Annotated in this window: 55 protein-coding genes and 1 pseudogene (1 of these 56 cut by a window edge); 20 read left to right on the plus strand and 36 right to left on the minus strand. The window is 71.6% G+C overall.

Annotated features, from left to right (window positions below):
• From L2C96_RS45055 to allB, 3 genes and pseudogenes are all read right to left on the minus strand, one after another.
• Positions 1-151 (minus strand): annotated as a pseudogene (locus tag L2C96_RS45055) (allantoicase); the annotation flags it as partial.
• On the minus strand, positions 105-1,109 hold the full coding sequence (gene alc / locus L2C96_RS13220; RefSeq protein ID WP_237336334.1) for an allantoicase: 1,005 nt from the start codon (positions 1,107-1,109) through the stop codon (positions 105-107). The pseudogene L2C96_RS45055 and the gene alc, both read right to left, overlap by 47 nt.
• Entirely contained in the window at positions 1,103-2,428 is a 1,326-nt protein-coding gene (gene allB / locus L2C96_RS13225; protein ID WP_237336335.1) for an allantoinase AllB, read from the minus strand. The genes alc and allB overlap by 7 nt, the downstream gene beginning before the upstream one ends.
• Positions 2,429-2,484: 56 nt before the next feature.
• Here allB and L2C96_RS13230 point away from each other — a divergent pair, with 56 nt between their 5' ends.
• From L2C96_RS13230 to L2C96_RS13250, 5 genes are all read left to right on the plus strand, one after another.
• On the plus strand, positions 2,485-2,955 hold the full coding sequence (locus tag L2C96_RS13230; RefSeq protein ID WP_237336336.1) for a helix-turn-helix domain-containing protein: 471 nt from the start codon (positions 2,485-2,487) through the stop codon (positions 2,953-2,955).
• 83 nt (positions 2,956-3,038) lie between these two features.
• Positions 3,039-3,500, plus strand: coding sequence for a 2-oxo-4-hydroxy-4-carboxy-5-ureidoimidazoline decarboxylase (locus tag L2C96_RS13235; protein WP_237336337.1), 462 nt, complete (start codon positions 3,039-3,041; stop codon positions 3,498-3,500).
• Positions 3,497-3,814 (plus strand): hydroxyisourate hydrolase, encoded by a 318-nt coding sequence (gene uraH, locus L2C96_RS13240; protein ID WP_237336338.1) that lies wholly within the window; start codon positions 3,497-3,499, stop codon positions 3,812-3,814. Before L2C96_RS13235 ends, uraH begins: the two co-directional genes overlap by 4 nt.
• Before the next feature lie 2 nt (positions 3,815-3,816).
• The gene (gene pucL, locus L2C96_RS13245) at positions 3,817-4,692 is read left to right on the plus strand and encodes a factor-independent urate hydroxylase (protein WP_237336339.1); all 876 of its coding nucleotides are present in this window, start codon (positions 3,817-3,819) and stop codon (positions 4,690-4,692) included.
• Positions 4,693-4,717: 25 nt separating this feature from the next.
• Entirely contained in the window at positions 4,718-6,052 is a 1,335-nt protein-coding gene (locus tag L2C96_RS13250; protein WP_020418129.1) for a nucleobase:cation symporter-2 family protein, read from the plus strand.
• On the opposite strand, the gene L2C96_RS13255 is transcribed toward L2C96_RS13250, so the two are convergent.
• Positions 6,006-6,848, minus strand: a complete 843-nt coding sequence (locus L2C96_RS13255) for an alpha/beta fold hydrolase (protein WP_237336340.1) — start codon at positions 6,846-6,848, stop codon at positions 6,006-6,008. The genes L2C96_RS13250 and L2C96_RS13255 overlap by 47 nt on opposite strands.
• Positions 6,849-6,906: 58 nt before the next feature.
• Here L2C96_RS13255 and L2C96_RS13260 point away from each other — a divergent pair, with 58 nt between their 5' ends.
• Entirely contained in the window at positions 6,907-7,491 is a 585-nt protein-coding gene (locus tag L2C96_RS13260) for a TetR/AcrR family transcriptional regulator (RefSeq protein WP_237336341.1), read from the plus strand.
• Between the two features lie 10 nt (positions 7,492-7,501).
• A complete protein-coding gene (locus L2C96_RS13265) occupies positions 7,502-7,921 on the plus strand; it encodes a nitroreductase family deazaflavin-dependent oxidoreductase (RefSeq protein ID WP_027931826.1) in 420 nt (139 codons plus the stop codon).
• Positions 7,922-8,005: 84 nt separating this feature from the next.
• Here L2C96_RS13265 and pucD read toward each other — a convergent pair whose 3' ends face one another.
• From pucD to L2C96_RS13285, 4 genes are read right to left on the minus strand one after another with little or no spacing between them, the layout of a single operon-like run.
• Positions 8,006-10,270 carry a xanthine dehydrogenase subunit D gene (gene pucD, locus L2C96_RS13270; RefSeq protein ID WP_237336342.1) on the minus strand — a complete coding sequence of 755 codons (2,265 nt, stop codon included), beginning with the start codon at positions 10,268-10,270 and terminating at the stop codon, positions 8,006-8,008.
• Complete coding sequence (locus tag L2C96_RS13275; protein ID WP_237336343.1) at positions 10,267-11,601, minus strand: 8-oxoguanine deaminase; 1,335 nt, start codon at positions 11,599-11,601, stop codon at positions 10,267-10,269. The genes pucD and L2C96_RS13275 overlap by 4 nt, the downstream gene beginning before the upstream one ends.
• Positions 11,598-12,053 carry a (2Fe-2S)-binding protein gene (locus tag L2C96_RS13280; protein ID WP_237336344.1) on the minus strand — a complete coding sequence of 152 codons (456 nt, stop codon included), beginning with the start codon at positions 12,051-12,053 and terminating at the stop codon, positions 11,598-11,600. Before L2C96_RS13280 ends, L2C96_RS13275 begins: the two co-directional genes overlap by 4 nt.
• The gene (locus L2C96_RS13285) at positions 12,044-12,913 is read right to left on the minus strand and encodes an FAD binding domain-containing protein (RefSeq protein ID WP_237336345.1); all 870 of its coding nucleotides are present in this window, start codon (positions 12,911-12,913) and stop codon (positions 12,044-12,046) included. The genes L2C96_RS13280 and L2C96_RS13285 overlap by 10 nt, the downstream gene beginning before the upstream one ends.
• Positions 12,914-13,013: 100 nt before the next feature.
• On the opposite strand from L2C96_RS13285, the gene L2C96_RS13290 reads away from it, so the two are divergent.
• Both L2C96_RS13290 and L2C96_RS13295 read left to right on the plus strand, forming a co-directional pair.
• Positions 13,014-14,465, plus strand: a complete 1,452-nt coding sequence (locus L2C96_RS13290) for a PucR family transcriptional regulator (protein ID WP_237336346.1) — start codon at positions 13,014-13,016, stop codon at positions 14,463-14,465.
• A gap of 26 nt (positions 14,466-14,491) precedes the next feature.
• A complete protein-coding gene (locus L2C96_RS13295) occupies positions 14,492-15,310 on the plus strand; it encodes an alpha/beta fold hydrolase (protein WP_237336347.1) in 819 nt (272 codons plus the stop codon).
• Here the strand turns inward: L2C96_RS13295 and L2C96_RS13300 are convergent.
• Positions 15,289-16,494 (minus strand): DUF6986 family protein, encoded by a 1,206-nt coding sequence (locus L2C96_RS13300; protein WP_237336348.1) that lies wholly within the window; start codon positions 16,492-16,494, stop codon positions 15,289-15,291. The genes L2C96_RS13295 and L2C96_RS13300 overlap by 22 nt on opposite strands.
• Positions 16,495-16,496: 2 nt before the next feature.
• A complete protein-coding gene (gene aceB, locus L2C96_RS13305) occupies positions 16,497-18,071 on the minus strand; it encodes a malate synthase A (protein ID WP_237336349.1) in 1,575 nt (524 codons plus the stop codon).
• Positions 18,072-18,161: 90 nt separating this feature from the next.
• Between aceB and L2C96_RS13310 the strand changes: the two genes are divergently transcribed.
• On the plus strand, positions 18,162-18,929 hold the full coding sequence (locus tag L2C96_RS13310; RefSeq protein WP_237336350.1) for an IclR family transcriptional regulator: 768 nt from the start codon (positions 18,162-18,164) through the stop codon (positions 18,927-18,929).
• On the opposite strand, the gene L2C96_RS13315 is transcribed toward L2C96_RS13310, so the two are convergent.
• A complete protein-coding gene (locus tag L2C96_RS13315; RefSeq protein ID WP_020418117.1) occupies positions 18,930-19,253 on the minus strand; it encodes a DUF4333 domain-containing protein in 324 nt (107 codons plus the stop codon).
• Between the two features lie 125 nt (positions 19,254-19,378).
• Entirely contained in the window at positions 19,379-20,758 is a 1,380-nt protein-coding gene (gene ftsY, locus L2C96_RS13320; RefSeq protein WP_237336351.1) for a signal recognition particle-docking protein FtsY, read from the minus strand.
• Between the two features lie 106 nt (positions 20,759-20,864).
• On the opposite strand from ftsY, the gene L2C96_RS13325 reads away from it, so the two are divergent.
• From L2C96_RS13325 to L2C96_RS13335, 3 genes are read left to right on the plus strand one after another with little or no spacing between them, the layout of a single operon-like run.
• Positions 20,865-22,043, plus strand: coding sequence for an anhydro-N-acetylmuramic acid kinase (locus L2C96_RS13325; protein WP_237336352.1), 1,179 nt, complete (start codon positions 20,865-20,867; stop codon positions 22,041-22,043).
• Entirely contained in the window at positions 22,030-23,559 is a 1,530-nt protein-coding gene (locus tag L2C96_RS13330) for a sodium:solute symporter (RefSeq protein WP_020418114.1), read from the plus strand. Before L2C96_RS13325 ends, L2C96_RS13330 begins: the two co-directional genes overlap by 14 nt.
• A complete protein-coding gene (locus L2C96_RS13335) occupies positions 23,560-24,159 on the plus strand; it encodes a maleylpyruvate isomerase N-terminal domain-containing protein (protein WP_237336353.1) in 600 nt (199 codons plus the stop codon). It begins immediately after the preceding gene.
• On the opposite strand, the gene L2C96_RS13340 is transcribed toward L2C96_RS13335, so the two are convergent.
• Positions 24,152-24,736, minus strand: coding sequence for a hypothetical protein (locus tag L2C96_RS13340; protein WP_237336354.1), 585 nt, complete (start codon positions 24,734-24,736; stop codon positions 24,152-24,154). The genes L2C96_RS13335 and L2C96_RS13340 overlap by 8 nt on opposite strands.
• 80 nt (positions 24,737-24,816) lie before the next feature.
• Positions 24,817-27,315 carry a glycoside hydrolase family 172 protein gene (locus L2C96_RS13345; protein ID WP_237336355.1) on the minus strand — a complete coding sequence of 833 codons (2,499 nt, stop codon included), beginning with the start codon at positions 27,313-27,315 and terminating at the stop codon, positions 24,817-24,819.
• 243 nt (positions 27,316-27,558) lie between these two features.
• On the opposite strand from L2C96_RS13345, the gene L2C96_RS13350 reads away from it, so the two are divergent.
• Positions 27,559-27,771 carry a hypothetical protein gene (locus tag L2C96_RS13350; protein ID WP_237336356.1) on the plus strand — a complete coding sequence of 71 codons (213 nt, stop codon included), beginning with the start codon at positions 27,559-27,561 and terminating at the stop codon, positions 27,769-27,771.
• Between the two features lie 55 nt (positions 27,772-27,826).
• Here the strand turns inward: L2C96_RS13350 and smc are convergent, their stop codons facing one another.
• Entirely contained in the window at positions 27,827-31,408 is a 3,582-nt protein-coding gene (gene smc / locus L2C96_RS13355; protein ID WP_237336357.1) for a chromosome segregation protein SMC, read from the minus strand.
• A 121-nt stretch (positions 31,409-31,529) separates the two neighbouring features.
• Complete coding sequence (locus L2C96_RS13360; protein WP_237336358.1) at positions 31,530-31,862, minus strand: acylphosphatase; 333 nt, start codon at positions 31,860-31,862, stop codon at positions 31,530-31,532.
• A 122-nt stretch (positions 31,863-31,984) separates the two neighbouring features.
• Between L2C96_RS13360 and L2C96_RS13365 the strand changes: the two genes are divergently transcribed.
• Entirely contained in the window at positions 31,985-32,617 is a 633-nt protein-coding gene (locus tag L2C96_RS13365; protein ID WP_157358542.1) for a hypothetical protein, read from the plus strand.
• Here the strand turns inward: L2C96_RS13365 and L2C96_RS13370 are convergent.
• From L2C96_RS13370 to kdpF, 7 genes are all read right to left on the minus strand, one after another.
• Positions 32,576-33,235 carry a hypothetical protein gene (locus tag L2C96_RS13370; RefSeq protein ID WP_237336359.1) on the minus strand — a complete coding sequence of 220 codons (660 nt, stop codon included), beginning with the start codon at positions 33,233-33,235 and terminating at the stop codon, positions 32,576-32,578. The genes L2C96_RS13365 and L2C96_RS13370 overlap by 42 nt on opposite strands.
• A 152-nt stretch (positions 33,236-33,387) precedes the next feature.
• The gene (locus L2C96_RS13375) at positions 33,388-34,080 is read right to left on the minus strand and encodes a response regulator (protein ID WP_020418106.1); all 693 of its coding nucleotides are present in this window, start codon (positions 34,078-34,080) and stop codon (positions 33,388-33,390) included.
• Complete coding sequence (locus tag L2C96_RS13380; RefSeq protein WP_237336360.1) at positions 34,077-36,623, minus strand: DUF4118 domain-containing protein; 2,547 nt, start codon at positions 36,621-36,623, stop codon at positions 34,077-34,079. Before L2C96_RS13380 ends, L2C96_RS13375 begins: the two co-directional genes overlap by 4 nt.
• Positions 36,624-36,627: 4 nt before the next feature.
• Positions 36,628-37,215, minus strand: a complete 588-nt coding sequence (locus L2C96_RS13385) for a potassium-transporting ATPase subunit C (RefSeq protein WP_237336361.1) — start codon at positions 37,213-37,215, stop codon at positions 36,628-36,630.
• 2 nt (positions 37,216-37,217) lie between these two features.
• Positions 37,218-39,260 (minus strand): potassium-transporting ATPase subunit KdpB, encoded by a 2,043-nt coding sequence (gene kdpB, locus L2C96_RS13390; RefSeq protein WP_237336362.1) that lies wholly within the window; start codon positions 39,258-39,260, stop codon positions 37,218-37,220.
• Positions 39,257-40,918 carry a potassium-transporting ATPase subunit KdpA gene (gene kdpA, locus L2C96_RS13395; protein WP_237336363.1) on the minus strand — a complete coding sequence of 554 codons (1,662 nt, stop codon included), beginning with the start codon at positions 40,916-40,918 and terminating at the stop codon, positions 39,257-39,259. Before kdpA ends, kdpB begins: the two co-directional genes overlap by 4 nt.
• A complete protein-coding gene (gene kdpF, locus L2C96_RS13400) occupies positions 40,918-41,019 on the minus strand; it encodes a K(+)-transporting ATPase subunit F (protein ID WP_017987524.1) in 102 nt (33 codons plus the stop codon). Before kdpF ends, kdpA begins: the two co-directional genes overlap by 1 nt.
• A 346-nt stretch (positions 41,020-41,365) precedes the next feature.
• On the opposite strand from kdpF, the gene asnB reads away from it, so the two are divergent.
• Positions 41,366-43,201 carry an asparagine synthase (glutamine-hydrolyzing) gene (gene asnB, locus L2C96_RS13405; RefSeq protein ID WP_237336364.1) on the plus strand — a complete coding sequence of 612 codons (1,836 nt, stop codon included), beginning with the start codon at positions 41,366-41,368 and terminating at the stop codon, positions 43,199-43,201.
• A 77-nt stretch (positions 43,202-43,278) separates the two neighbouring features.
• On the plus strand, positions 43,279-43,800 hold the full coding sequence (locus L2C96_RS13410) for a YflT domain-containing protein (RefSeq protein ID WP_020418100.1): 522 nt from the start codon (positions 43,279-43,281) through the stop codon (positions 43,798-43,800).
• Positions 43,801-43,844: 44 nt separating this feature from the next.
• Here L2C96_RS13410 and L2C96_RS13415 read toward each other — a convergent pair whose 3' ends face one another.
• From L2C96_RS13415 to rsmD, 12 genes are all read right to left on the minus strand, one after another.
• Positions 43,845-44,288 (minus strand): hypothetical protein, encoded by a 444-nt coding sequence (locus L2C96_RS13415; RefSeq protein WP_237336365.1) that lies wholly within the window; start codon positions 44,286-44,288, stop codon positions 43,845-43,847.
• A gap of 105 nt (positions 44,289-44,393) precedes the next feature.
• Positions 44,394-44,597: an alpha/beta fold hydrolase gene (locus L2C96_RS13420; protein ID WP_237336366.1), complete on the minus strand. Its 204-nt coding sequence runs from the start codon at positions 44,595-44,597 to the stop codon at positions 44,394-44,396.
• A 146-nt stretch (positions 44,598-44,743) separates the two neighbouring features.
• A complete protein-coding gene (locus tag L2C96_RS13425; protein ID WP_237336367.1) occupies positions 44,744-45,730 on the minus strand; it encodes an alpha/beta fold hydrolase in 987 nt (328 codons plus the stop codon).
• Between the two features lie 23 nt (positions 45,731-45,753).
• Positions 45,754-46,299: an isopentenyl-diphosphate Delta-isomerase gene (gene idi / locus L2C96_RS13430; protein WP_237336368.1), complete on the minus strand. Its 546-nt coding sequence runs from the start codon at positions 46,297-46,299 to the stop codon at positions 45,754-45,756.
• 18 nt (positions 46,300-46,317) lie between these two features.
• The gene (gene mutM, locus L2C96_RS13435) at positions 46,318-47,181 is read right to left on the minus strand and encodes a bifunctional DNA-formamidopyrimidine glycosylase/DNA-(apurinic or apyrimidinic site) lyase (RefSeq protein ID WP_237336369.1); all 864 of its coding nucleotides are present in this window, start codon (positions 47,179-47,181) and stop codon (positions 46,318-46,320) included.
• Between the two features lie 172 nt (positions 47,182-47,353).
• On the minus strand, positions 47,354-48,094 hold the full coding sequence (gene rnc, locus L2C96_RS13440) for a ribonuclease III (protein WP_084506093.1): 741 nt from the start codon (positions 48,092-48,094) through the stop codon (positions 47,354-47,356).
• Positions 48,095-48,108: 14 nt separating this feature from the next.
• Positions 48,109-48,291 carry a 50S ribosomal protein L32 gene (gene rpmF / locus L2C96_RS13445; protein ID WP_017987516.1) on the minus strand — a complete coding sequence of 61 codons (183 nt, stop codon included), beginning with the start codon at positions 48,289-48,291 and terminating at the stop codon, positions 48,109-48,111.
• Between the two features lie 76 nt (positions 48,292-48,367).
• Positions 48,368-48,955, minus strand: coding sequence for a YceD family protein (locus L2C96_RS13450; RefSeq protein ID WP_020418093.1), 588 nt, complete (start codon positions 48,953-48,955; stop codon positions 48,368-48,370).
• A gap of 50 nt (positions 48,956-49,005) precedes the next feature.
• Positions 49,006-49,728 (minus strand): SPFH domain-containing protein, encoded by a 723-nt coding sequence (locus L2C96_RS13455; RefSeq protein WP_237336370.1) that lies wholly within the window; start codon positions 49,726-49,728, stop codon positions 49,006-49,008.
• A gap of 106 nt (positions 49,729-49,834) precedes the next feature.
• A complete protein-coding gene (locus L2C96_RS13460) occupies positions 49,835-50,257 on the minus strand; it encodes a guanyl-specific ribonuclease (RefSeq protein ID WP_237336371.1) in 423 nt (140 codons plus the stop codon).
• An 83-nt stretch (positions 50,258-50,340) separates the two neighbouring features.
• A complete protein-coding gene (gene coaD, locus L2C96_RS13465) occupies positions 50,341-50,823 on the minus strand; it encodes a pantetheine-phosphate adenylyltransferase (protein WP_020418090.1) in 483 nt (160 codons plus the stop codon).
• A 20-nt stretch (positions 50,824-50,843) separates the two neighbouring features.
• On the minus strand, positions 50,844-51,416 hold the full coding sequence (gene rsmD, locus L2C96_RS13470) for a 16S rRNA (guanine(966)-N(2))-methyltransferase RsmD (protein WP_237336372.1): 573 nt from the start codon (positions 51,414-51,416) through the stop codon (positions 50,844-50,846).
• 118 nt (positions 51,417-51,534) lie between these two features.
• On the opposite strand from rsmD, the gene L2C96_RS13475 reads away from it, so the two are divergent.
• The 3 genes from L2C96_RS13475 to L2C96_RS13485 all read left to right on the plus strand — a co-directional run bounded on the left by L2C96_RS13475 (position 51,535) and on the right by L2C96_RS13485 (position 55,836).
• On the plus strand, positions 51,535-53,664 hold the full coding sequence (locus L2C96_RS13475) for a HelD family protein (RefSeq protein WP_237336373.1): 2,130 nt from the start codon (positions 51,535-51,537) through the stop codon (positions 53,662-53,664).
• Positions 53,665-53,777: 113 nt separating this feature from the next.
• Positions 53,778-54,713 carry a glutamate ABC transporter substrate-binding protein gene (locus tag L2C96_RS13480; protein WP_237336374.1) on the plus strand — a complete coding sequence of 312 codons (936 nt, stop codon included), beginning with the start codon at positions 53,778-53,780 and terminating at the stop codon, positions 54,711-54,713.
• Positions 54,714-54,846: 133 nt separating this feature from the next.
• Positions 54,847-55,836, plus strand: coding sequence for an LLM class flavin-dependent oxidoreductase (locus L2C96_RS13485; protein ID WP_237336375.1), 990 nt, complete (start codon positions 54,847-54,849; stop codon positions 55,834-55,836).
• On the opposite strand, the gene L2C96_RS13490 is transcribed toward L2C96_RS13485, so the two are convergent.
• A protein-coding gene (locus L2C96_RS13490) for an SAM-dependent methyltransferase (RefSeq protein WP_237336376.1) crosses the window boundary here: on the minus strand, positions 55,833-56,645 show its 3' portion. It continues 471 nt past the right edge of the window; 813 of the gene's 1,284 nt are visible here — the last part of the coding sequence; its start codon lies beyond the right edge, outside the window; its stop codon occupies positions 55,833-55,835. The genes L2C96_RS13485 and L2C96_RS13490 overlap by 4 nt on opposite strands.

The following is a 56,645-nucleotide window of genomic DNA, read 5'->3' on the forward strand; positions in this document are numbered from 1 at the left end:
CGCCCCACAGGCGCAACCTGGCCATGCCGCCGTCCGGGTAGATGTCCAGCCGCACCACGCTCAGCACACGCGGCTCCGGGACAAGGAACCGGTGCCGCGCGCCGTCAGCCGCTGCTCTCGGTGAACCGCCGTTCGAAGTCCGCCCGGCCACGCTCCGTCAGCGCGCCCCACAGGCGCAACCTGGCCATGCCGCCGTCCGGGTAGATGTCCAGCCGCACCACGCTCAGCACACGCGGCTCCGGGACCAGGAACCGGTGCCGCGTGTCCGGCTGGAGCCGGGTCCTGGGCAGCACCTCGAACCACGAACCGTCCAAGCGTCCGCTCAACGACGCCCAGCCCGGCGCGTTGCCCTTGAAGTGCGTCGTGTCCAGCTCGGCCAGCCGCGGCACGCCGGCGCCGGCCAGTGCGACCGACACCCAGTCGTTGCCGTCGTCGCGGCGGCGGGCCGTCTCCCAGCCCTCCCCCATCACCGCGGCGAAACCGGGCGAGATCAGGTTCGACGGCGACGAGTAGAACATGTTCGAGCAGCCCGCCACCCGCGCGCCGTTCTCCAGCGCCGCCAGGTCCAGGGCCGCCGGGTCGACCAGCCGCGGGTCCGCCACCGGCGCGCCGTGCACCCGGAACCGCGCCACCCCGCCGTCCGGGTGGATCGACAGCCGCACGTGCGTCCAGCGCCGCGACGACGACACCGCGAAAAAGTTCTCCGAGTCCCCCGCGAGCGGCGACTTCGGCACCAGCGGCGTCCACTCCAGTTCGGCCAGCTCCGCCGGGCTCGGGTACCCGTCGACGGCGACCGCCTCCACCGACGCGAACGGCGGGTAGTTGCCGGTGAAGAACGCGGTGTCCACGACCACCCCGGTCACCACGCCGGGCAGCCCGAGCCGCACGATCGCCTGGTCCACGCCCGGCTCCCGGCGCCGCCGCGTCTCCCACCCGTCGTAGATCTGCCCCTTGTGCCCGAAGTTCCACGGCCGGAACTCCGCGGGCCCGGGCTTGATCAGGTTCTCCCGCTCGGCGAAGGCCTCGTCGTTGGCCCACACCACGCTGCCGCCGACCCGGCGCGACGCCAGGTCCGGCTCATGAGTCCACTCCGGACGCTCGGTCAACACTGCCCTCGATTCAGCAACTCGCCCCGCGGACTGTCCCCGGTGACTTCCTGGCCCCGCAACCACGTCTGCCGCACGACCCCGCGCAGCCGGCTGCCGTCGTAGGCGCTCACCGGGTTCCGGTGGCGCAGCTTCGCGACGTCCACGACGAACTCCTCGTCCGGTGCGAACACGCAGAAATCGGCGTCGTAGCCGACGGCGATCCGGCCCTTGCGCGTCATCCCCGCCAGTTCCGCCGGCCGCGTCGCCATCCAGCGCACCACGTCCGCCAGCGTGTGCCCGCGCCGCGCCGCCCCGCTCCACACCGCGGGCAGCCCGACCTGCAGCCCGGCGATCCCGCCCCAGGCCTCGCCGAAGTCGCCGCTGTCGAACCGCTTCAGGTCCGGCGTGCACGGCGAGTGGTCGCTCACCACGCAGTCGATCACGCCGTCGGCCAGCCCCTGCCACAGCCGCTCGCGGTTGCCTGCCTCGCGGATCGGCGGGCAGCACTTGAACTGCGTCGCGCCGTCGCGGATCTCCTCCGCGGTGAAGCTCAGGTAGTGCGGGCACGTCTCGACCGTCAGCGCGACCCCTTCGGCGCGGGCCGCCGCGATCATCGGCAGGGCGTCCGAAGAGGACAGGTGCAGGATGTGCGCCCGCGCCCCGGTGCGCCGCGCGAGCTCGATGACCCGCGCGATCGCCCGGTTCTCCGCCTCGGGTGGCCGCGACGCCAGGAACCCCTCGTAGTGCGGGCCGTGCGGTCGCGGCGCCGCGTCGATGGTCGGGGCGTCCTCGGCGTGCACGATCATCAGCGCGCCCAGCCCGGCGAGGATCCGCAGGTCGGCCTCCAGTTCGGCGTCGTCGAGCGGCGGGAACTCGTCGACACCCGAGTGCAGCAGGAAGCACTTGAACCCGAACACCCCGGCCTCGTGCAAGGCGGGCAAGTGCGCGCCGTTGCCGGGGATCGTGCCGCCCCAGAACCCGACATCGACGTGGACCCGCCCGGACGCGGTCTTCCGCTTGACCGCCAGCGCGTCCGGGTCGACCGTCGGCGGCAGGCTGTTCAGCGGCATGTCCACGATCGTGGTGACCCCGCCCGCCGCGGCCGCGCGGGTGGCCGTCTCGAAGCCCTCCCACTCGGTGCGGCCGGGGTCGTTGACGTGCACGTGGGTGTCGACGAGACCGGGCATCAGGACGACGTCCTCCCCCAGCTCGACCACCCGGTCACCGGACAGCCCGCGGCCGGGTTCGACGGCGGTGATCCGTCCTCTGTCGACACCGACCGAGTACGGCCCGTCGCCCGCGGCCGTGATCGCGCGCCGCGCCCGGAAGACCAGTTCCACCCGGCACTCCTTTCGTCCGCTTCCAGTTCCCCCGCCCGTACGGTTACCGTGCGGACGTGGAACTGCAAGCCGAGTTCACCACCGAACCGTTCCGCGGCGAGGGCGAACCGCCCGAGCACGCCGTCCGCGCACGCACCGCCGCCGAGGAGGCCGGGTTGTCCGTGGACTTCGGCCCGCTCGGCACCACCGCCCGCGGCGACGCGGACGCCCTGCTCGGCGCGCTCCCGGCCATCGCCAGGGCCGCGCTGGACGGCGGCGCGAACCGCCTGACCCTGCAGCTGTCCACGCCGACCGCCGCCAGCGAACCGGCCGGCGCGCCGCCCACCACGCTGGAGCGGCTGATCGCCGATGTCGAGCGGGAGCTCGGCACCCGGCTGGCCGACCTGGACCGGCCCGGCAAGCAACGCGCCGTGCGCCTGCTGGAGGAGCGCGGCGCGTTCGCCATGCGCAGGGCCGCGCCCACCGTCGCCGAAGCACTCGGCGTCACCCGGTTCACGGTCTACAACTATCTCAACCGCGAGCCATGATTTCAACAAATTGTTGACGCTCGTCGAACACGACCGTAACGTCCATTTCCCAGAATCGGCAGCACCGTGATCCGGAGGAACACTTGACTGTCACGCTCGCCGAGTTCAACACCGCCGACGTCCGGGACCTGCTCACGGCGTGCCTGGACGTGCCCCGCTGGGTGGACGCGGTGCTGGCCGGACGGCCCTACCCCGACCTCGCCGCGCTGACCGGCGCCGCCCGCCTCACCCTCACCGGGGACGAGACCCGGCGGGCCATCGCGGCGCACCCGCGGATCGGCGAGAAACCGTCCGGCGGATGGTCCCGCGACGAGCAGTCCGGTGTGGACGATGCCGCGGCCGCGGAGTTCCGCGCCGCCAACGCCGAGTACGAGGAGCGGTTCGGGCACGTGTTCCTGGTCTGCGCGAGCGGCCGCAGCGGGCCGGAATTGCTGGCGAACCTGCGGGAGCGCATGCACAACGACCCGGACACCGAACTGGCGGTCGCCGGACGGGAACTGGTCGAGATCGCCGTGCTGCGGCTGGGAAAGGCGGTGACGGCATGAGCCTGGTGACCACCCACGTGCTGGACACCGCAGCCGGACACCCGGCCGCGGGCGTAGCCGTGCGACTGGAAACGAGCGACGGCACGGTGATCGCGCGCGGCCGCACCGACGACGACGGCCGCGTCCGCGACCTCGGCCCCGCGGAACTGGACCCCGGCGTCTACCGGCTGGTGTTCGACACCGGCGCCCACCTCGGACCGGACGCGTTCTTCCCCGAAGTCACCGTGGCCTTCCGGATCACCGACGGCACACAGCACCACCACGTGCCGCTGCTGCTGAGCCCGTTCTCCTACTCCACCTACCGAGGGAGCTGACGATGGCGATCAAGCTGGGGCCGAACCAGTACGGCAAGGCCGAGGTCCGCCTCGTCACGGTGACCCGGGCCGGGGACGTGCACCACCTCAAGGACCTCACGGTCTCCACCGCGCTGCGCGGCGACCTCGCGAAGACCCACCTCACCGGCGACAACTCCGACGTGGTGGCCACCGACACGCAGAAGAACACCGTCTACGCGTTCGCCAAGGAAAGCCCGGTCGGCGAGATCGAGGACTTCGGGCTGCGGCTGGCCAGGCACTTCGTCGGCCGGTTCGGCCAGATCACCGGCGCGCGCATCACGATCGACGAGCACGCCTGGGATCGCATCGCCGTCGGCGGCCGCCCGCACGACCACGCCTTCTCCCGGTCGAGCGAGGAAAAGCGGACCACCGTGGTGACGGTCGAGAACGACCGCGCCTGGGTGGTGTCCGGCCTGCGCGACCTGGTCGTGCTGAAGTCCACCGGCTCGGAGTTCCACGGTTTCCCGCGCGACGAGTACACGACGCTGGCCGAGACCGACGACCGCATCCTGGCCACCGCCGTCACCGCGCAGTGGCGGTACCAGGGCAGCGGCATCGACTGGCGCAAGAGCTTCGCGGAGATCCGGCGGATTCTGCTGGAGACGTTCGCGACGAAACACAGCCTTTCGCTGCAGCAGACCCTGTACGCGATGGGCGAGGCGGTTCTCGAAGCACGCGGCGAGGTGGCCGAGATCCGGCTGTCGATGCCGAACAAGCACCACTTCGTGGTGGACCTCAGCCCGTTCGGGCTCACCAACGACAACGAGGTCTTCCACGCCGCGGACCGTCCGTACGGCCTCATCGAAGGAACCGTCCTGCGCGACGACGCGGAGGACCCGGGCCCCGCCTGGCGGTAGCGCCGGGCGAGTTGGGAGAACCCGCGTGACCACGACCGCCACACCGGTGACGGACATCCACCCGGTCGACCGCAAACCCCCGGCGCTGCAACTGGTCGTCGGCGGCGTGCAGCACGTCGCCGCGATGTACGCCGGGGTCGTCGCCCCGCCGTTGATCATCGGCAGCGCCGTCGGCCTGTCCGGCGGGCAGCTGAGCCTGCTGATCAGCGCGAGCCTGTTCACCGCTGGGCTGGCGACCCTGCTGCAGACCCTCGGCGTGTGGCGGTTCGGCGCCCGGCTGCCGCTGGTCAACGGCGTCACGTTCGCGAACGTGGCCCCGGTGATGGCGATCGTGCAGCAGCACGGGCCGCGGAACGCGCTCGGCGTCGTCTACGGCGCCACGCTCGTCGGCGCCGCGCTGATGGTGCTCGCCGCGCCGTTCTTCTCCCGGCTGACGCGGTTCTTCCCGCCGCTGGTGACCGGCACGGTCATCACGCTCATCGGGGTGTCGCTGCTGCCGGTTGCGGTCAACTGGATCTCCGGACAGCAGGACTCCGCCGAACCACACGGCATCCTGCTCGCCGCCATCACGCTGCTCGCGGTGCTGGCGTTCAACCGGTTCCTGCCCGGCTTCTGGAGCCGGATCGCGTTGCTGCTGGGTCTGGTGGTGGGCACGTTGATCGCGTGGCCGCTGGGCGAGGTCGACACGTCGACCTTCCGCGAGGCGCCGGCGTTCGGCGTGGCGAGCCCGTTCCACTTCGGCAGCCCCGCGTTCGACATCGCGGCCATCATCTCCATGGCGATCGTGATGATCGTGATCATGGCGGAGAGCACCGCGGACATGCTCGCGCTCGGCGAGGTCGTCGGCCGCCCGACCGGACAACGAACGCTCGCCGACGGCCTGCGCGCGGACGGCGTCGCGACGGCGGTGTCCACGGTGTTCGGCGGGTTCGCCTGCACCGCCTTCGCGCAGAACGTCGGGCTGGTCGCGCTGACCCGCGTGTTCAGCCGGTACGTGGTGGCCGCGTGCGGCGCGATCCTCGTGCTGCTGGGCCTGTTCCCGGTCGCCGGCGGCGTGGTCGCGCTGGTGCCGCAACCGGTGCTCGGCGGCGCCGGGCTGGTGCTGTTCGGCAGCGTCGCGGTCTCCGGCATCCGCACCCTGGCCACGGCCGCGTTCGACCGCCCGGCGAACGTGACGATCGTGGCGGCCGCGCTGGGCGTCGGGATCATCCCGATCGCCGCGCCGGAGTTCTACGCGCACTTCCCGTCGGCCGTGCGGACCGTGCTGGACTCCGGGATCAGCGCAGGCTGCGTGGTCGCCGTGGTGCTCAACCTCATTTTCGGGACCCGACGGGAACGAACTCCCGCAACAGGTTCGTGAGCAGTTCCGGCTGGTCCTGCGGCACGAGCGTGTAGCTGTCCGGCACCTCGACCAGCCGCGCGTCCGGGAACAGCGCCGCCAGCCGCGGCCCGTGCTCGCGGGGCATGAGCTTGTCCTCCTTCGCCCACACCACGAGCACGGGCCCGGTGAACTCGCCCAGCCTGCCGGACCACTCCAGCAGCGTCTCCTTCGGCGGCGTGTGCAGGCCGTACTTCAGTATGTCCCGCATGATCGCCGGGTTCTCGCGGGCCGGGCCGAACCAGCTGTCCATGACCTCCGCGGGCACCGGCGTCTTGCTCATCCACCCCCAGGAACCCGGCGCGCGCTGGACGAACCGGAACTTCAGCAGGTGCAGCATGGCTTTCAGGCCGCCGGGGATCCGCGCGACGCGGACGAGCATGCGCCCGGACAGGCCGGGCGGGAAGTTGTCGAACGCCTCGCACGCCACGAGTGCCAGCCTGCCGACCCGGTCGGCCAGCCCCTCGCTGATCAGGAACTGCGCGCCGCCCCAGTCGTTGAGGACCAGCGTCACGTCTCGCAGGTCGAGCGCCTCCAGGAACTCGGCCAGCAGCCGCACGTGGCCGCGCAGCGACAGGTCGGCGTCCGGTTTCATCGGCTTCCGGTGCGAGCCCAGCGGCCAGTTCGGCAGCACGCACCGGTACTCCCCCAGGCCCGGCACGACCTTGCGCCACACGGTGTTGTCGATGGTCAGGCCGTGCAGGAAGACGATCACCGGCCCCCCACCGCCGGTGTCGTCGTACTCGATCGTCCCCGCGGACAGTTCGACCTCGGGCATCTCCGCCCCCTCGGATTTGATAGATCGCTCTAGCGGGAGAGTAGCTAGGATCAGTGACGTGGGCAACACCAAAGAACGGATCCTGGCCGTGAGCGCGGAGCTGTTCCGGCGCAACGGCTACACCGGGACGGGCCTGAAGCAGATCGTCAGCGAGGCGAGCGCGCCGTTCGGCTCGATCTACCACTTCTTCCCGGGCGGCAAGGAACAGCTGGCCGAGGAGGTGATCCGCAGCTCCGGCATGGCGTACGGGAAGCTGTTCGACCTGCTGATCGCGCCGGCGCCGGACCTGATCACCGGGCTGGAGCAGGCCTTCGCCGCCGCCGCGGTGACGTTGCGGGAGACCGACTACGCCGACGCCTGCCCGATCGCCACCGTGGCACTGGAGGTGGCGAGCACCAACGAGACGTTGCGCCGGGCGACCGCGGAGGTGTTCGAGGCGTGGATCGTCACCGGGACGGGTGTTTTCACGCGTTTCGGCCTGAGCGAGGACGACGCCCGGCGACTGACGATCGCGGTGATCAGCGCGCTGGAAGGGGCCTTCGTGCTCAGCCGCTCCCTGCGGGACGTGGAGCCGCTGGCCATCGCCGGGGAGGCCGCCGTGGCGACCGCTCGTGAAATGCTCACCGGGCGGGCCCGCGGGTAGTGTCGGCTTCATGAGTTCTGCCATCGATCTGCACGGCCAGCCGCACGTCGACCGCTACCTGGAGACCGACGGCGAGGACGGCTACCACTGGCGCAACGGGACGACGATCCTGATCCTGTTCACGAAGGGCCGCAAGTCCGGGCAGGAGCGCCGGCACGCCCTGATCTTCCGCGAGCACGAGGGCGCGTACCTGGTGGTGGCGTCCAAGGGCGGCACCGACGCGCCGCCGGCGTGGTTCGTCAACCTGCAGGCCGACCCGAACGTCGAGGTCCAGATCAAGGGCGAGCGCTTCAAGGCGGTCGCGAGGGTCGCCACGCCCGACGAGAAGCCCGCGATGTGGGCGAAGATGGCCGAGGTGTGGCCGGACTACGACGAGTACCAGAAGAAGACCTCGCGGGAGATCCCCGTGGTGGTGCTGGAACGCGCTTGATTCCTGGCTGGGTTCCGGCGCCGCTGATGGTGTGCGCCGGAACCCGCGGCCAGCGACGCGATGTGCCCGGCGCCCACGAACGCCTCAGCTGACGATGTGCTCCGGGCGCACCGGGACCCGCGGCAGGTCCTTGCCCGTCGCGGCTCGGATGGCTGCCACGATCGCCGGGGTGGAGGAAATCGTCGGGGGTTCGCCGACTCCGCGCAGGCCGTAGGGGGCGTTCGGGTCGGCCCGTTCCAGCACGTCGATGTCCATCGGCGGCATGTCGAGCACCGTCGGGATCAGGTAGTCCGTGAACGACGGGTTGCGGATCTTCCCGTCCCGCGTCTGGATCTCCTCCATCACCGCCAGCCCGAGCCCCTGCGCCGAACCGCCCTGGATCTGGCCCAGCACGGCCTGCGGGTTGAGCGCCCGCCCGACGTCCTGCGCGCAGTCCAGCGCGACCACCTTCACCAGCCCCAGCTCGGTGTCCACGTCCACCACCGCCCGGTGCGCGGCGAACCCGTACTGCACGTGCGCGTTGCCCGCCCCGGTCTCCGGGTCGAGCACCTCGGTCGGCCGGTGCCGCCACTCCACCGTCTCGTCGTAGACGTCGTCGCCGAGCGCGTCGGCCAGGTCCGCGACCACGCCGTCCCGGCCGGACACCAGCTTGCCGCCCACCAGCTCCAGGTCGGGCGAACCGATCCGCTTGGCCAGCGCCGTCCGCACCGCCACGCAGGCGGCCCGCACCGCTCCCCCGGTCACGTACGTCTGCCGGGACGCGGACGTCGACCCGGCGTTGCCGATCGAGGTGTCCATCGGCAGGATCGTCACCTGCTCCACGCCCAGCTCGGTCCGCACGATCTGCTGCAGCACCGTGACCAGGCCCTGCCCGACCTCGCACGCCGCGGTCTGCACCGTCGCGGCCGCCTCGCCGCCGACCACCCGCAGCTGCACACGCGCGGTGGAGTAGTCGTCGAAGCCCTCGGAGAAGCAGATGTTCTTGATCCCGACGGCGTACCCGACGCCACGTACGACACCCTCGCCGTGGGTGGTGTTCGAGACGCCGCCGGGCAACGTCCGCAGGTCCCGCTCGCCGGACGGCGCGGGCGGCATCGGTTTCGCCGCCACCCGCCGCAGCAGCTCGGCGACCGGGGCCGCCGAGTCCACGACCTGCCCGGTCGGCATGCGGGAGCCCTCGCTCATCGCGTTGCGGACCCGCACCTCGACCGGGTCCAGCCCGCACGCCTGCCCGAGTTTGTCCATTTGGGACTCGTACGCGAACGCCGCCTGCACCGCGCCGAAGCCGCGCATGGCCCCGCAGGGCGGGTTGTTCGTGTACGCGCCCCAGCAGTCGACCTGCACGTTGTCCACGTTGTACGGCCCCACACCGAGGGTCGCGGCGTTGGCGACGACCGCGCCGGTGGACGACGCGTACGCGCCGCCGTCGAGGAACAGCCGCGCCTTGACGTAGACGAGCTTCCCGTCCCGGTCGGCGCCGTGCTCGTAGTACATCTTCGCCGGGTGCCGGTGCACGTGGCCGTAGAACGATTCCTCGCGGTTGTAGACCATCTTCACCGGCTTGCCGGTGTGCAGGGCGAGCAGGCACGCGTGGATCTGGATGGACAGGTCCTCGCGCCCGCCGAACGCGCCGCCGACCCCGCCGAGCGTGAGCCGCACCTTGTCCTCGGGCAACCCGAGCGCGGCGACGATCTGGCGCTGGTCGACGTGCAACCACTGCGTCGCGACGTACAGGTCGACGCCGCCGTCCTCGGCCGGGACCGCGAGACCGGACTCCGGGCCGAGGAACGCCTGGTCCTGCATGCCCACCTCGTACACGCCGGACACCACCACGTCGGCGGCCGCGGACGGGTCGCCGCGGCGGATCGGCACGTGCCGCACGACGTTGCCGTTCGGGTGCACCTTCGCCCCGTCGCCGCGCACCGCGCGCTCGGCGTCGGTGACCGGTTCCAGCACCTCGTAGTCGACGCGGATTCGTTTCATCGCCCGCCGCGCCGTCTCCGGGTGGTCGGCCGCGACGAGCGCGACCGGTTCGCCCTGGTAGCGCACCACGTCGACGGCCAGCACCGGCTGGTCCGGGTGCTCCAGGCCGTACCGGTTCACGCCCGGCACGTCCTCGTGGGTGAGCACTGCCTCGACACCGGGCACCTTCAGCGCCTCGGTGATGTCGATGCCGGTGATGCGCGCGGACGGGTGCGGGCTGCGCAGGGTCACGCCCCACACCATGTCCTCGTGCCACAGGTCCGAGGAGTACGCGAACTCGCCGCGCACCTTCACGATCCCGTCCGGGCGGCGCGGGCTGGCGCCGATCCCGCCTGCCGTGCCGGTGCGCTCGACTGACGTGGTCATCTCAACCTCCTGCTCGCGGCCGCCAGCTCGCCCGCGATCGCGGTCTCGTCGTCCGTGCGCAGTTCGCCGTCGGCGACCACCGTCCGGCCGCCGACGAGCAGCAGCTTCAGCGGCGGGGTCGCGCCGAGCACGAGCGCGGCCAGCGGGTCCTCGATCCCGGCGTAGCGCAGGCCGTTCAGGTTCCACACCGCGAGGTCGGCGAGCTTGCCGGGCTCGATCGAGCCGAGCTCGCCGTCGCGGCCGAGGCAGCGCGCGCCGCCCATGGTGCCCATCCACAGCGCCTCGCGGACGGTCAGCGCGGTCGGGCCGCCGCGTTGCCGCGCTTGCAGCAGCGCCTGGTGCAACTCCTCGCCGAGCCCGCCGGACTCGTTGGACGCGGCGCCGTCGACCCCGAGGCCGACCGGGGCGCCGGCGTCGAGCAGGTCCCGCACGGGCGCGATCCCGGTGCCGAGACGGCCGTTCGACGTCGGGCAGTGCGCCGAACCGGTGCGGGTGGCGCCCATGCGGCGGATCGCCGGGCCCTCGAGGTGCACGGTGTGCGCGAGCCACACGTCGTCGCCGAGCCAGCCCAGCTTGTCGGCGTACTCGGCGGGCGTGCAGCCGTTCTCGGCGACGCACTGCTCTTCCTCGTCCAGCGTCTCGGCGAGGTGGGTGTGCAGCCGGACTCCCTTGCGCCGAGCCAGATCCGCGGCCTGGCGCATCAGCTCCTCGCTGACCGAGAACGGCGAGCACGGGCCCGCGGCGATGCGGATGCGGGCGTTGCGCGCCGGGTCGTGGTGGGCGTCGATCGCGGCTTCGGTGCCGAGCAAGGCGGCTTCGGTGGTCTCCACCAGGTTGTCCGGCGGCAGGCCGCCGTCGGACTCGCCGCGGTCCATCGACCCGCGCACGAGGTGCGCCCGCACGCCGATCCGGTTCGCCGCCGCGACGAGTGCCTCGACCTGGTCTCCGCTGTCATGCGGGAAGACGTAGTGGTGGTCGGCGACCGTGGTGCAGCCGGTCATCGCCAGGTGCGCCATCCCGGCGGTCGCGGCGGCATGTGTGATGCCGGCGTCCAGCCGCTTCCAGACCGGGTACAGGTGGACCAGCCACTCGAACAGCGTCGCGTCGGCCGCCAGCCCGCGGGTGGCCCACTGGTACAGGTGGTGGTGGGTGTTGACCAGGCCGGGCGTGACCAGGCAGCCGGCAGCGTCGATCCGCTCCCCCGGCACGGTCGCCGGGCCGGGGCCGACGGCGGTGATGGTGTCGCCGTCGATGACGACGTGCCCGCTGCGGTGCTCGGCGCCGTCGGCGTCGACCGTCGCGATGGCCGCGTTCTCCAGGACCAGGGTCATTTCGCCGCCGCCCGCACCGCGTCGAGGATCTTCTCGTAGCCCGTGCAGCGGCAGAGGTTCCCGGCGAGCGCCTCGCGGATCTCCTCGTCGCTCGGGTTCGGCACGCGGTTCAGCAGGTCGTGCGCGGCGACCACCAGACCGGGCGTGCAGAAGCCGCACTGCACGGCGCCCGCGTCCACAAAGGACTGCTGCACCGGATCGAGCCGGTCGCCGTCGGCCAGCCCTTCGACCGTGCGCACCTCACGTCCCTCGGCCTGCCCGGCGGCGACCAGGCACGAGCAGACCGGCGTGCCGTCCAGGTAGACCGTGCAGGACCCGCATTCGCCCTGCTCACAGGCGTTCTTGGAGCCGGGCAGGCCGAGCCGCTCGCGCAGCAGGTAGAGCAGGCTCTCGCCCTCCCACACGTCGTCGGCCTGCCGGGCTTCGCCGTTGACCGTCACGTTCACGCGCATGTCCGCTCACTTCCCAGGTAGTCCTGCCAGGCCCAGCCGAGTGTCCGGCGGGCGAGCACCGCGAGCGCGTGCTTGCGGTACTCCGCGGTGCCACGCACGTCGTCGATCGGCGCGGCGGCCGACGCGACCAGCTCGCCGAAGCGCCGCTTGACCGAGTCGCGCAGCGGCGCGGGCGCGTCCCACGGCAACTCGGCGGCGAGGAACTCCTCGGCCGCGGCAGCACGGCGGGGAGTCGGCGCCGCGGAGCCGATCGCCGCACCCGCGCGCCGGTGCTCCGGGTCGAGCGCGACGGCGAACGAGCACACCGCGATGACCATGGCGTTGCGCGTGCCGACCTTCGCGAACTGCTGGGGGGCGGTCGCGACCGGCAGGTGCACCGCCACGATCAGCTCGTCGGGGGCGAGGCTGTGCTTCTTGACGCCGACGTAGAAGTCGTCCGCGTCGATCATCCGAGTGCCGCGGACGGACGCGACCTCGACCCGCGCGCCGGTCGCCAGCAGCACCGGGTGCGTGTCCCCCGCTGGCGAGGCGGCGCCGAGGTTGCCGCCGACCGTGCCGCGGTTGCGGATCTGCGGCGAGCCGACCGTGCGCGAAGCCATCGCCAGCGCGGGCAGCTTTTCACCCAGGTCAGTGATGAGCCGCGTGTAGGAAACGCCCGCGCCGAGCCGGACCACGCCGTCCTCGACGGTCCACTCGGCCAGTTCCGCGACGCGGGTCAGGTCGAGCAGCGCGTCCGGACGGCGGTGGTCGAAGTTGAGCTCGACCATGACATCCGTGCCGCCCGCCAGTGGCACGGAGTCCGGGCGCTCGGCCTTCGCGGCGAGCGCCTCGGCCAGGTTCGCCGGTCGCAGGAAATCCATGGCAAGAAGTAGACGCCCGTGGCAGGGGCACCGGCAACGGCGGCTCAGTACGAACCGACAGCAGCGTGCGGGCCCCCGTTTGTGCTTTCCTACAACCCTGATGACGACCGTGAAAACTCTGCTGGAGATCCCGGAACTGCGCCTGCGGTTGCGCACCGGCGCCGGGCAGCTCGGCCGCGCGGTCAGCCGGATCTACGTCACCGAGCTGCCTGACCCGAGCCGGTACGTCTCGGCGGGCGAGGTCGTCCTCAGCGGGCTGCTGTGGTGGCGCGAGCCGGGCGACGCCGCGCCGTTCGTCGAAGCGCTGGCCCGGGCCGGGGTCGCCGCACTGGCCGCGTCCGGCGCGGACACCGGCGGAATCCCGCCGGACGTCGTGCAGGCGTGCGCGCGGCACCGCATCCCGCTGCTGGAGGTGCCCGCGGACCTGTCGTTCGCGGTGATCACCGAGCGCGTGGTGCTGGAGCTGGCCGCGGCGCGAGGCCGGGAGCCGAGCGGCGCCCGCAAACGCTTGCTGGCCGCGGCGACGGAGGACATCTCGCTGCCCGCGTTGCTGCGGCAGGGCGCGATCGAGCTGGGCGCGCCGTGCTGGGTGCTGTCCGGAACCGGGCGGGTCGTCGCGGGCACGGCCGAGCCGCCCGGGGACCTCGTCGAGCATTTCGTGCCCGGCCGGGAGGTCACGGTCCACGACGGGTACGCGCTGATGCCGGTCGGCGGGAGCTTCGCGGTGCCGTGGCTGCTGGCGGTCGCGCAGCCGGAGCCGGGCGACCTGGCCGCGGAGCTGGCCGAGCTCGTGCGGCTGGCGCGGGCGCGGGCGGACCAGGTGCGGCGCATGTCGGGCCAGGCGGCCGAGCCGTTGCTCCAAGCCCTGGCCGACGGCGGGCCGGTCGGGGACGCCTTCGCCGCGTCCGGACTGCCCGCGGAGGCGGAGATCCGCGTGCTGCTCGCCCGCGCCCCGGACGACAGCCCGGCCCTGGCGGCGGAGGTGCTGGCCGAGCTGCTCGCCGACGCGCGGCCGCTGGTCGGAGGCGTCGGCGAGGACGCCTACGCGCTGGTCGCCGGACCGGGGAACTGGATGCGCGCGGCAGCCGAGGCCCTGACGCGGCTGGACCGGCTGATGTCGTTGTCGCGGTTCCACCTGGGTTCGGGCGGCCCGGCGTCGGTGGACGGCTTGCACGGCGCGACGCAGGAGGCGCGGCACGCGGTCGAACTCGCGGCCCGCCGCGGCGGCCGGATCGAGCTGGTCGCGGGCGAGGACATCGCCGTGCACCAGCTGCTGGCCGCCGGCGCGCCGGACGAGCTGCGCCGGTCGGTGCGGGCGCGGGTGCTCGGGCCGTTGCTCGCCTACGACGCGGCGCAGGGCACGGATCTGGTGCACACCGTGCGGGTGTACCTGGAGTGCTCCAGCTCGCCGACCGCGGCGGCGCGGGCCCTGCACGTCCACGTCAACACGCTGCGGTACCGCATCGCGCGGGCGTCCGAGCTGCTCGGCGTGGACCTCAACGACTTCGTCACCCAGGTGGACGTCTACCTCGCACTTCTGGTTACCGTCTAAGGCGCTTAACTGGTAACGTCCGGCGCATGGAGAAATTCGAGACACCGGGCGGGACCGTGCGCTGGGCTTCGTCGGGTTCGGGCCCGCCGGTCGTGTTGCTGCACGGCACACCGTTTTCGTCGTACGTGTGGCGGGACATCGCGCCGGCGCTGAGCGAGCGGCACGAGGTGTTCGTCTGGGACATGCTGGGTTACGGGCGGTCCGAGAAGCGGGACGGCCAGGACGTGTCGCTGGGGACGCAGGCGGAGATCTTCGCGTCGCTGCTGGAGCACTGGGGGCTGGAGTCACCGTCGGTCGTGGCGCACGACTTCGGGGGCGTCGTCTCGCTGCGGGCGCACCTGCTGCACGGCGCGCGGTTCGACCGGCTCGCCCTGGTGGACGTCGTGGCGATCGCGCCGTGGGGGACGTCGTTCTTCCACCTGGTGCGGGACAACCCGCGGGTCTTCGAGCAGCTGCCGTCGCACCTGCACGAAGCGATCGTGCGCACGCAGACCGCGACCGCGTCCGCGGCAGGCCTGCGTGGCGGCGTGCTGGACGAGCTGGTCGCGCCCTGGCTCGGCGCCGAGGGGCAGGCCGCGTACTACCGGCAGATCGCACAGGCGGACCAGCGGTTCACCGACGAGATCGAGCCGCTGCTGGGCTCGCTGGACCTGCCGGTGCTGGTCGGCTGGGGCGAGGCCGACGAGTGGATCCCGGTCGAGCAGGGCAAGGAACTGGCGTCCCGCATCCCGGGCGCGGGGCTGCGCCTGTTCCCCGGCGCCGGGCACCTGGTGCAGGAGGACGCGCCGGCCGCGCTCACCGCCACGCTGCTGGAGTTCCTCGGTCAGCCGCGGAAGGTCGCGTAGCTCTCCAACCGCGCGCGGGTGAGGCCCGTCAGGTTCTCGGCCTCCGCGGCATCGATGGCGCCGCAATCCAAGCCGCGCAACAGAAAACCCGACAACGCACGTGCCGTGGCCGGTTCGTCGAGCACGCCGCTGTCCACCTGCGTGGCGTAGTCCCGCAACCTCGCCGCCGCCGCGGGCAGGCCCTCGCGGAAGAAGGCGTACGTCGCGGCGAAGCGGGTGGGCAACTGGTGCGGGTGCAGGTCCCAGCCCTGGTAGAAGCCGCGCTCCAGCGAGCGCCGCACGAGCCGCAGGTGCTCGCGCCAGGCCGGCAGCAGCGCGTCGCCCACCGGGAGCTTGTTCGTCGATCCGTCGGACAGGCGCACCCCCTTTCCCGCCGCGCTGACCTGCATGAACGCCTTCGCGAAGTCCGCCGCCGGGTGGTCCATGCTCTGGTGCTCCGCGGCGATGCCGAGCCCGGCGCTGTAGTCGTAGGTGCCGTAGTGCAGCCCGCTGCACCGGCCCTCGGCGGCCTGGACGATCCGGGCCACCGCGACGCGGCCTTCACCGTCCACGATGGACTGCGCGGTTTCGACCTGCACCTCGAACCGCAGCGCGCCGTCCGGCAGACCGTAGGCCGCCTCCAGGTGCCCGAGCACCTCGGCGGCGGCGCCGACCTGCTCGACCGCCGTCACCTTCGGCAGCGTCACCACGAACCCGGCGGGCAGCTCGCCGTTCTCCAGCAGTCCGGACAGGAACGCGTCGAGCGTACGGATGCCGCGACGACGGGTCGCCCGTTCGAAGCTCTTGAACCGGATGCCGCAGAACGGCGTGGCCGGGTTCGCCGCCAGCACGCGGCCCGCCGTGACCGCGGCCTCGTCCTCGGCGTCGTCGCCGGGGCGGCCGTAGCCGTCCTCGAAGTCGATGCGCAGGTCCTCGATCGGCTCGGTGACCAGCTTGCGCCGCACCCGCTCGGCCACGGCCGGGTCGAGCCCGAGCGCGTCGCCGCACGCGTCGAACACCGCGCGGGCCTGCTCGCCCCAGCGCGCGACCAGGTCGGCGGAGTACCGGTGCGCGGGCACGTAGACCGTGTGCACCGGTTGCCGCCCGGACGGCTCACCGGGGTACCGAGCCTCGACCCGCGCGTCCACTTCGGACAGCCGGGCGTCGATGCCCGCGTACACGTCCCCGGTGAGCCGTCCGGTCACGGTTACTTGATCCGCTCGTAGGCGGGCAGGGTCAGGAAGTCGACGAACTCGTCGGCGAGCGCGACCTCCTCGAAGATCTCGACCGCCGGGGTGAGCAGGTCCGCCGGGACCTGACCGTCGAGCTCCTTGCGCACGTCGTCCAGCACCGACTTGACCAGGTCGCGGGTGACTTTCTGGCCGTTGTCGAGCTGGGTGCCGTTCTGCACCCACTGCCAGATCTGCGAGCGCGAGATCTCCGCGGTCGCGGCGTCCTCCATCAGGTTGTGGATGCCCGCCGCGCCGTTGCCGCCCAGCCAGGACGCGATGTAGCGGACGCCGACGTCGACCGCGCCACGCAGGCCGGCCTCGGTGGCGCCGCCCTCGGTGCTCGCGACGTCGAGCAGCTGGTCGGCGGTCACCGACACGTCCTCACGCAGCCGGTCGAGCTGGTTCGGCTTGTCGCCGAGGACCTTGTCGAACTCCTCCTTGCACAGCCCGACCATGCCCGGGTGCGCGACCCACGACCCGTCGAAGCCGTCGCCCGCCTCGCGCGCCTTGTCGGCGTGGACCTTCTTCGAGGCGTTCTCGTTGACCTCGGGGTCCTTGCTCGGGATGAACGCCGCCATGCCGCCGATCGCGAACGCGCCGCGCTTGTGGCAGGTGCGCACCAGCAGCTCGGTGTAGGCACGCATGAACGGCGCGGTCATGGTGACGCTGTTGCGGTCCGGCAGCACGAACTTCTCGCCCGCGTCGCGGAAGTACTTGATGACGCTGAACAGGTAGTCCCAGCGGCCGGCGTTGAGACCGGAGGCGTGCTCGCGCAGCTCGTAGAGGATCTCCTCCATCTCGAACGCGGCCGGGATGGTCTCGATCAGGACGGTGGCGCGGACGGTGCCGTGCTCGATGCCCAGCGTCTTCTCGGCGTGGGTGAACACGTCGTTCCACAGCCGGGCCTCGAGGTGGCTCTCCATCTTCGGCAGGTAGAAGTACGGGCCCTTGCCGCGCTCGAGCAGCTCCTTCGCGTTGTGGAAGAAGTACAGCCCGAAGTCGACCAGTGCGCCGACGCCCTTGCGGCCGCCGAAGGTCAGGTTGTGCTCGTCGAGGTGCCAGCCGCGCGGGCGGACCACGATCGTCGCCAGCTCGATGTCCTTGCGCAGCTCGTAGTGCTTGCCGTTGGAGTCGAGCTCGATGGTGCCGCGGATCGCGTCGTACAGGTTGACCTGGCCGCCGACGACGTTGTGCCAGTGCGGGGTGTTGGCGTCCTCGAAGTCGGCCAGCCACACCTTCGCGCCCGAGTTCAGGGCGTTGATCGTCATCTTGCGGTCGGTCGGGCCGGTGATCTCCACGCGGCGGTCGCGCAGGGCGGGCGGCGCCTCGGCCACGCGCCAGTCGCCCTCGCGGATCTCCTTGGTCTCGGGGAGGAAGTCCAGGCGCCCGGTGCGCTTGGCCTCCTCGCGCCGCTTCGAGCGGGCGGCGAGCAGCTCGTCACGGCGAGCCGCGAAGTTCTCGTGCAGCCCGGCCAGGAAGTCCAGCGCTTCCCGGGTCAGGATCTCGTCGCCTCGCTCGACGGAGCCACCGAGCACCTGGACGTCAGCCATGCGGAACACTCCCAAGAAGACTTGCGGTTCGGTTTTTTACATCCCGGACTATAGTTTCTACATAGCGGAAGCTCAATGTGAGGAGTCGCGGTGGCCGAGGAGAAGGCAGGACGAGACGGCGGGGTCCAGTCGCTGCGTCGCGCGTTCGAGCTGCTCGAGCGGCTGGCGGACACCGGCGGCGAGGCCAGCCTGTCCGAGCTGGCGGCCACGTCCGGCCTGCCGATGCCGACGATCCACCGCCTGATCCGCACGCTCGTGCAGCTCGGCTACGTGAGGCAGAACACGAACCGGAAGTACGCGCTGGGCGCGCGGCTGATCCGGCTCGGCGAGAACGCGAGCATGCAGTTCGGCACATGGGCACGTCCGCTGCTTGCGGAGCTGGTGGAGGCGACCGGGGAGACGGCGAACCTGGCCGTGTTGGAGCGCGACGAGGTGGTGTACGTGTCGCAGGTGCCGTCGAAGCACTCGATGCGAATGTTCACCGAGGTCGGCCGGCGGGTGCTGCCCCACGGCACGGGCGTCGGGAAGGCCATCCTGTCGCAGCTGCCCGCCGAGGACGTCCGGGCGCTGCTGGGCCGCACGGGCATGCCCGCGTACACCGACCACACGTTCACGGACCCCGACGAGCTGCTGGCGCACCTGGCCCAGGTGGCGGCACAGGGTTACGCCGTCGACGAGAGCGAGCAGGAGCTGGGGGTGCGGTGCATCGCGGTCCCGCTCACCGGAACACCGGCCCCCGCGGCGGTCTCGGTGTCCGGCCCGTCCGGACGCCTGACCCGCGAGGCGGTCTCGCGGATCGCGCCACTGGTCCAAGCGACGGCGGCGACGTTGTCGACGCACCTCGCGGAGAGCGCCTGATCAGCCGAACCAGGGGTTTTCGAGGGGCTGGTCGTCGACCTGGATCCGGTAGTCGGCGCCGCCGTTCGCGACGGCCGTGACGGTCGCGGTGACGCCGTAGCGCTTGCCCCCGTCGGTGAGCACGCAGCGAGCGGTGTTACCCGGCTGCGCGGCCAGCGGGTCCGGGCAATCGACCGCCTCCGGCCGGTGCCCGACCATCCTGAGGACCGTGTCGGAAATCCCCTGCTCGACGGTCTCCTGACTGAGCGACGGGGTCGCCCCGACGGTGACCGTGCAGCCGGCGAGCAGCAAGGCGGAGCAGACGACGAGCGCGGCGCGGAACATTGCGAGAACCCCCGGGAAGTGAAAGAGCGCGCCGCCTCCCCAGCGGCGCGCCCTCCCATCCTGGACTGCTCTGACCTCGCTTGTACAGCGTTCCCGATCTTCTCACCCGACCGGATGAGGCAAGATCATCCGAGCAGGGCGTCCACGAAGGCGGCCGGCTCGAAGGGCGCCAGGTCGTCCGGCCCTTCGCCCAGTCCGACGAGCTTCACGGGCACCCCGAGCTCCCGCTGGACCTGGAACACGATGCCGCCCTTGGCGGTGCCGTCGAGCTTGGTCAGCACGATCCCGGTGACGTTCACGACCTCCCGGAAAACGCGGGCCTGCATCAGCCCGTTCTGCCCGGTCGTGGCGTCCAGGACCAGCAGCACCTCGTCGACCTTGGCCTGCTTCTCGACGACCCGCTTGACCTTGCCCAGCTCGTCCATCAGGCCGGTCTTGGTGTGCAGGCGGCCCGCCGTGTCGATCAGCACCGCGTCGACGCCGGCGTCCACGCCCCGCTTGACCGCGTCGAACGCCACGGACGCCGGGTCGGCGCCCTCCTTGCCGCGCACGACCTCGGCCCCGACGCGCTCCGACCAGGTCTGCAGCTGCTCGGCCGCCGCCGCGCGGAAGGTGTCCGCGGCGCCCAGCAGGACCTCGCTGCCCTGCGCGACCAGCACCCGCGCGAGCTTGCCCGTCGTCGTGGTCTTGCCGGTGCCGTTGACGCCCGCGACCAGCACGACGGCCGGCTGCTTCGTCCCGTCCACGGTGTGCGCGAGCGCCCGCACCGAGCGGTCCCAGTCCGGGTGCAGCGCATTGGTCAGCACGGTCTTGAGCACCGTGCGCGCCTCCGCCGACGTCCGCACCGCCCGCGCGGTCAGCTCGGTCCGCAGCGTCTCCACGATCTCCGTCGTGGTGGCCGCGCCGAGGTCCGCCATCAGCAGGGTGTCCTCGACGTCCTGCCACGAGTCCTCGTCCAGGTCACCGGCGCCGAGCAGGCCGAGCAGGCTCTGCCCGAACATCGACCGGGACTTCGACAGCCGCCCGCGCAGCCGCTCGATCCGCCCGGAGACCGGCTCCGGCTCCTCGACCGCGACCGCCGCCTTCTCCGGCTCACGCGCGGCAGGCACCTCGGGGGTCGCCGGGACCTCGGGCGTCGCCGGGACCTGCGTCGGCGGCGCGGGCGCCTCGGCCTCCGGGAGGCCCACGTCGACGATGCCCCGGCGCGGCGAGTCGCGGGGCACGGAGGCGTCGTCGCCGACGCCCGGCTGCCCGTCCACCTCGGTGCGCTCACCGGCGGGGTGCTCGGGCGGTTCGGCCGTCTCCGTCTTCTGACCACCAGGCGCCAGGGCGATGCCGCCGCCGGCCTGGTAGTTCCCACCTCTCGGGGGCTTGGTCTCCCGCTCCGGCTCCGCCTCGGTCAGGCTGATCCGCCGCCTGCGGGCGAAGACCAGACCGGTGATGAGGAGGATCGCCAGCAGGACGACGACCACCAGGATGATCCAGAACCAGAGGTTTTCCGCCACGTGGCCATCCTCGCATCTGCCGGTTGACCGGGCAGGACACCCCTCGCGGACAAAAACTCACCGGATGCCTTGCGCTCCGGTCAAAAAAGGACTAGACCACTCGGTCATGCGCGTCGTCGGGCTCATCTCCGGCACGTCGGTCGACGGGATCGACGTGGCACTGGCCGAGTTGACCGCGTCCGGAGACGAGGTCGTGCTCGTCCCGCTCGGGCACTCCTCGGTCCCCTACCCCGGCGACCTGCGGCGGGAGCTGCTCGCGGCGCTCCCGCCGTCCGGCACCACCGTCGAGCAGGTCACGCGCCTGGACACCAGGGTCGGGCAGGCCTTCGCCGAAGCCGCGAGCACCCTGTCCGGCGCAGCGGACCTGGTCGCCTCCCTCGGCCAGACCGTCTTCCACTGGGTCGACGGCGGCCGCGCCCGCGGCTCCCTGCAGCTGGGGCAGCCGGCCTGGATCGCGGAACGGACCGGGCTGCCGGTGGTCGCCGACCTGCGCGTCCGGGACATCGCCGCCGGCGGGCACGGCGCTCCGCTGGCCAGCACCCTCGACGCGTTGTGGCTGCGGGACCTGGCCCCGGCCGTCGCGCTGAACATCGGTGGCATCGCGAACGTCACCGTCGTGCGGGCGGACGGCGTGCAGGCCTTCGACACCGGCCCGGGCAACGCCCTGCTCGATCTCGCCGCGCACCAGGTGACCGGCGGCGCCCAGAGCAGCGACCTGGACGGCGCCATCGCCGCCCGCGGGCGGGTTCACGAGGAACTGCTCGGCCGCCTCCTCGCCGAGCCCTTCTACGCCGCCCCGCCACCGAAGTCGACCGGCAAGGAACTGTTCCACGCCGGCTACCTGCGGGCCGCGACCGACGGGCTCGACGTCCGCGACGAGGACCTGCTCGCCACCCTCACCGAGCTGACCGCCGTCACGATCGCCCGCGCCTGCGCGGACGCGACCACCGTGATCGTCTCCGGTGGCGGCGCCGACAACCCGTCGCTGATGCGGGCGCTCGCGCGGCACCTGCCCCGCGCCCGGCTGGCGACGAGCGACGAGTTCGGCCTGCCCCGCGAGGCGAAGGAGGCGTACCTGACCGCGTTGCTCGGCTGGCTCACCTGGCACGGCGTCCCGGCGAACCTGCCGGACGCGACGGGCGCGCGCGGACCCCGGCTGCTCGGCAGCATCACCCCGGGCGCGCACCCGCTGTCGATGCCCGCTCCACATCCGGTGACCGTCACCCGTCTGCGGGTAGCGGCTCACCCGGACCAACCGATAGGAGTGCCTGATGCACCCAGTTGACCTGGCGATCATCGTGGTCTACCTGGCCGCGATGCCCGCGATCGGCGTGCTCGTGGGGCGGCGCCAGCGCTCGGCGGCGGACTACTTCATCGGCGAACGCAGCCTGCCGTGGTGGGCGGTGTGCTTCTCGATCGTCGCCACCGAGACCTCCACGCTCACCGTGATCAGCACGCCGGGCCTGATCTGGGCGGCGTCCGGCAACTACAACGGCCTGACCTACCTGCAGCTGCCGTTCGGTTACATCATCGGGCGCACGCTGGTGTCGTTCGTGCTGCTGCCGCGCTACTTCAAGGGACAGCAGACCACCGCGTACGCGTTCCTCGGCGAGCGGTTCGGCTCGGCCATGCAGGGTGTGTCGTCGGTGGCGTTCATCGTGACGCGGCTGCTGGCCGAGGGCGTGCGGTTGTTCGCGGGCGCGATCCCGATCCAGGTCATCCTCAAGCACTTCGGGCTGCACACGTCGTACTGGCAGATCGTGGTGGTGCTGACCGCGCTCACCGTGATCTACGCGCTGGTCGGCGGCATCAAGGCCGTCGTGTGGGTGGACGTGATCCAGCTGTCGGTCTACATCGGCGGCGCGATCATCGCGATGATCGTGCTGGCCGGGAAGCTGCCCGACGGGTGGACCTCGCGCGCCGCGGACGCCGGGATCTTCCGGCTGTTCGACTTCAACTTCGACTTCCTGCACCTGCTGACCAGCCAGTACGCGTTCGTCACGGCCGTGGTCGGCGGCGCGATCTTCACCATGGCCTCGCACGGCACCGACCAGCTGATCGTGCAGCGGTTCCTGGCCTGCCGCAGCGTCGCCGACGGCCGCAAGGCGCTGATCGGCAGCGGTGTCGCGGTGACGATCCAGTTCGCGTTGTTCCTGTTCGTCGGCGCGATGCTGTGGGCGCACAACGGGTTCCGCACCCTGCCCGAGCTGGGCGTGAAGGGCGACGACGTGTTCACGAACTTCATCACCAGCGAGCTGCCGGTCGGCGTCGCCGGACTGCTGATCGCCGCGATCCTCGCGTCCACGATGGGCGCGCTGGCCTCGGCGCTCAACGCGTTGTCCAACTCCACGGTCGCCGACCTCTACCAGCGGTTCACCAAGCGCCAGCCAGAGGATTCGAAGCTGCTGCGGCACGGCCGGATCTGGACCCTGGTGTGGGCGGTGGTGTTCGCGGTGTTCGGTTCGCTCTTCAGCAACCGGAACAACCCGGTGATCGAGCAGGGCCTGTCGATCACCGGCTACACCTACGGCGCGATGCTGGGCGCGTTCTTCCTCGGCATGTGGGTCAAGCGGGCGCGACAGCTGGACGCGATCATCGCGTTCGTGGTGACGGTCGCGGTGATGGCGGTCGTGGTGCTCGCGGTGAAGATCCCGCCCGCGCCCGGAGCGAAGCCGGTCGTGCTGGCGTTCCCGTGGTATACGCTGCTCGGCGTACTGATCACGCTCGTCGTGGGCGGCGCGCTGTCCCTGCGGCACCGCACTCCGGACACCACGGCCGCGAAGGAACCGGAGCCGGTCTAGATGGATGCGAACGCCCTGCTGTCCACCGCGCAGGAGTGCGCGGAGTTCCTGTCGGGGCAACTGCACCGCGACTGGTCTGCGGCGGTCCCGGAGATGGACATGACGGTCGCGCAGGTCGTCGCCCACATCGCCGACTGCGTGCACTGGTACTCCTACGACCTCGCCGCGGGGCCGGTCGAGTTGTCGACCATGGAATCTAAGGTGCGGCCGGAGTCCGAGCCGGCCGAGCTGGTGGTCACGCTGGGCACGACGGCGAAGGTGCTGGCCGCGGTGGTCGCGACCAGCTCGCCCGACGCCCGCGGCTGGCACCCGTGGGGCATCGCCGACGCGTCCGGTTTCGCGGCCATGGCGTGCGACGAGCTGCTGGTGCACACCGCCGACGCGGCGCGAGGACTGGGCGTGGAGTTCTCGCCGACGCCCCGCCTGGCGGCCGCCGCGCTGTACCGGCTGTTCCCGTGGACGCCGATGGACACCGACCCGTGGCCCACCTTGTTGTGGGCCAACGGGCGGGCGTCCCTGCCGGGCCACCCGAGGCTGACGAAGTGGCGCTGGCACTGCGCACCACTGTCCGAATGGGACGGTTCAGCGCCGATCAGCTAGCGCCGATCCAGCGGTCGGTGCGGCTGATCCAGCTGTTGACGCGGTACCCGCGCACGATCGCGTGCACCCAGACCAGCGCGGCGAGCACCACGCCGGCGAGGAGGAAGACCCTGCCGGCGCCCGCGGACGCCGGGTAGCGCTGCACCACGAAGACGACGCACAGCAGCGGCGGCGGCAGGAGGAAGGCGAGCAAGGCGGCGAAGAAGCCGATCCGCGAGTCGGTCGAGGGCAAGCGCGGCAGGTGGTCCCGCTTGCCCGCGCGCTCCGCCCGCAGGAAGGCCTCCCAGCCGAGAACCCCGTCGCCGAGCCGCGCGACCAGCCGCGGCCGCAACTCCCGGTCCACGTACGCGGCGATGCGGAACACCGCCATGAGGTGGTCGCAATAGCGCGACCACAGCACGCACGAGAACACGGCCAGGACGGCGAGCGCCCCGTCGATGCGGGTGGAAGCGGTGATCCCGATCCCCATCCCGACGAGGTTGAGCCCGAAGATCGCGCTGGCGTTGGTCTGGTGGAAGAGGCTCTCGGCACGCAGGCTGTCGTACTCGGCCTTGTCGATGTCGGTGGCGTCGCTCATCCGCCCACCCCCTCGCCGGGGAGCCTACGGCGGTTGAACGGCGATCAGGTCACGCGTGATCACCCAGCACGGTCACGGGTTCAGTCCTGCGCGGGCTGGGTCGGCGCGCCCTGTGAGAAGACCGTGTAGCGCGACGCCGACCAGGCTGGCGCGCCGGCGACCGGCTCCAGCCGCACCTGCACCGACGTCTGCCCGGCCGTCGCTGAGGCCGGGATGTCGAAACTGTCTTCCAGCCACCGCGAATGCGTGTTGCCCAGCGGCTGGTACCACTCGCCGACGAGCCGGTCGTTCACGAACACCCGCGCGTGCTGGAACGCCTGGGCCTGGTCGGAAACCCGGTGCAACCGCAAGCCGCCATTGGCCTGGTCCACCCGGGCGGTGAACGTCACCGGCTGGGTGGTGGCCGTCGTCGTCCCAGTGACCGGCGTGCGGTCCCGCTTGCCCTCGAACGTCGACGTCAGCGACTCGCGCGTCTCGCCCGGTGCGGAATACCCGTGCTGCGACCGGCTCGCGTCGTCGCCGACCTCGACCACGTCGCTCTGGCTCATCGACGGCGTGCTCTGCCCGTACCAGTACGCGGTCGAGCTGTAGTCGGCAGGCATCGACGACCGGTCGCCGTGCTCGATGTCGAACTCGATGCCGTTGCCGAAGGGCACCCCGTCGCCGATCATCAGCCGGTAGGCGTTGAGGCACACGTACTGGCAGCCGTCGCTCGCGTCCTCCCGGCTGACCAGCCCCGCCTGCGGCATCGCGTACGGCACGCCTTCCACCCCGCCGTCGCGGCCGTCCTGGAAGTACCAGCCGGACTCGTAGAAGTCCTCGGACCCGGTGCCGTGGATCGCCGGGCTGGCCGAGCCGTTCGGGTACATCCGCTCGTCGCCTTCGAGGTAGTTCAGCTGGTTCTGCCCCGGCGGGATGCCGCCGCGCATGCTGGAGGTGACCCCGTAGAACACGCCCCGCCCCTGCGCGGTGAGGAAGTTCCAGTCCTTACCGGACACCGTTTCGGCCCGGTGGTGCGTCGCGTGGAAGTAGCCGAGGGTGCCGTCCCGCAGGCCCGCGGTCACGCCCGAGTCCGGCGCGGAAGTCACCTCCAGGCTGCCCCCGGTGACCGGCACGCCCGAGCTGTTCACCAGCTCCGCCACCGCGCTGCGGGCGTAGGGCATCGGCCACCACGCCGTGAACGCGCCGTTCTCCGTGGTGTCGATGGCGTGCAGCAGCGTCCGCGACGCGTACTTGCCGAGCCCGGAGCCGAAGAACTCGCCGACCGGGGCGTCGACCGTGGTCTGCCCGTCGAAGGTCAGCCGCAGCCGCAGGCCCTCCAGCACCGCCTCGGACGCCGTCGCCTGCCCGGGGTCGGCCGGGTAGCGGAAGCGCCGCAGGCCGGCCCACCGCTCACCGTCCACCCGGTACCCGTGCACGGCTTCCTCGTTGGGGTGGTTGTGGCCGAGGTCGAGCACGTCGGTGCGCACCCACTGCCCGCCGACCTTGCTGTGCACCTCGTAGCGGAACTCGTTGACGTCCTCGGCGGAGGAGACGAACCTGGTCGCGACCTGCACCTGTGACCGGCCGCGGGTCAGGTCCGCCGGCACCTCGACGACCTGGTCCAGCCAGCCGCCGCCGGCGCGGGCCGGGCCACTGTAGAACTGGCCGGCCGGACGCCCGCCGACCAGCAGGTCCGCGCGTTGTTCGCCGATGCCGGCGTCGACGCGGCGGGTGATCCGCACGCCGTCGTTGTCCGGCGCCACGGTCGCGGTGAACGAGCTGCCGCCCTGGCCGTACGCGCGGCCGTCGTCGGACATCCCGGGGGCCGCGATGACCTGCGGCAGCCGGAGGTTGAGCTGCGTGATGCGCCGCGCGCCGGACGGGAGCGGGATCGAGAGGGCGGACCCGGCCGGGACGTCGACCGCGGCCGACTGGACCCGCGCACCGGGCGCCGCCGGTTTCGGGTCGCGCACGCCGAACCCGCGCAGCCGCTGGATGACGTCCGTGGCCTTGTCCGCCGGGTTGAACGTGCGCACCCCCGCCGCGTCGGCGAACTGGCGGTAGGTGACGTGGTAGAAGTGCGGGTTGTTCTCGGTGGTGATCCGCATGGAGGTCGTGTACGGCATGGGCACCTTGATCGCCGCGCCGCCCATGGTGTCGGCCGAGTTCCCCACCAGCGGCCACACGAACGGCGCGCCCTTCGCGCCGTTCACGATGTCCTGCAACGAACCCTGCAGCACGACCTTGCCGTCCAGCTCGATCTTGATCCGCCCGATCGCGGCGACCGACGTCGACTCGTAGGTGAACCAGATCGAGGACACCTCGCCGGGCCCGCGCGCGTCGGCGAGCAGGCAGTCCCCGTTGGCCTCCTCGCGCAGGCACGAGTAGGTGCCCACGAAGCCGTCGTCGTTGTTGCCCGCGCGGTCGAAACTGGAGAACTGCTTGACCTGCTCGCCGGGCCGCATCCGGGCGAGCCCGTCGATCGATCGGTAGACGTCCCAGCCCACGGGTCCCTTGTCGCTCACTCCGGGAGCCGGCGCCGCACCGGCGGGAACACCGACCACGAGCGCGAGAACCAGCCCGAGCACGACGATCACGGAGCGGCTTTTGGGCGCGACAAAGGAACTTTCGGGCACAGTGGGGACCCCCAGCCTGGACGGACCGCCGCGCCGCAGCGCGAGTAAACGATTTCTGAACTTAGCGCCTGGTGGCGTCAGTGTGTCTAGCGCCACATGGGTGGTTACGGATCAGACACTGAGGGTTATTGCCGGGCAGGAGTGATCGAAACGGACACTTTCGAGGGATCCGGTGGTCAGAGCTGATCGTTGAACAATTCTCTTGTGGATTCGCTCACAGATCTGCACGGGCACCGCTTCCGCCGCCGTCGACCCGCCGGCCAACGGCTGGGAGCCGGCGGGAACGGCACCTGCGTGGCGCACCGGGCGTCCGAGGGCGGCAAGTACAACCTTCCCGAAGGAACGAAGATCACGGTCTTCTTCCTGGGTGGCCCGCAGGAGATCTTCACGTCCCGCAACTTCGTGAACGACCACTGAGCGGCGCCCGTCTCCCGCCCGCCGGGCGGGAGACACTTCACGCAGCCGGGAGGTCTTACGCCTCCTGGCGCAGGCGCTGGCTGATCACCTTCGTGATGCCGTCGCCCTGCATGCTGACGCCGTAGAGGGCGTCGGCGATCTCCATGGTCGGCTTCTGGTGCGTGATGATGATCAGCTGCGAGGACTCGCGCAGCTGCTCGAGCAGGCCGATCAGCCGCCGCATGTTCGTGTCGTCCAGCGCGGCCTCGACCTCGTCCATCACGTAGAACGGCGAGGGGCGCGCGCGGAAGATCGCGACCAGCATCGCGACCGCGACCAGCGACTTCTCGCCACCGGACAGCAGCGACAGGCGCTTGACCTTCTTACCCGGCGGGCGGGCCTCGACGTCCACACCGGTGGCGAGCATGTCGTCCGGCTCGGTCAGCACCATCCGGCCGTCGCCGCCGGGGAAGAGCACCGAGAACACCGTCTCGAACTCGCGGGCGACGTCGTGGTAGGCGGACGTGAAGACCTCGAGGATCTTGTCGTCCACCTCCTTGATGACCGTGAGCAGGTCCTTGCGCGTCGCCTTCAGGTCTTCCAGCTGGGTGGACAGGAACTTGTACCGCTCCTCCAGCGCGGCGAACTCCTCCAGCGCCAGCGGGTTGACCTTGCCCAGCGTCGCGAGGTCCCGTTCGGCCCGCTTCGCGCGCCGCTCCTGGGTACTGCGGTCGTACGGGATCGACGGCGGGGCGCTCACCTGCTCGCCGTTCGCCTTGGCCTCCTCGTACTCGGCCATCTCCTGCGCGCTCGGGGGCACCGGCACGTCCGGGCCGTACTCGGCGACAAGGTCCTCCAGGCCGATGCCGAAGTCCTCGGCGATCTTCGTTTCCAGCTGCTCCAGGCGCAGGCGCTGCTCGGCGCGCAGCACCTCGTCCCGGTGCACCGCGTCGGTCAGCTTCTCCAGCTCGTGGGTCAGCTCGCGAACCTTGTTGCGCACCTGGGTGAGCGCGGCCTCGCGCTGCTGGCGCACGGCCTGCGCCTCGTCGCGCTCGGCGGCGGCCCGCTGCACCGACAGCTCGATCCGCTCCAGTGCCAGCTCACCCGCGTCGACCACGGCGGCCGCGATCTCCGCGCCACGCGCCCGCGCCGCCCGCGCCTTCTCGGCCCGCTCCCGCGCCGCGCGCTCCGCGTGTGCGGCCCGGCGCAGCGAGTCCGCCCGGCCGGCGATGCTGCGGGCCCGCTCCTCGGAGGTCCGCAGCGCCAGCCGCGACTCGACCTCCTCCTGGCGCACCGCCGCCAGCCGCTCCGCGGCCTCGTCGCGGGCGCTGGTGTCCGGGTCCTCGTCCACCGGCTGTTCCGCGACCGCGGCCAGCCGCTCCTCCAGCTCCGCCAGGCTGGCCAGCGCCTGCTCGCGGCTGGCCTCGACCTTCGCCCGCTGGTCCCGCAGCCGCGTCACCTCGGCTTCGGCGGACCGCGCGGCCTGCTGCAACCGGTTCAGCCGCTCCGACGACCTGGCCTTGCGGACCTTCGCCTCGGACAGCGCTTCCTTCGCCTGGGCCACCTCTTCGCGCCGGGCCTGCTGCTCGGCGTGAGCGCCCTCCAGCTCGGCGGCCGTCTGCTCCAGGCGGCGTTCCGCGGCCATCAGCCGGTCGCGCGCCTCGTCGACCGCGGCCTGCACCTCGATGACGCTCTCGCTGCGGCCGGAGCCGCCGACGGCCCAGTGCGAACCGAACACGTCGCCCTCGGCGGTCACGGCGCTGACCTCCGGGTGCGCCGCGACCAGCTGCCGCGCCGCCTCCAGCGTGTCCACCACGGCGATCCGGTCCAGCGCGCGCTCCACCGCGGGACGCAGCGGCTCCGGCGCGGTGACCACCTCACGGGCCCACCGCGCGCCGTCCGGCAGCGACGGCCACGCCGAGGTGTCCACTGTGTACGGTGCACCGCCGAGCAGCACCCCGGCGCGGCCGGATTCGTTGTCCTTCAAGAACTTCAGCGCCGCGATCGCCTCGTCGCCGCCCTGCACCGCGACCGCGTCCGCGACCGGGCCGAGCGCCGCGGCGAGCGCGACCTCGTAACCGGTCTCGACCGACAGCAGCGCGGCGACCGACCCGAGCAGCCCGGGCAGCTGGTCGCTCGCGCCGAGCAGCTCACCCGCGCCGTCCTTGCGCCGCAGCCCCATCGACAGCGCGTCCACCCGCGCCTTCTCCGACGCGATCTCGCGCTCGGCCTGCCGCTCGGCCTTGACCAGCTCCTCGACGCGAGCCTTGGCGGCCTGGTTCGCCTGGACCGCGCGGTCGTGCCGGTCCTGCAGGTCGGCGTCGTCGGACTCCTCGACCCCGCCCTCGGCGCGGGCCTCCTCCAGCTCCTCGACCGCCAGCTCGGCACGCGCCGCGGCCTCGTCGATCGCCGCGGTGAGGCGGTCGATCTCGTCGGAGGTCGCGCTGTTCTTGCTGCGCAGCGCCTCGACCTGGCCGGTGAGCTTCGCCAGGCCCTCGCGGCGGTCGGCGATCGCGCGCACCGCGGCCATGTGGGCCTTCTCCGCGGCCTGGACCTCGTGCTCCAGCTCCTCACGGCGCAGCACGGCCTCGGCGAGCGTCTCGCGCGCGATCATGACCGCTTCGTTCAGCTCGGCCTCGCGCTCGGCGACCTGCTCGGCCTCGGCCAGCAGCTCCTCCGGGTCGCGGCCGCCCGTCGAGGTCTCGACGTCGGCGGACAGGTGCCGCTGCCGCTCCACCGCCAGCCGCACGGTGCCGCGCAGCCGCTCGCCGAGGGCGGACAGCTTGAACCAGGTGTCCTGGGCGGCGTTGAGGCGCGGCGCGTCCTCCGCGACCATCGCTTCCAGCTGGGCCTCTTCGGCTCCGGCGAGTTCGAGCGCCTGCTCCACCTCGGCGCGGCGGGCGCGGGCGGCGTTCTCGTCCGCCTCCTCGCGCGCGATCGCCTCGCGCTGCGTGACCAGGTCGTCGGCCAGCAGGCGCAGCCGCGAGTCCCGCAGCTCGGCCTGCACGGCCTGCGCCTTGCGGGCGATCTCGGCCTGCTTGCCCAGCGGCTTGAGCTGGCGGCGCAGCTCGGCGGTCAGGTCGTTGAGGCGGTCCAGGTTCGCCTGCATCGCGGTGAGCTTGCGCAGCGCCTTTTCCTTGCGCTTGCGGTGCTTGAGCACACCCGCGGCCTCCTCGATGAAGGCGCGGCGCTCCTCCGGCTTCGACTCCAGGATCTGCGCCAGCTGCCCCTGGCCGACGATGACGTGCATCTCGCGGCCGATACCGGAGTCCGACAGCAGCTCCTGGATGTCCAGCAGGCGGCACGAGCTGCCGTTGATCTCGTACTCGCTGGCGCCGTCGCGGAACATCCGGCGCGTGATCGAGACCTCGCTGTACTCGATCGGCAGTGCGCCGTCGGCGTTGTCGATGGTCAGCGTGACCTCGGCGCGGCCGAGCGGGGCGCGGCCCGAGGTGCCGGCGAAGATGACGTCCTCCATCTTGCCGCCGCGCAGGTCCTTCGCGCCCTGCGTGCCCATCACCCAGCGCAGCGCGTCGAGCACGTTCGACTTCCCCGACCCGTTCGGGCCGACGACGCAGGTGATGCCCGGTTCGAACCGCAAGGTGGTAGCCGAGGCGAAGGACTTGAAGCCCTTCAGCGTCAAGCTCTTGAGATGCACGTGGCGGGACCCTTCAACGCCTGGGTGATCCACGGAGTCTATCGGGGGCCGGTGAACGTCCCGGTCATGCCCGTGGGCGTGTTGTCCCCGCGAGCCCCACTGTGCTCACGCGCCCCACGCGTCACTCCTCGACGAAACCGTCCAGCCCGCCCTGCGCAGGCGACCAGTGCTCGACGACTTGATCCACACGACCGGGTGATGATGTTGAGCGAAGGGTGTCAAGTAGCTGCTGACAGTTGTCCCGACTACCCTCCGCCAATACCCGAACACGCCCGTCGTCGAGGTTGCGCGCACTGCCGACCAGGCCGAGCTCCAGCGCCCTGCACCTGGTCCACCAGCGGAAACCCACTCCCTGAACCCGTCCGCCGACCCACGCCGTGAGCCGGACGGCGTCCTTTTCACCCGTCACGTCCCCTATCCTGCCGGAAGCTTTGGGACTGCGGAGGGTGATCATGCCGGTGCTCCTGGACAGATCGGTACTCACTCCCAGTGCTAATCTCCCCGGCAGGCGCCACCATTCGGGCTCACCCGTCCGGATGTGCTCAAGCCGGTTCCCCGCCAGTCAAGGAGCGTCACATGGCCCACGTGGGTCGTCGGACCGAGGTGTCCCCGCCACGCGACTCCGCCTCGCGCAGCCAGCGCAGCGGCTACGTGCTGCTCGCGGTCAGCGGCGTCGTGCTCGCCACCGCGTTCGGCGGACTGGCCACGATCATCGCGCCGGGCGACTCGCCCAAAGTCGCGGTGCCCGGCGGCACCAACTCGACCTCGGGGGCGCAGCTCATCCCCGGCGACGCGGCGCCCGGCCAGACGCCGGTGACCGTCGACGGCGTGGCGATCCCCGCGGGCACCCGCACGGCCGTGGTGACGACCAACCCGGACGGGACGCAGGTCGTGACGCTGGTGCCGGCCGAGGGCTCCGGCGAGGCGCCGATCGTGCTGCCGCCCGGCACGCCGCTGCCGCCCGGCACCGTCATCCCGCCCGGCACCACGCTCCCGCCGGGCACCACGACCACTCCCCCGCGCAGCGACACCACCGCGACGCGCACCACGCCGAAGCCGCCGTCGAGCACCCCGTCGACCAGCAGCAGCACCCCGACCACCGAGCCGACCACCTCGACCGGCGAGAGCACCACGCCGCCGAGCAGCACGACCGACGAGAGCTCGACGTCAAGCGGCAGTGGTAGCCCGAGCCCGAGCGGGCAGGACTGATCGCCGCCGGCTGACCAGCCGCGTCACCAGCGCGATCACCGACAGCAGCGGCATCGGAAAGCCCAGCACCAGGCCGATCGCGGCGTCGGCGAGCGGCGCGCACACCGCGGCGACGAACACCCACACCGGACCGGTCTGCGGTTTCGCCGCGCCGGCCCAGGGCGTGCGCTTCCACGGTTTCGCCACGGACAGCCAGGCCTGGAACGCGATCGCGCTCACCATGAGCACCGTGCCCGCGATGAGCCCCCACGGCGCGGGCGACGGATCCCCCGCCAGTGCCGCCTGTTCGGCGTCGGCCAGTGCCGGGGACAGCACGATGATGGCGACGTTGAACTGGACCACGGTGATCGTGAACTTGCCGAACACCCACCAGTGCCGGAAGAAGCCCCACGGCGTCGCGGCCGCGAGCAGGAACCCGGTGAACGCGGACGCGTTGGCCAACGGGGCGAGCAGGTGCAGGTCGATGGCGTGGGCCATGGACATCGCGCTCGCCCGGCGGCCGGGATCCCCGCCCGAGCCGATCAGCATGAGCGTGAACAACGTGAGGGCCTCGGCCATCCAGCCGACGGAGGTGATGATGTGCAACCAGACGGCCGCGTGCCGCCAACTCTTGAGCATGCCTCCGAGGCTGCCGCCCGGAGCGCGCGGGCACATCGGGCGCCGCCCGGATCTCTGCCCTGGTACGGAAGTCGCCGGATGTTGACAGGGCGGATCCCCCGGAGGCGACCGCTCCCCGCGGCGGGGTAGCCGCTCCCGCCGGAGCCGGGGGCTCAGGCTTCGAAGCGGTACCCCATCCCGGGCTCCGTGATCAGGTGCCTCGGCCGGGACGGCTCCCGCTCCAGCTTTCGCCGCAGCTGCGCCAGGTAGACCCGCAGGTAGTGGGACTCGTTCTCATAACCGGGGCCCCACACCTCCCGCAGCAGCTGCTTCTGCGCCACCAACCGGCCCCGGTTGCGCACCAGCAGCTCCAGCACCCCCCACTCGGTCTTGGTCAGGTGCACCTCGACCCCGTCGCGGTGCACCTTCTTCGCCAGCAGGTCCAGCGTGAACGACTCGGTCTCGATCAGCGCCTCGCCCTCTGCCGACGGCACCGCCGAGCGCCGCATGGCCGCGCGCAGCCGGGCGAGCAGTTCGTCCATTCCGAACGGCTTCGTCACGTAGTCATCCGCGCCCAGGTCGAGCGCCTTGACCTTGTCGGGCGACTCACCCCGCGCGGACAACACGATGATCGGCACCGTGGTCCACCCGCGCAGCCCGGTGATCACGTCCGTCCCGTCGATGTCCGGCAACCCCAGGTCCAGCACCACGACATCGGGCTTCGTCTCGGCCACCGCCCGCAGCGCCGCCGCCCCGTCGTGCGCGGTCACCACCTTGTACCCGCGCGCGGTCAGGTTGATCCGCAGCGCGCGCACGATCTGCGGCTCGTCGTCGACCACCAGTACCGTGCCGGTCTGCTCGGTCACGGAGCCACCTCCTTCAGCACCACCGGCACCACGTCGGGAGCCTGGCACGCCTTGAGCGCCACCACCACCGTGAGCCCGCCACCAGGCGTGTCCTCCGCCCGGATCACGCCACCCATGGCCTCGGTGAATCCTTTCGCGACGGACAACCCGAGCCCGACCCCGGGCGTAGCGTCCCGGTCCCCGAGCCTTTGGAACGGGGCGAACGCCGCCTCCGCTGTCCCCTTCTTCAACCCGCGCCCGTGGTCCACGATCCGCAGCTCGACCCACTCCGCGTACGCCGAACCCCGCACCGCCACCGGACCGCCGCCGTGCCGCAACGCGTTGTCCAGCACGTTCGCGATCACCCGCTCCAGCAGCCCCGGATCGGCCATCACCGCGGGCAGCCGCTCGTCCACCTCGACCGCGACCGACTCCGAACCGTCCACATTCGACAACGCGTGCGCCACCACCTCGTCGTAGCCCACCGGCCGCAGGTGCGTCCGCACCGCCCCGGCCGCCAGCCGCGACGAGTCGAGCAGGTTGTTCACCAGCCGGGCGAGCCGGTCGGTCGACTCCTCCGCCGCCTCCAGCAGCTCCTCGGTGTCCTCCGGCGACAGGTCGATGTCCTGCGCCCGCAGGCTGCCGATCGCGGCCTTGATCGAGGTCAACGGCGTGCGCAGGTCGTGGCCCAGCGCGGACAGCAACGCCGTGCGCAGCTGGGTCGCCTCGGCCTGGCGCTCGGCTTCCGCCTGCGCCGCCGCCATCCGCTGCTGCCGCAACGCGAGCAGCGCCTGCCCGGCCGCCGCCTCCAGCGCCCGCCGGTCCGCCGCGGGCAACGCCCGGCCCCGCAACGTCAGGTGCACGTCCGCGGTGACCGGGATGTCCACATCGGCCTCGTCCGGCTTGCCACACGGGTTGACGCCGGCGTGCTCGACCGCCTGCCACTTCCCGCCGCGCTTTTCCAGCAGCACCACGCATTCCATGCCGAAGTTCTCGCGCACCTTCTCCAGCAGCCGCGGCAACGGCTCGGCGTTCGTCAGCACCGTGCGCGCGTACGACGCCAGCAACGCGGCCTCCGTGCGCGCCTGCGCGGCCTGGGTCGCCCGCCGCGCCGCCCGGTCCACGACCAGCGCGACCAGCACCCCGACCAGGACCATCGCGACCAGGGTGATCACGTTGCTCTGCGCGTGCACGGTCAGTGTGTAGAGCGGTTCGGTGAAGAAGAAGTTCAGCAGCCCGGCCGACAGCAGCGCCGCCACCAGCGCCGGCCCCAGCCCGCCGACGAGCGCGACCACCACCGTGGCGAGGAAGTAGTCGACCACGTCGGTGGAGAAGTCCAGCTCCCGGCGCAGCAGCACCCCGGTCAGCGTGGCCAGGGCGGGCGCGAGGAACGCCAGCACCCAGCCGGCCAGCAGCCGCGACGGCGCCAGCGGGCTGCGCCTGCCCAGCCACGACCGCAGCCGCCCGCCCGCCTCGTCGTGGGTGACCATGTGCACGTCGATCTGCCCGGACCGCTGCACCACCGACGCGCCGATGCCCTCGTCGAACAGCCGCGCGACCCGCGACCGCCGGGACGTGCCCAGCACGAGCTGCGTCGCGTTGACGCCGCGCGCGAAGTCCAGCAGCGCGGTCGGCACGTCGTCGCCGACGACGGTGTGGAACGTCCCGCCCAGCTGGTCGGTGAGCTTGCGGTAGCGGCCGGTCTCGACGTGCCCGAGCGCGGACAGCCCGTCGCCGCGCAGGACGTGCAGCACCAGCAGCTCCGCCCCGGCCCTGGTGGCGATGCGGCTGCCGCGCCGGATCAGCGTCTCGCTCTCCCGGCCGCCGGTGATCGCGACGACCACCCGCTCCCGCGTCTCCCACGTGTCGGTGATCCGCTGCTCGGCGCGGTAGCGCTGCAACGCCACGTCCACCTGGTCGGCCACCCACAGCAGCGCCAGCTCGCGCAGTGCGGTGAGGTTGCCGGTGCGGAAGTAGTTGCCCAGCGCGGCGTCGATCCGCTCCGCCGGGTAGACGTTGCCGTGCGCGAGCCGCCGCCGCAGCGCCTCTGGCGTGATGTCGACCAGCTCCACCTGCTCGGCCCGGCGCACGACGTCGTCGGGCACGGTCTCCTGCTGCGCGACGCCGGTGATGCGCTCGACGACGTCGCTCAGGCTCTCCAGGTGCTGCACGTTCACCGTCGACAGCACGTCGATCCCGGCGGCGAGCAGCTCCTCGATGTCCTGCCAGCGCTTCTCGTTGCGCGAGCCGGGCACGTTGGTGTGCGCCAGCTCGTCCACAATGGCCACCTCGGGGGCGCGGGCGAGCACCGCGTCCACGTCCAGCTCCTCGAAGTCGCGGCCGCGGTAGGTCATCCGCCGCCGCGGCACCGTCTCGATGCCTTCCAGCAGCGCCGCGGTCTTCGCCCGGCCGTGGGTCTCCACCAGCCCGGCGACGACGTCCGTGCCGCGGTCGAGGCGGCGCCGCGCCTCGCCCAGCATGGCGTAGGTCTTGCCGACGCCGGGCGCCGCGCCGAGGTAGATGCGCAGCTCTCCCCGGCGCGGCGGTTCCTTCTCCACGTCCACGCTCTCAGTGTGCTCCTGCCAGCTGGACGGCGAGGTTGAGTTCGAGCACGTTCACCCCGGGGATGCCGATGCCGTGACCGGTCGTGTTCGCCTCGACCAGCTGCCGGACCCGGTCCTCGGTCAGCCCCGTGTTGCGCGCCACCCGCGGCACCTGCAGGTCGGCGTAGGCGACGCTGATGGCCGGGTCGAGGCCCGACGCCGAGGCCGTGACCGCGTCGGCGGGCACCGCGTCCGGCGAGACGCCCTCGCGCTGCGCGATCGCCGCCTTGCGCTCCTCGACGGCCGCGACCAGGTCGGAGTTGAACCCGCCCTTGTTCGAGCCGCCGGACACCGCCGGGTCGCCGGTCGCCGAGGGCCGGGTGTGGAAGTACGGGTCGTGCGCGGGGTCGGCCGGGACCGGGTCGATGCCGATCAGCGACGAGCCCACGACCTGCCCGTTCGCCGTCACCAGCGACCCCTCGGCGTTGTCGTGCAGCCCCGGGATCCGGGACACCGCCCACACGCCGAGCGGGTAGACCACCCCGAGCAGCACCGTGAACACCAGCAGCACCCGCAGGCCGGCGCCGGTCTGCTTCACCAGATTCTTGATCATGACTACCCGATTCCAGGGATGAAGCGGACGACGAGGTCGATGAGCCAGATGCCGAGGAACGGCGTCGCGATGCCGCCGACCCCGTAGACCAGCAGGTTGCGCCGCAGCAGTGCGGACGCGCTGGACGGCTTGTACCGCACGCCCCGCAGCGCGAGCGGGGTCAGCACCACGATGATCAGCGCGTTGAAGATCACCGCGGACAGGATCGCCGACCGCGGGGTCGCCAGTTGCAGGATGTTCAACGCGGCCAGCTGCGGGAAGATCGCCACGAACATGGCGGGCAGGATCGCGAAGTACTTCGCGAGGTCGTTGGCGATGCTGAACGTCGTCAGCGCGCCACGGGTGATCAGCAGCTGCTTGCCGATCTCCACGATCTCGATCAGCTTCGTCGGGTCGGAGTCGAGGTCGACCATGTTGCCGGCCTCCTTCGCGGCCGACGTGCCGGTGTTCATCGCGACCCCGACGTCCGAGGCGGCCAGCGCGGGCGCGTCGTTGGTGCCGTCGCCGGTCATCGCGACCAGCCGGCCGCCCTCCTGCTCGCGCTGGATGAGCGCCATCTTGTCCTCGGGCTTGGCCTCGGCGAGGTAGTCGTCGACGCCGGCGTCCTCGGCGATGGCCTTCGCGGTGCGCGGGTTGTCCCCGGTGATCATCACCGTCCGGATGCCCATCCGGCGCAGCTCGGTGAACCGTTCCCGCATGCCCGGCTTGACCACGTCGGACAGCCGGATCACGCCACGCACGAACGCGTGCCCGCCGGTCAGCTCGGCGACCACCAGCGGGGTGCCGCCCTGCTCGCTGATCTCGTCGACGATCCGCTCGGTCTCGTCCGGGAAGTCGCCGCCGTGCTCCCGCACCCACTCGCGGACCGCGCTCGCCGCGCCCTTGCGGACCTGGCGGCCGGGCAGGTCGACGCCGCTCATCCGGGTCTGCGCGGTGAACGGGACGAACTCGCCGCCGCCGGGAACCGTGGTGCCCTCGGTCAGCTCGACGACGCTGCGGCCCTCCGGGGTGCCGTCGGCGAGGCTGGACAGCCGGGCGGCCTCGGCCAGCTGGTGCGGGTCCGTCGAGCCGACCGGGATCAGCTCGGTCGCCCGCCGGTTGCCGAAGGTGATCGTGCCGGTCTTGTCCAGCAGCAGCGTCGACACGTCACCGGCGGCCTCCACCGCGCGGCCGGACGTGGCGAGCACGTTGCGCTGCACCAGCCGGTCCATCCCGGCGATGCCGATCGCGGACAGCAGCGCCCCGATCGTCGTCGGGATCAGGCACACCAGCAGCGCGGTCAGCACGATCACCGACTGCTCGCTGCCGGAGTAGGCGGCCATCGGCTGCAGCGCCACGACCGCGAGCAGGAAGATGATCGTCAGCGTGGACAGCAGGATCGTCAGCGCGACCTCGTTCGGCGTCTTCTGCCGTGAGGCGCCCTCCACCAGCGCGATCATCCGGTCCACGAAGGACTCGCCGGGCTTGGTGGTGATCCGGACGACGATCCGGTCGCTCAGCACCGTCGTGCCGCCCGTGACGGCGCTGCGGTCCCCGCCGGACTCGCGGATCACCGGCGCGGACTCACCGGTGATGGCCGATTCGTCCACCGTCGCGATCCCCTCGACCACGTCACCGTCGCCGGGGATGATCTCCCCCGCCTCGACGACAACCAGGTCGCCCACCCGCAGTTCGACACCCGGCACGCGTTCCTCGCCGTCCGGGGCGATCCGCCGCGCGACGGTCTCCTTCTTGGTGCGGCGCAACGACTCCGCCTGCGCCTTGCCACGCCCCTCGGCAACGGCCTCGGCCAGGTTCGCGAACACGACCGTGAACCACAGCCACACCGCGATCAGGATCGTGAACACGCTCGGGTCGGTGACCGCGAAGACCGTGGTGAGCACCGAGCCTGCCCACACCACGAACATGACCGGGTTGCGGACCTGGTGCCGCGGGTGGAGCTTGCGCAGCGCGTCGGGCAGCGAGGTCAGCAGCTGCCGTCCGTTGAACACGCCCGCGCCGACGCGAGCCGGTGTTTCGACGGGCCGGTCTTGGGTGATGGTCATGCCATGGCCTCCGCGATGGGACCGAGCGCGAGCGCCGGGACGAACGTCAGCGCCGCGACGAGCAGGATGGTGCCGGCGAGCACGGAGCCGAACAGCGGCCCGGTCGTCGGCAGGGTGCCCGCGGTCTCCGGCACCTTCTTCTGCGCGGCCAGCGAACCGGCCAGACACAGGACCGCGATGATCGGCACGAACCGGCCGATCAGCATCGCCACCGACAGCGAGGACTGGAACCAGCCGTCCGTCACCGTGATGCCGGCGAAGGCGCTGCCGTTGTTGTTGCCGGTGGAGGCGTACGCGTAGAGCACTTCGGACAGTCCGTGCGCCCCACTGTTGCCCAGCGCGCCCGCGGTGCCCGGCATGAGCAGGGCCGCGCCGGCGCCGAGCAGGACGACCGCGGGCATCGCCAGCATCGCGATCGCGGCGGCCGTGACCTCGCGCTTGCCGAGCTTCTTGCCCAGGTACTCCGGGGTGCGGCCGACCATCAGGCCGGCCAGGAACATCGCGATGATCGCCATCACCAGGATGCCGTACAGGCCGGTGCCGACACCGCCCGGCGAGACCTCGCCGAACAGCATGTGCAGCAGGGTCATGCCGCCACCGAGACCGCTGTAGCTGTCGTGCAGCGAGTTCACCGCGCCCGTCGAGGTGCCGGTGGTGCTGGTGGCGAACAGCGACGACGCGCCGATGCCGAACCGCTGCTCCTTGCCCTCCAGGTTCGCGCCTGCCAGCAGGGCGGCGGGACCGTTCGGGTGCGACTCGGCCCACCAGGTCACCGCGAGCACGAACGTCCACAGCAGACCCATCACGGACATCAGGACGTACCCCTGCTTCGGGTTGCCGACGAGCCTGCCGAACGTCCGGGTCAGCGACACCGGGATCACCAGGATCAGGAAGATCTCGATCAGGTCGGTCCAGACGTTCGGGTTCTCGAACGGGTGCGCGGAGTTGGCGTTGAAGATGCCGCCGCCGTTGGTGCCGAGTTCCTTGATGACCTCCTGGCTCGCCGTGGGCGCCATCGAAATGGTGCTCTGCGTGCCGTCCAGGCCGGTGACCGTGACGCCCGCACGGAGGCTCTGCGTGACGCCGAGCGCGATCAGCACGATCGCGAACACGACCGACAGCGGCAGCAGGATCCGCACGGTGCCGCGGGTCAGGTCGACCCAGAAGTTGCCGAGCCGGTCGGTCCTGGAGCGGGTGAACCCGCGGACCAGCGCCATCGCGACGGACAGGCCGACCGCGGCGGACAGGAAGTTCTGCACCGTCAGCCCGGCCATCTGGACGAGGTGGCCCATGGTCGTCTCGGGCACGTAGGACTGCCAGTTCGTGTTGGTCACGAAGCTGACCGCAGTGTTGAACGCGACGCCGGGGTCGACCGAACCGCGGCCGAGGCTCAGCGGCAGGACGGACTGCAGGCGCTGCAGCAGGTACAGGAAGACGATGGACACCAGCGAGAACCCGAGCACGCCCAGCGCGTAGGTGGGCCAGCGCTGCTCGGAGGACGGGTCCACCCGGAACGCGCGGTACAGGCCGCGCTCCAGCTTGAGGTGCCGCTCGCTGGTGAACACGCGCGCCATGTAGTCGCCCAGCGGTTTGTGGACCAGGGCGAGCGCGGCGACGAGGATGCCGACCGTGACCAGGCCGGACGCGAGGTCCGACATCAGAACCTCTCCGGCTTGGTGAGCGCGATGAACAGGTAGACGATCAGGCCCAGCGCCAGCACCCCGCCGACGACGTTGGCCACCACCCCGGCGCCGCTCACAGCTTCTCCAGCCCGCGCAACGTCAGCGCCAGCACCGCGAACACCGCGATCAGCAGCACGGCGTACAGCAGATCCGCCACTTCACACCTTCCAGCACGGGTCACCCGATCGGTGACCGCTCCGGTGACAGCGTGCGCTCGGATGTCCCGTGTCCTCGTCCGGATGACGGCGCCTTGACGCCGCCCCGGCGCGGATTTACGCGTTCTTGAGGCGCGTGTGCGACCGGCCACACTCCGTGAAATCCATCCCGTCAGAGCGGACGAATCGAGCAGACAGTTACCGGTGAGTTGTGTTACCACGGTGTTACGCATAGTTGTACTTGCTAAGCATCGGGAGGGTAGTACGCATGTGCGGCATCACCGGCTGGGTCTCCTTCGAGACCGACCTCACCCAACAGCGCGAAGTGCTCGACGCCATGACCGGGACCATGGCCTGCCGTGGTCCGGACGACTCCGGGACGTGGATCGCCCCGCACGCCGCACTCGGCCACCGTCGCCTCGCGATCATCGACCTGCCCGGTGGGCGGCAGCCGATGTCGGTGACCACGCCGGCCGGCGAGGTGGCCATGGTCTACAGCGGTGAGGCCTACAACTTCACCGAGCTGCGCCGCGAACTGGAGGGCAAGGGCCACACCTTCCGCACCGACAGCGACACCGAAGTCGTGCTGCACGGGTACCTGGAGTGGGGCGAGTCCGTCGCCGACCACCTCAACGGCATGTACGCCTTCGCCATCTGGGACGCCCGCGACGAGAAGCTCGTCATGATCCGCGACCGGATGGGCATCAAGCCGTTCTACTACTACCCGACGCGTGACGGCGTGCTGTTCGGGTCCGAGCCGAAGGCGATCCTGGCCAATCCCGCGGCGAAGCGGATCGTGGACGCGGACGGGTTGCGGGAGCTGTTCTCCTTCACCAAGCAGCCTGGCTGGTCGCTGTGGCACGGGATGTCCGAAGTGGAGCCCGGCACGATCGTCCGGGTGGACCGGCACGGCGTGCACACCCGCACGTACTGGAAGCTGGAGGCGCGCGAGCACACCGACGACCAGGAGACCACGGTCGCGCGGGTGCGCGAGCTGATGACCGACATCGTGCACCGGCAGCTGGTCGCCGACGTGCCGCGCTGCGTGCTGCTGTCCGGCGGCCTGGACTCCAGCGCGATCACCGGTCTGGCGGCCGCGCGGCTGCGTGAGGAGGGCGAGCAGCTGCGCACCTTCTCGGTCGACTTCGTGGGGCAGGAGGAGAACTTCAAGCCCGACGAGATGCGCGACACCCCGGACTCGCCGTTCATCCGGGACGTGGCGAAGCTGGTCGACTCGGCGCACCAGGACGTCGTGCTCGACCCGGCCGCGCTGACCGATCCGGCGGTGCGGCGGGCGGTGCTGACCGCACGGGACATCCCGGCCGGCATGGGCGACATGGACACCTCGCTGTACCTGCTGTTCAAGGCCATCCGGGCGGAGTCGACGGTGGCGCTGTCCGGCGAGTCGGCCGACGAGGTGTTCGGCGGGTACCGGTGGTTCCACGACGAGACCGCCCGCAACGCCGACACGTTCCCGTGGCTGGCGTTCAACACCGGCGCTCTCGAACGCGGCGGGCTGCTGCGGGCGGAGGTGCGGTCCACGCTGGATCTCGAGGGCTACATCGCGGACCAGTACCGCACGGCGCTGGCGCGGGTCGAGCACCGGGACGGGGTTTCCGCGGAAGAGCGCCGGATGCGTGAGGTGTGCCACCTGCACCTGACGCGGATGGTGCGGGCGCTGCTGGACCGCAAGGACCGCGCGTCGATGGCGGTGGGCCTGGAGGTGCGGGTGCCGTTCTGCGACCACCGGCTCGTCGAGTACGTCTACAACACGCCGTGGTCGCTGAAGACGTTCGACGGCAGGGAGAAGAGCCTGCTGCGGCACGCGACCAAGCACGTGCTGCCGCAGTCCGTTGTGGACCGGGTGAAGAGCCCGTACCCGTCCACGCAGGACCCCGGGTACGCGGCGGCGTTGCAGCAGCAGGCGAAGGAGGTGCTGGCGACGCCCGGCGACCCGGTGTTCGAACTGGCCTCCCGCGAGTGGGTGACGGACGCGGTGGGCCAGGACCCGGTCACGATGACGTCCCTCACGCGCCACGGCCTGGACCGGCTGCTCGACCTGCACCACTGGTTCGACATCTACCGGCCGGAGCTGCGAGTCTGAGGATTCCCTGTGAGGTTCGGACATGGGGCACAAGTGGGTATGCGGGAGCGTTGAACAGGTCAGGAGAGGTGAGGAAGATGACCCAAGCATTCACGCAGACCGCTTTCACCAACGCCCGGACGAGCCCGCAGCTCCCGACCCTGCCCACCGGCTGGCCGATCGGGTCCTACGACTCCTACGAAGAGGCCCAGCGGGCGGTCGACCACCTCGCCGACAACGACTTCCCCGTGGCGGACGTCACGATCGTCGGGGTCGAGCCGATGCTGGTCGAGCGGGTCGCCGGCAAGCTCAGCTGGGGCCGCGTGCTCGGCGGCGCCGCGATGTCGGGCGCCTGGTTCGGTGTGTTCGTCGGCCTGTTGCTGACGCTGTTCACGCCGGGCGCCGGGCTGCTGCCGATCCTGTTCGGCCTGGTCGCCGGTGTCGCGTTCAGCATGGTGTTCGCGGCCATCAGCTACGGCGCCACCCGCGGCAAGCGTGACTTCGTGTCGCAGACGCAGCTGGTCGCGCGCCGCTACGACGTGCTGAGCCAGCCGCGCAACGCCGAGAAGGGCCGCGAGCTGCTGGCGAACCTCGCCGCGCGGACGCACGTGTTCAACTGAGGAGCTGAGGAGAGCCCCGGGCCGGTCGCCGGCCCGGGGCTCTTTCAGTTGCGGGGGCGCGACAGGACGTCGCCGCACACGCTTTCCCGGCGCAGCTGCGTCCAGTCCGGGCCGGACCAGACCGTGGCCGGCTGCGCCGCGGCGGGACAGGCGAACAGGTCGAGCAGGCACCAGCCGTCGTCCCTGCCGAGTTCACCGATGACGAAGCTGGCGGTCCCGTCGGCCACGAACACGGCGACGGCGACGTCGTCCGCGCTCTGGCGCACGTCGAAGACGGAGATGTCGCCGATGGTGAACGCCGAGACGGTGCCCTGGCCGGGCAGGCTGACCTCATCCACCGGCGGCAGGTCCGCGCAGTGGAGGTCCCGGTAGGCCGCGTGGTCCTCGCCGGTGAGCGCCGTGGCGATGTCGTCCGCGGTGTCCGCCGGGTCGTCGTCGAACACGTGCACCACGAGCAGCACGACAGCCGCGACCAACACGACGGCCACGCCGCCCAGCTTCCACCACCGCGCCCGTTTCACCGCACCTCCCGAGATCATCCTGGAGGTAACCGCACGGAGGCGATGGTCGTCGAGGCGGGTGTCCTGATGCGGTCAGCTCCCGCTCGAGATGCCCAGCGGGGTGGAGCCGCCGGAGCGCGGGTTGCGGCCCGTGCGCAGCAGCTCCCGCCACCGGCGCACATCATGCTGGGCGGGCCTCGTCGTGGTGAGGAAATCCCGCAGCACAGCCAGAAACCGCTGCGGCGCGGTGTGATGCGGGAAGTGCCCGGCGCCCTCGAAGAATGTCCGATCGAGCATGTTCACCGCTGTCCTGATGCGGTCAGCTCTCGCTCGAGATGCCCAGCGGCCTGGCGCCACCGGAACGCGCGTTGCGACCCGAGCGCAGCAGCTCCCGCCACCGGCGCACATCATGCCGCGCGGGCCTCGTCGTGGCGAGGAAATCCTCAACTCCCGCTGGAGATGCCCAGCGGCGTGGAGCCGCCGGAACGCGCGTTGCGCCCCGAGCGCAGCAGCTCCCGCCACCGGCGCACATCGTGCTGCGCGGGCCTCGTCGTGGTGAGGAAATCGCGCAGGACAGCCAGAAACCGCTGCGGCGCGGTGTGGTGCGGGAAGTGCCCAGCACCCTCGAAGATCTCCAGCCTGCTGCCCGGCATCGCGGCGTGGGCGACCAACGCGTGCTCGCTCGGCACGACGTGGTCCCGCGTCCCCCACACCAGCATCGTCGGGATACCCTCCGTCAGGTAGCTGCGGTCGAGCATGTTCACCACCTGCCCGCGCCAGTCCACCACCGCGCGCAGCGTGCGCAGGAACGCCTGCCTGCTGGTCGACTCAGCGAGCCGCACGTACTTGCCGATCACGTAGTCCAGGTCCGCCCCCAGCCCGAACCCGCCGCCCGCCCGCAGCAGGCTCCGGAAGCGCCGCAAGCCTTCCCGCACCGGCGGGGTGCCGAGCAGCGGCAGCACCAGGTCGGCGCCCGGCGCGGCCGCGAGCCGCAGCAGCGGGTGCACGCCAGCGCCGATGCCGCCGGAGCTGACCAGCACCAGCCGCTCGCAGCGTTCCGGGAACTGGTAGGCGAACTGCATCGCCACGCCACCGCCGAGCGAGTGCCCGATCACGCTGACCCGGTCGATGTCGAGCGTCGCCAGCAGGTCCCGCATCCCGCACGCATAGGCGGCCACTGAATAGTCGGCGCGCGGCTTGTCCGAACCGCCGTGGCCGAGCAGGTCCGGCGCGATCACCGTGTAGTCCCTGGTCAGCGACGCGAGCACGTCCAGCCAGGTGGACGAGTCGTCACCGATGCCGTGGACGAACAGCAACGCGGGACCGCTGCCCGCCATGCGGTAGGCGCGCCGGTAGCCGTGGATGGTGCGGTGGCGCAGGTCGAACGTGTCCGGGCCGATCCCGGTGAGCGCGGTGTCCGGGGAACGCACCCGGCAAGCCCACCAGTCGGCTGTTACCGCTGTGTTGCCCCCACCGAAAGAGTTTCCGCGAGCCGCGGGACCTGCAACTGCGACCACGGGCTGAACACGAACGGCGTGCGGCTCATGCTCTCCACCAGGTCGGTCCAGGCCGACCAGCGCCACTCGCACACCTCGTCCGGCTCGGGCAGCGGGTCCGCGTCGGCCTCGGCCACCCACACGGGGCAGAACTCGTTCTCCACCACGCCACCCGCGTCCGTCGCCGTGTAGCGGAAGTCCGGCAGCACCTTCCGCAGCCCGGTGACCTCCAGGCCCAGCTCCTGCTTCGCGCGCCTCGCGATGGCCTCGGCCATGTCCTCTCCAGGGCCGGGGTGGCCGCAGAACGAGTTGGTCCACACGCCCGGCCACGTCTTCTTGCCGATCGCGCGCCGGGTCAGCAGGACGCGGCCGGCGCGGTCGAAGACGTAGCAGGAGAACGCCAGGTGCAGCGGGGTGTGCGCGTCGTGCACCGTGCGCTTCGGCGCTGTGCCGACGGGGTCGAAGCGCTCGTCGAGCAGCACCACGAGTTCTTCCTGGGCCACGTGACCTGCCTTCCGGTGTCAGGAGGAGCGGCGCGGCCGGGGCTGGCAGCGCGGGCAGAAGTAGGACGACCGGTTCATGAACGGCTCGCGGCGGATGGGCGTGCCGCAGCGGCGGCAGGGGCGGTCGCCCTGGCCGTAGACGTTCAGCGAGCGGTCGAAGTAGCCGGACTGGCCGTTGACGTTGACGTACAGCGCGTCGAACGACGTGCCGCCGGCCTGGAGCGCCTCGTTCATCACCTCGGTGGCCGCTTCGAGGACGGCCGCGCCCTGGGCGCGGGTGAGCTTCTCGGTGGGGCGGGCCCAGTGCAGCCGGGCACGCCAGAGCGACTCGTCGGCGTAGATGTTGCCGACCCCGGACACCAGCGTCTGGTCGAGCAGGGCGCGCTTGATCTCGGTGCGGCGGGAGCGCAGGGCCTTGACCGCCTGGGCCGGGTCGAACGCCGGGTCCATCGGGTCGCGGGCGATGTGCGCGATCGGCGCGGGCAGGAGCGTGCCGTCGGAGGTGACGAGATCGGCCAGCGCGAGCCCGCCGAACGTCCGCTGGTCGACGAACCGCAGCTCGGGGCCGCCGTCGTCGAACCGGATCCGGACGCGCAGGTGCTTCTCGTCGGGGGCGCCCTCGGGCTGCACGAGCATCTGGCCGCTCATGCCCAGGTGCGCGAGGATCGCTTCCTTGTCCGACAGCTCCAGCCACAGGTACTTGCCACGCCGCCGCGCGGCTTCGACGCGCGCCCCGGCGAGCCTTCCGGTGAAATCCTCGGGGCCCAGCTCGTGACGGCGGATCGCGCGGGGGTGCAGCACCTCGACACGAGCGATCCCGCGGCCCGCCACGTGGGCCTGCAGCCCGCGGCGCACCACTTCTACTTCGGGAAGCTCCGGCACCACACCACCCTATCCACGACCCCCGACAATTCCCGACGTCCGACCGGGTCGCATGACGACGACACAGCGTGACAGCGTGCTTCCAGTGGAACGCCGAACCCGCACGAGATATGCCGGGAACGACGAAGCCGGGCCGCTGCACCAACGGCAGCGACCCGGCTTCGCACGAGATCTACTCCGAGCCCTCCGGCTTCAGCTCCTCGGAAAGAGCCCGCCAAGCGGTCTCGGCGGCCTTCTGCTCGGCTTCCTTCTTCGTGGTGCCGTTGCCGTTGCCGAAGTCGCGGCCGGCGACCAGCACCGTGGCGCTGAACTCCTTGCGGTGGTCCGGCCCGGTGTCCTCCACCTTGTACTCCGGCACACCCAGCCCGGCCGACGCGGTCAGCTCCTGCAGGCTCGTCTTCCAGTCCAGCCCGGCACCGCGCAGCGGCGCCTCCGCCAGCAGCGCGTCGAACAGCCGGTGCACCAGCTCGCGAGCCGCGTCGATGCCGTGCGCGAGGTACGCCGCACCGATCACGGCCTCCAGACCGTCGGCGAGGATGCTCGCCTTGTCACGGCCACCGGTGAGCTCCTCGCCCTTGCCGAGGAGGAGGTGCGCGCCGAGCCCACCGGGACCCAGCCCCCGCGCGACCCCGGCCAGGGCGTGCATGTTGACCACACTGGCCCGCAGCTTCGCGAGCTGCCCCTCCGGCAGCTCGGGGTGCGTGCGGTACAGGTGGTCGGTGACGACCAGACCGAGCACGGCGTCACCGAGGAACTCGAGCCGCTCGTTCGGCGGCAACCCACCGTTCTCGTACGCGTACGAGCGGTGGGTGAGCGCCAGCGTGAGCAGCTCGGCGTCGAGTTCGACGCCGAGCGCTTCGAGCAACGGTTTCGGGTCGGCGGCCGGCCCTCCCGATCTCGACCTGCCCCCCATACTGGTCAGCGACCTCAGGCGGGCTCGACGACCTGACGACCGTCGTACTGGCCGCAGGTCGGGCAGGCCACGTGCTGCGGCTTCGGCTGCCGGCAGGCCCGGTTCTGGCAGGGCACCAGCTGCACGGGCGTCGCCTTCCACTGCGCACGACGGTGGCGCGTGTTGGAGCGCGACATCTTCCGCTTCGGGACGGCCACGACTGAATCTCCTCATCCACGGTTCGCTCACGCGGGCGCGAGCGTGCTTACTCAGGTGCTTACGAGCTGATGCCCGTCAGGCTTGCCGGCCGGGCCCGCCGGAGGACGAGTCGTCGAAACGCTCGACCAGCGCGGCCCACCGAGGGTCTATCGTCTCATGCCCGTGTCCGGGCTCGAGATCGGCCCACTTCCCGCCGCAATCGGGGCACAGCCCCGGGCAGTCCTCGCGGCACAGCGGGACCTGCGGCAGCGCCAGCACGACGGCGTCGCGGACCAGCGGTTCGAGGTCGATCCGGTCGTCGACGAGGCGCATGACCTCGTCCTCGTCGGTCGTCTCGTCCGTGGTCGAGTCGGGGTAGGCGAACAGCTCGGTGAGCTCGACCTCGACCTCGTCGTCGATCGGGTCGAGGCAGCGGGAGCAGGCGCCGGTGGTCCGCACCGCGGCGGAGCCGGTGACCAGCACGCCCTCGACCACCGACTCGAGCAGCAGGTCCAGCTCGACCTCGGCGCCCTTCGGCACCACGATCACATCGGGCACGCCCCACTCGACGGCGGTGGGCGCCGTGCGCTGGATGGTCCGGCTCAGGCCGGCGCGCCGGCCCAGCTCACGGGTGTCGACGACCCACGGGTTGCGGGCGTCGGAAGAGTCATTGTGCTGAGACATGGGTCCGTTGAGTAGAGGGCGGAAGGCAACCCCACCACTCTACGCCGCGATCAGGGCTGGAAGTCGTACAGGGGCGTGGGGCGCTGGCCGAGGCTCGACGGGCCGCGCAGGTGGTTGCGGCCGGAGTCGACCGTCCGGAGCGTGGTGGACAGCAGCTCGGAGAACTCGGCGAGCTTGCCGTCGACGTAGGCGTCGCAGTCGGCGCGCTGCCGGTCGGCCTCGGCGTGGGCCTCGTCCACGATCCGTGCGGACTCGGCGTGCGCGGCCTGCACGACCTCGGTCTGGGACACCAGCCGGGACCGCTCGTGGCGGCCGTCCTCGACGGCGCGCTCGTAGGCGTCGCGACCGGCCTGCATCATGCGCTCGGCCTCGGCGCGGGCCCGCTCGGTCAGGTTGTGGTACTCGGCCTGGCCCGCGGCGATCATCCGCTCGGCCTCCGCGCGCGCGTCGGCCATGACCTGCTCGGCGCGCGCCTGCGCGTCGGCGATCATGCGCTCGGCCTCGGCGGCGGCCTCGGAGGTGACCCGCTCGGCCTCGGCGTTGGCGTCGCCCACCGTCGTCTCGGCCTGGTGGCGCGCCTTGTTGATCAGCTCGTCGCGCTGGTCGAGCACGTCCTGCGCGTCGTCGACCTCGCGGGGCAGCGCGTCGCGCACGTCGTCGAGCAGTTCGAGGACGTCCCCGCGGGGAACCACGCAGCTGGACGTCATCGGCACCCCGCGTGCCTCTTCCACGATCGTGACGAGCTCGTCCAGCGCCTCGAACACCCGGTACACAGCGACTCCCTAGGTGGCCTTTCCCCATCCGGCTTGACCACAAGTCTGCCCGTTTCTCCGGGGAAAGGGGGGAACGCTGCGTCACCGGGCGTGTCAAGGGGAACCGTCAGGAATTCACGTCCACCAGGTCGAAGCTCGCGTAGTGGTCGCCGGTGTAGAAGTACTCCCCCGCCGAGCCGGTGACGATGCGGCGCGCGCCGCGGTCGTCGCTGCCGGGCGTCTCCACGGTGTACTCGTGGTAGTAGCCGCTCGCGCAGGCGGGCAGCAGCCCTTCCCGGTTCTGGAAGACCGTCCCGTCCTGCTCGTACGGGTACGGGCCGCCCTGCTGGATCAGCTCGTAGGTGTCGGTGGCCTCGGCGGGCAGCGAGGACAGCGCGACCACCGTGAAGCCGGAGGTGTCGCCGCACTCGGCCTGAGCGGCAGACAGCGGCGCGGCCGAGGCGGGAGCGGCCGGCCCGAACCCGGTGAACAACGTGAGGACGACCGCGAGCAGCGCACCGGCCACCCGGGACTTCGTGATGTTGGTCATTTTCGGACCGTAGCCCGAACGCGTTACCTGGAGGGGGCCGTCAGGTGAACGAGCCCGAAGTCCCGACGAAAGTCGTCGCCCGATCAGGCGCGTTCGGCGAGTTTCGCGGTGAGCCGCTCGAAGACCACGTCCGGCACCAGGTTCTTCACGTCGCCGCCGTAGGTGGCGACCTCCTTGACCAGCGAGCTGGACACGAAGCCGTAGGCCGGGTTGTTCGACATCAGCAGGGTCTCGACGCCGGAGAGCTCCCGGTTCATCTGCGCCATCTGCAGCTCGTAGTCGAAGTCGCTGACCGAGCGCAGGCCCTTGGCGATCGCCGCGATGTCGTGCTGCCTGCAGTAGTCCACGAGCAGCCCGTGCCACGAATCGACGCGGACGTTGGGCAGGTGCGCGGTGATCTCGCGCAGCATGTCCAGCCGCTCCTCGATGGTGAACATGCCCTTCTTGGACTTGTTGATCATGACCGCGACCACGACCTCGTCGAACAGCTTCGCCGCCCGCTCGATGATGTCGAGGTGGCCGTTGGTCACCGGGTCGTAGGAGCCTGGACACACCGCACGCCGCATGTGGCGGACGCTATCAAGCTCTACCCGCCGTGGCGCGGTGAAGTGACGTACTCCGCCCAGTACAAGGCCGTGTCGCCGTAGCGCGAGGTGCGCAGCGGCGCGAACCCGGCGGGCCAGTCCGGTTCGCCGTCGCGCAGCGCCCGCTCGACGATCACCAGCCCGTCCTCGACGATCCACCCGCCAGCGCCCAGCGCGGCCAGCACCGCGCCGATCTTCTCCGCGCCCACCGAGTAGGGCGGATCGGCCAGCACGAGGTGGAACGGCTCGTCGGCCGGCTGCGCCAGCACCGTCTCGACCGGGCCGGAGCGCACCGAACCGCCCAGGCCGAGCGCGCTCACGTTGGCCTTGAGGACCTGCACCGCGCGCCGGTCGGACTCGACGAACACCGCGTCCGCCGCGCCCCGCGAGAGCGCCTCCAGCCCCAGCGCGCCGGAACCGGCGTAGAGGTCGAGCACCCGCGCGTCGGTCAGCTCGCCCGCCGCCTCCAGCGCGTTGAACAACGCCTCCCGCACGCGCTCGGACGTCGGCCGCGTGCCCTGCGCCGGCACCTTGAGCCGCCGCCCGCTCGCCGCCCCGGCCACGATCCTCGTCACAGCCCCATCATCGCGCTGTGTTCTGCGCGGTGTTTTGCCCAGGACCCGGTGAACGGCCCGCGGGGCACGCGTAGAGTCAATCTTCCTGTTGCCGGCGAGTGAGCTGTAGGAGCGCTGCGTGTCGGAACCTCGGGTCAGACGGGCCGAGATCGCCATCGAACAACACCACGTGGACCGCGTCTACACCCGGCTCGCCGAACTCCGGGCGCAGGCGGAGGCGATGCGTGCCAAGGGCTACGAGATCGGCCACGGCGCCCAGCGCGAAGCCGTTTTCGAGCAGGCCTCGATGCTGTTCGAGCGCGACATGATGGTCCACCACGCGACCCAGACGCTGCAGACCCTGGACGCCGAGTACGAGGGCCTGGTCTTCGGACGGCTCGACCACACCACCGGCGAGAAGATCTACGTCGGCCGCCTCGGCATCCGCGACGCCGAGTTCGACAACCTCGTGACCGACTGGCGCGCCCCGGCCGCCGCCGCGTTCTACCAGGCCACCGCCGAGGAGCCGATGGACGTGGTGCGCCGCCGCGTCATCCGCTGCTCCGGGCAGACCGTGCTCGACGTGGACGACGACGTGCTGATCCCGGACGCGGTCGGCGATGACATGCAGGTGGTCGGCGAGGGCGCGCTGATGGCGGCGCTGGGCCGGTCGCGCGGCGACAAGATGCGCGACATCGTCGCGACCATCCAGAAGGAACAGGACGAGGTCATCCGGGCGCCGTGGCGCGGTGTCACGGAAATCACCGGCGGCCCCGGCACCGGCAAGACCGCCGTGGCGCTGCACCGCGCGGCCTACCTGCTGTACCGGTACCGCCGCCAGCTCGGCGGGGCCGGGGTGCTGGTGGTCGGCCCGTCCGGGGTCTTCACGAACTACATCTCGCGCGTGCTGCCGTCGATGGGCGAGACGAACGTCGAGCTGCGCGCGCTGGGCGCGGTGCTCGACGGCATCAGCACCGACCGGCAGGACCCGGCGCCGCTCGCCGCGATCAAGGGCTCGCTGCGGATGCGCAAGGTGCTGGCGAAGGCGCTGCGGGACACGCCGCCGGACGTGCCCGACGAGATGCGGATCGTCTACAAGGGCGACGTCCTCAAGCTCAACCGCAAGGAGCTGGAGAAGGTCCGCCGCAAGGTGCACGGCCACGGCGGGCCGCCGAACCGCTCGCGCGTGCGGGCGGCCGAGGCGCTGCTGGAGGCGCTGGCCGACCGGGCCGAGGAGAACGCGCGCGCCGACGGCCGCTCGATCGAGCGCGGCGAGGTGATCCACGACCTCGGCGAGCGGATCGACTTCCACCGCTTCCTGGTCGTGTGGTGGCCGGTGCTGTACCCGGGCGAGATCCTGCGGTGGCTGGGCGATCCGCGGCGCCTGACCAAGGCGGCGCGCGGTGTGCTGACCCCGGCCGAGGTCGACCTGCTGGCCGCTTCGTTCGCCGACCGCGAGCGCGAGTGGACGGTCGCCGACGTGGCGTTGCTGGACGAGCTGCGCGTGCTGGTCGGCCCGCCGCCCAAGCGCCGCCGCCGGGCGCAGCAGATCGAGCTGGACGCGGCGCCGCCGGAGCGCGGGTCGCAGGGCAAGCCGCACCGGCCGGAGCACTACGACGAGTACTCGCACATCGTGGTCGACGAGTCGCAGGACCTCTCGCCGATGCAGTGGCGGATGGTCGGCAGGCGCGGCAAGTACGCCAGCTGGACGGTGGTCGGCGACCCGGTGCAGAGCTCGTGGCCGGATCCGGAGGAGGCGGCGCAGGCCCGGACGCAGGTGTTCGGCGCGCGCACCCCGGTCCGCCGCTACACGCTGCGCACCAACTACCGGAACTCGGCGGAGATCTTCGACCTGGCCGCCCGCGTGGTCGCCGGGCACGCCGCCGAGGGCGAGCTGCCCCGGGCGGTCCGGACCACCGGGATCGAGCCGGACGTGCGGCTGGTCGAGCGCGGCAGCGTGGAGAGCGCGGTGCAGGCGGCGGCGAAGGAGCTGCTGGACGCGGTCGAGGGCACGGTCGGCGTGGTGTGCGCCATGGACCGGGTCGCCGAGGTCGGCGCGTGGGTGCGGGGGCAGGCGGACGAGCGGCTCAAGGTCGTCGGCAGCCTGGACGCCAAGGGCCTGGAGTACGACGCCGTCGTGCTGGTCGAGCCGACCGAGCTGATCACCGAGTCGCTCACCGGGCGGCGCGTGCTCTACGTCGCACTGACCCGCGCGACGCAGCAGCTGACGGTCGTGGCCTCCGACGACGAGTGGCTGCCTGCGGAATAAATCACGAAAAACGCAACGCCTTCGTTAGCCCCCGCCATTTCCCGGGCAATTACCATGCACGGCGAGACCGATCGTCTCTTCGTGGTGTCACGGGACTGTGGATGGAGCACCTCATGGCAGGTTGGGTGCGTGCTGCGCGCCGTACGGCGGCCTCGATCGGCCTCGCCGTGGCGTTGCTCACGACGGGCGTCGCCTGTACGGGCGACGACAACGCGAGCACCGGCGGCGAGGTTTCGGCTGGTCAGGGCGTCATCGGCGAAGCGCCGGTAGCGAGCGACGCGGACCTGGCGGCCAGCCCGACGGCGCAGGCCATCAAGGCCCGCGGCACGCTCGTCATCGGCGGCGACGAGAACCTGCCCCTGCTGTCGCAGCGGAATCCGATCACCGGAAGCACCGACGGATTCGACGCGACACTTGGAAAAATGCTCGCGAAATACATCATCGGCAGGCCGAACGTCAACATCGTGACGACCACACCGGAAACCCGGGAAGCGATGCTGAAAACGGGCACGGTGGACGCGGTGATCCGGATCTACACGATCACCGCGGAGCGGGCGCAACGGGTCGCGTTCGCCGGGCCGTACCTGCTGTCCGGGCAGGCGATCGCCACCCTCAAGGGCACCACCGGCATCGACGACCCCGGCGACCTCAACAGCAAGACCGTCCTCGCGGTCGCCGGGACGACCAGCGTCGCGGCGATCCAGCAGCGCGCGCCCGGCGCGAAGATCACCACGTTCGGCACCGCCGAGGAGTGCGTGCAGGCGCTGGAGCAGGGCAAGGGCGACGCGTACGTGCACGACCTGACCGTGCTGGCCGGCGAGGCGCAACTGGACTCGAAGCTGCAGATCAGCGGGCAGCCGTTCACCAGCGAGCCGTACGGCATCGGCCTCAAGCTCGACGACGACTCGTTCAAGCGGTTCGTCAACGAGTGGCTACGCAAGATCGAGGCCGCCGGGCTGTGGCAGCGGGCCTGGCAGGAGACGCTGGGCACGGTCGTGACCGGCGGCGTACCGTCCCCGCCCGCGATCGGCTCGGTCCCCGGCTCGTAGCACGCAGCCACGACCGCAGACCTCAAGCTCCTGAGCGTGGGACTCGCGCAACCCGGCGAGGTCTGCGCTCGGGCGCGCGAGTTCTGCGTCCGGGTGGGGAAGAGCCGCGGCCAGGGCCGCGTTGGACGTTGCCGTGAAGCCTCTGTCCGATGTCGCGTTGTCCGTGCTGGACCTGTCCCCCATCCCGAGCGGCGCGGACGCGCGCACCGCGCTCCGCGGGTCCGTCGAGCTGGCCCGGCACGCCGAGCGGCTCGGCTACCGCCGGTTCTGGGTGGCCGAGCACCACAACATGCCCGGTGTGGCGAGCTCGGCGACGACCGTCCTGATGAGCCACGTCGCGGCGGCCACCGAGACCATCCGCGTCGGTTCCGGCGGCATCATGCTGCCCAACCACGCGCCGCTCGTGGTGGCCGAGCAGTTCGGGATGCTGGAGGCCTTCCACCCCGGCCGCATCGACCTCGGCATCGGCCGCGCCCCCGGCACCGACCAGCGCACGGCGCTCGCGCTGCGCCGGTCCCCGCAGGCGCTCGGCGCGGACGACTTCCCGGAGCAGCTGACCGAGCTGATGGGCTACTTCGACGGCGCGGGCGCGGTGCGCGCGGTGCCGAGGTACAAGCCGCCGGTGTGGCTGCTCGGGTCGAGCGGGTTCAGCGCGCGGCTGGCCGGCTCGCTCGGGTTGCCGTTCGCCTTCGCCCACCACTTCAGCGCGCGCAACACGATCCCGGCGGTCGAGCTGTACCGCGAGTCGTTCCGGCCGTCGGAGGCGCTGTCCGAGCCCTACGTGATGCTCGGCGCGGCGGTGATCTGCGCGGACACCGACGAGCAGGCGCGGTGGCTGGCCGGGCCGAGCGGCCTGCAGTTCCTGCAGCTGCGCCGCGGCAACCCGATCCCGCTGCCGTCACCCGAGGAGGCCGCCGAGTACCCGTACTCGGACATCGACCGGCACTTCGTGGACGAGCGCCTCGGCACGACGATCCACGGCTCGCCGTCGAACGTCCGGAAGGGCCTGGAGACGCTGGTCGCGGACACCGGCGCCGACGAGATCATGATCACCACGATGGTCCACGGCGAGGCCGACCGCCTGCGCTCCTACGAGCTGGTGGCCGGCCTCGCCCGCGACTAGGACAGCCAGGCGGTGCGCACCGGCGGCATCCCGCTGCCGCCGCGCGCCGTCGGCTTCACGGCGAGGATCTGGTTCACCCCGATCGCGCCGCTTTCGAAGCTCAGCGCGCACGCGGCCATGTACAGCCGCCACACGCGGGCCCGTCCGGCGCCGCTCAGGCGAACGGCTTCGTCCCAGTTCGCCTCCAGGTTGGCGACCCACGCGCGCAACGTGCGCCCGTAGTGCTCGCGCAGCGCCTCGACGTCACGCACCTCGAAGCCGGCCTCTTCGAGCGCGCCCGCCATCACGCTGACCGGCTCCAGCTCGCCGTCCGGGAAGACGTACCGGTCGATGAACGACGTCTTCTGGTCGCGCGGCGGCACCGACGGGTGCCGCGAGATGGCGTGGTTGAGCAGCCGTCCCTCCGGGCGCAGCAGCTCGAACAGCGATTTCGCGTACACCGGCAGCATCGACGCGCCCACGTGCTCGGCCATCCCGATGCTGGAGATCGCGTCGTACGGCCCGTCTGACACCTCGCGGTAGTCCTGCACCCGGATCTCCACCAGGTCCGACAGCCCCTCCTCGGCGACCCGCTTGCGGGCGAAGTCGGCCTGCGCCTGCGACAGCGTGACGCCGACCGCGTGCGCGCCGTACTCCTTGGCCGCGTGGATGACGAACGTGCCCCAGCCGCAGCCGACGTCGAGCACCCGCATGCCTTCGCGCAACCCGAGCTTGCGCGCGACCAGGTCGACCTTCGCGGTCTGCGCCTCCTCCAGCGTGGTCTCCGGCTTCGCCCACACCGCGCACGAGTACGTCATGGACGGCCCGAG

This window comes from Amycolatopsis tucumanensis (genome assembly GCF_021654135.1).
In the GTDB taxonomy this organism is placed as follows: domain Bacteria; phylum Actinomycetota; class Actinomycetes; order Mycobacteriales; family Pseudonocardiaceae; genus Amycolatopsis_E; species Amycolatopsis_E tucumanensis.

Excerpts from the sequence above, each read along its gene's own strand:
- L2C96_RS13340 (WP_237336354.1), bottom strand. The coding sequence starts at position 24,736 with ATGAGCGACGCCACCGACATCGACAAGGCCGAGTACGACAGCCTGCGT.
- L2C96_RS13385 (WP_237336361.1), bottom strand. The coding sequence starts at position 37,215 with ATGATCAAGAATCTGGTGAAGCAGACCGGCGCCGGCCTGCGGGTGCTG.
- L2C96_RS13330 (WP_020418114.1), top strand. The coding sequence starts at position 22,030 with ATGCACCCAGTTGACCTGGCGATCATCGTGGTCTACCTGGCCGCGATG.
- L2C96_RS13480 (WP_237336374.1), top strand. The coding sequence starts at position 53,778 with ATGGCAGGTTGGGTGCGTGCTGCGCGCCGTACGGCGGCCTCGATCGGC.
- L2C96_RS13420 (WP_237336366.1), bottom strand. The coding sequence starts at position 44,597 with ATGCTCGATCGGACATTCTTCGAGGGCGCCGGGCACTTCCCGCATCAC.
- rnc (WP_084506093.1), bottom strand. The coding sequence starts at position 48,094 with ATGGGGGGCAGGTCGAGATCGGGAGGGCCGGCCGCCGACCCGAAACCG.
- L2C96_RS13285 (WP_237336345.1), bottom strand. The coding sequence starts at position 12,913 with ATGGATTTCCTGCGACCGGCGAACCTGGCCGAGGCGCTCGCCGCGAAG.
- L2C96_RS13360 (WP_237336358.1), bottom strand. The coding sequence starts at position 31,862 with ATGATCACCCTCCGCAGTCCCAAAGCTTCCGGCAGGATAGGGGACGTG.
- L2C96_RS13315 (WP_020418117.1), bottom strand. The coding sequence starts at position 19,253 with ATGTTCCGCGCCGCGCTCGTCGTCTGCTCCGCCTTGCTGCTCGCCGGC.
- L2C96_RS13450 (WP_020418093.1), bottom strand. The coding sequence starts at position 48,955 with ATGTCTCAGCACAATGACTCTTCCGACGCCCGCAACCCGTGGGTCGTC.
- L2C96_RS13410 (WP_020418100.1), top strand. The coding sequence starts at position 43,279 with ATGACCCAAGCATTCACGCAGACCGCTTTCACCAACGCCCGGACGAGC.
- L2C96_RS13325 (WP_237336352.1), top strand. The coding sequence starts at position 20,865 with ATGCGCGTCGTCGGGCTCATCTCCGGCACGTCGGTCGACGGGATCGAC.
- L2C96_RS13365 (WP_157358542.1), top strand. The coding sequence starts at position 31,985 with ATGGCCCACGTGGGTCGTCGGACCGAGGTGTCCCCGCCACGCGACTCC.
- asnB (WP_237336364.1), top strand. The coding sequence starts at position 41,366 with ATGTGCGGCATCACCGGCTGGGTCTCCTTCGAGACCGACCTCACCCAA.
- L2C96_RS13255 (WP_237336340.1), bottom strand. The coding sequence starts at position 6,848 with ATGCCCGAGGTCGAACTGTCCGCGGGGACGATCGAGTACGACGACACC.
- L2C96_RS13335 (WP_237336353.1), top strand. The coding sequence starts at position 23,560 with ATGGATGCGAACGCCCTGCTGTCCACCGCGCAGGAGTGCGCGGAGTTC.
- coaD (WP_020418090.1), bottom strand. The coding sequence starts at position 50,823 with ATGCGGCGTGCGGTGTGTCCAGGCTCCTACGACCCGGTGACCAACGGC.
- aceB (WP_237336349.1), bottom strand. The coding sequence starts at position 18,071 with ATGGCTGACGTCCAGGTGCTCGGTGGCTCCGTCGAGCGAGGCGACGAG.
- pucD (WP_237336342.1), bottom strand. The coding sequence starts at position 10,270 with ATGACCACGTCAGTCGAGCGCACCGGCACGGCAGGCGGGATCGGCGCC.
- L2C96_RS13370 (WP_237336359.1), bottom strand. The coding sequence starts at position 33,235 with ATGCTCAAGAGTTGGCGGCACGCGGCCGTCTGGTTGCACATCATCACC.
- kdpA (WP_237336363.1), bottom strand. The coding sequence starts at position 40,918 with ATGTCGGACCTCGCGTCCGGCCTGGTCACGGTCGGCATCCTCGTCGCC.
- L2C96_RS13295 (WP_237336347.1), top strand. The coding sequence starts at position 14,492 with ATGGAGAAATTCGAGACACCGGGCGGGACCGTGCGCTGGGCTTCGTCG.
- L2C96_RS13460 (WP_237336371.1), bottom strand. The coding sequence starts at position 50,257 with ATGACCAACATCACGAAGTCCCGGGTGGCCGGTGCGCTGCTCGCGGTC.
- L2C96_RS13275 (WP_237336343.1), bottom strand. The coding sequence starts at position 11,601 with ATGACCCTGGTCCTGGAGAACGCGGCCATCGCGACGGTCGACGCCGAC.
- L2C96_RS13290 (WP_237336346.1), top strand. The coding sequence starts at position 13,014 with ATGACGACCGTGAAAACTCTGCTGGAGATCCCGGAACTGCGCCTGCGG.
- L2C96_RS13265 (WP_027931826.1), top strand. The coding sequence starts at position 7,502 with ATGAGTTCTGCCATCGATCTGCACGGCCAGCCGCACGTCGACCGCTAC.
- uraH (WP_237336338.1), top strand. The coding sequence starts at position 3,497 with ATGAGCCTGGTGACCACCCACGTGCTGGACACCGCAGCCGGACACCCG.
- kdpB (WP_237336362.1), bottom strand. The coding sequence starts at position 39,260 with ATGACCATCACCCAAGACCGGCCCGTCGAAACACCGGCTCGCGTCGGC.
- pucL (WP_237336339.1), top strand. The coding sequence starts at position 3,817 with ATGGCGATCAAGCTGGGGCCGAACCAGTACGGCAAGGCCGAGGTCCGC.
- L2C96_RS13280 (WP_237336344.1), bottom strand. The coding sequence starts at position 12,053 with ATGCGCGTGAACGTGACGGTCAACGGCGAAGCCCGGCAGGCCGACGAC.